The sequence below is a fragment of the Sedimenticola selenatireducens genome, from assembly GCF_007625115.1.
Taxonomy (GTDB): Bacteria; Pseudomonadota; Gammaproteobacteria; order Chromatiales; family Chromatiaceae; genus Sedimenticola; species Sedimenticola selenatireducens_A.
The window spans coordinates 1-57671 of record NZ_VMNH01000030.1 but is presented as its reverse complement, the minus strand read 5'-3'; the positions used below and the strand labels follow the sequence as shown (position 1 = coordinate 57671).

Below are 57671 nucleotides of genomic sequence, written 5' to 3'. Positions count from 1 at the left end.
TCAGAGCAAAGTCTAGAAACATAGAACTTACATTAATACAATCCTCTATCGTCATTTTATAAAACATAAGCGAAATTTGATTGTTCTGTGCACGGCTGGTTTTTGAAGTAGAACCTTTTATTTCTAGACAATCGTAATATGGTCGCCGACCAGCTGTAGAAATTCCATCTTCTACAATTTCGTACGATGAATTCAATTTTCCTCGAAGAGTCTTAAAGGCTTTAGTTTTACTTTTATCGTACTTATGCCCATATCCAGATAACAAAAAATCCATCTATCTCTCCTTAGTTATTTCACTCTAATTTAAAAAACTAATTTCACCATCACTACTTTTCCATTCAGTGATTAAAGGCCTACGCAGCAATCGGATCATTACCAATCTAGTTGCAAGACCCGAAACCCCAGAACCGAAATTGACGCTTATCCGGGAGGGAGTCTCGCCCGGCAGAATATACAGCATTATCAATCCGCTTCTGACCCCATTGCCTTTGTCGTCAGCTGAAGCGAGGTATTAGGGGCTCTCTATGGATGCGAACTTGGTATTGAGTTCAGCCAAGCATTCTATTAACTCGCGGTGAAGACAGTCAGCCGTTATATATTGTGCCTCCACCTTGAAATCACTAGCAGCACCATAGCGGAGCATGTGTTGCTTGTAATAGGAGTTGAGAATCTTCAACTCTTTCATCGCCTCCTTGGAGAACAAGGCCTCGGTAGAGCCCTCATTTATTTCGTTAATGAGCAACTCAAGATCGTGCCCATAGTCACCTTTCAGTTTTTGTTCGAACTTTTCATAGTTGCGTGAAAGAAGGAGTGCCTTGCCGATGCATTCAATACCTTGACACACAAGGTGCAGATAGACGAACTTGTGACCTTCGTAAGCCTTGACCAATCCACCGGCCATGACGAAGCTGCGGCCCTTTTCGAACATCGGAAAAGTGATGTGCATGGATGATCCCTCGTAAATACATAGGGTCAGACTTGATCGATCGCTTTAATCGCGTCTGCCCCACTTATTTTCAGTCTTTGGGGTTGAGTGACACCCATTATTGTTTGTTTTTAGAGATTCCCATAATAGAAAAGCCTTCTCTCTGAAAAGAACCGTTTTCTTGGAGTACTTTTATTGGGTGCACGTACCGCAATTCAAGGCGAGGACGATAGAAATTATTATATGCTTCCTCCCATTCCTTGCTTGATCCACCAACAACAGGACTAGCGCTAAAATTAGTTACTACTCTACTTCTTTCATAGCATTTTACGCGTAATTAAATCAATGACATACATACGCCCTAGGCGATTCTAGTTCTAAACGCAGCGTGACACAACCGAAATGAAACATTTTTGGACGAACATTATGTGTCTCCACCATCCCCATACAAATCCAAAGGTATTACAGCGGCTATCAGATCAAACTGGCCGCGCTGCAGATGAATGGCGAATCGTTCTCCTGGCGCCTAAAGAATCAGAGTAAAGAACCAGCCGTGCTCCAGCCCGGCTTACTCATCTAAAATCAACGGCCATATCGTCCAGACTTTCCTCATCCCTCCCGACAGTAAACACCACCTCCATGGTGGAAGCAGCGGGATCGACGCCATATCTAATATAGTGTGTCACTCGCTCAACATAACCATTCGAGAAGCCTTTCCAGGTGCTTCCAGTGTTGTACAGCGACAACGCGCCTTGCATCTGCGAATAGGGGGAGGGGAATACGTTACCCTGACCGTTGACCTGTGCCACTGCATCCAGGTATATCTGGCTTCCCAGCTGGATATTCCGACAAGGCTCAAAGGCCTCTGCAATGGAAGCACCCATCCGAGCCAAGTTGTCGCTATTCACCTGCATCAACCCCACATCGACGCTATAGCCCCGAGACACCAGGTCAACTGCCACCATGACCGCCTCGGTCAGACTCTTGGGCCGTACCCATCGAGGGGCAGCCTGTCCCCTCCGTGTATTAACGCCCAGAGCATAGGGCAAACGCCGGGATTCCACCTGGACAATGGCCTCGACTACTTCCGCCGGCGCACCTAAATTGCACTCTTCTATGAGGAGAGGTAAGTCCATTATCGATTCACCGCATAAATCAATGATTTATCAAAAAGCGAGGCCCAGGCCTTCAGCGCAGACACCTGTATCGCCGGGATATCGCCGCCCCTGGCCCACCAGTCATTACTCATACCGATCAGGACATCCGGATCGGTGGACATGGCCACCAGGGGAGGCCAGAACAGCAGCTGTTCATAACAGATCAAAAACGCCGACCGCCTACCATCAATCTCAACCGACTGCGGAGCAAACCAGGCGGGGAGGGCGCTCTGATCACTCCAGGGTCGCCACATCGACACCGGCACCGGCATCAGTTGCTGATACACCGGATCGCCACCGGCACTGGTCAATCGGACAGCGGCGTTTTTATAGCCCTTCTGCGTGGGCAGCTCAGCACCAAACAGGATGGTCTGACCGCGACCCTCGGCGCGTCGCGCCAATTCATCCCAAAGAAAAAGAGACGCGTCACTCCACTGACCGACGATGGTTTCAGGTAAGATCAGGACTCGCTCATTTCGGCGCATCAACTGATCAACAAGTGATTGTTGACGTTGTGCCGCCGTCAGTCCGGACGTCGATCCAGAGGCCATCAGGTAGGAAGTATTGACGGCCGCCCAGTGCGGAGGAGGGGCCTTCACACTTAGCGGTGTCACCATTGAGACCATAAACCAGAGGATGGCTAAGAGCGGGAAGCGAGAGGCTAGGCACACCGCCACAAACGTAGCACCCAGGCCAAACCACCCCCAGCCTGGCAGTAACACCCCGGCAGCGGTTAAGGGATTGGTCCAGCCCACTATGCCGATAGGTGGCACCGATACCAGCACCAAAATCACCGCAAAACGCCAGATCGCCGGATTACGCCGCCACAGCAAGGCGTAGGGCAAGGACAGCAGCAGCGAGGCCCCGATCAACAGCAGCCAACCATTTTGGGTGCCCTGCCCAAAAAACACTGCCGCGCCGGCGGGGATGTCTCGCGCCGCCACCAGGTAATAGGTCAGGGCGATCAACCAGGCGAGCAAACGGCTGTGCGCGATGCCCCAGAAGGACGGCAAAAAGAGCGCGGCACCCAACAAGATCACCTCGCCATGCCACGCCAGATAGGCGGTCAAGCCGGTGAGCGTTAGGAGCGTTCCCGCGTAGACGAGTCGGTGGGTTAACAGCTCTTGACGGCCAACTAAGGCGATTCCGTCCATAGGGGGGTTACCTCACTAATCAGATCCTTGATAGGAGTGGTGCCAAAATACCGTCCATCGAATGAGCGGGGGTGATAGTCGGAGAGCAAGAGAACATGGCCAACCGGGACGATGCCGCCCGTCTGTACCGGCATCGAACGTCCGGCGCTATCTTCGGTCAATGGCTGCGTATTGGGTACCAGCTGGCCGTTGACCTCGATACCTGCGTCAGTCACGGTCCAGCGATCCCCGGCCACCGCCCAAATGCGCTTTAACAGGGCCTCAACCCCGTCGCAGTCGAAACCCCAGGGTAGATACCCCCGCTCAATAAATTCACGGCGTACTGACTTGCCCGGCGCACAGGCCAACACATAGGGATGCTCGCCGGCATGGGTCGGGTCATAGTCGCCAGACTTCTGCCATAACCCGCGGGGGTAGCTTGCGGTGTGATTCAGATACAGTCCGCCGGCGCGGGCTATACCGATCACAGCCAGGACAGCCAGCAACGCCGCCAGCGCCTTAATCAATCGACGTTTAGCCATTAGCTTGGCTGAAAAAGCGCGTAGATCTGCGACTGTGCCCGATTCATGTCTGAATCGGTCGAACGCTTTTGCGGCTCCATGTAGAGACGATCAGATACGGCAGGCGCGGGAATCTTGGAGCGATCGGAGAGAACGGGATCAGCAAAGTACAGCGGCTGCTTGCCATAGATAGCGTTGAATCCGGACGGCATAATCAACATGTCGCCGGGTTCAACGATCTTGGTCCCATCGCTGTTCTTGATGGCCGCCGGCAAGCGCATGCACTCGTCAGCGGTGAGCAGGGGGCGCTCCACCTCTTGTATCGTTTCCGATACCCGGTTCAGCATCCCGCCAAAACGCGAGCCGGAGGTGGAGACCGCTTTTTTGATCACCGTGGTTTTACCCGTCATGCGTGACAGCAGTTCAGCGGTTTCGATTTTATTGGGCGCAAAGGCCACCCGGACCTGGCAAGCGGAAATGATCGACTCGTCCTTGGAATAACTCTTATGTAGCTGGGCAAGGTCTTGCAGAATCAGGTAGGCCTTGATGCCGTAGCCGGCCAAATAAGAGAGCGATTCCTCCATCACATCCAGTTTGCCAAGACTCGCAAACTCATCCAGCATGAGCAAAAGGCGGTGTTTGTAGTGCTGTTTGGTGCCGCCGTCTTCAAACTCCATCTTTTCGGTTAGCCGGCGGATGATCTGAGTCAGGATGATGCGGATCAAAGGCCTCAAGCGGTCTTTATCGGATGGCTTAACCACCAGGTAAAGTGACACCGGATCACTGTGATTCATCAGGTCCGAAATAGAGAAGTCGGACTCCGTTGTGTTCTGGGTAATCACCGGATCACGATAGAGCGTCAGAAAAGAGACCGTAGTCGAATGTACGGAAGAGCGCTCACGCTCTTCCCGATTTAGCATGTCCCGTGCGGACTGGGCAATGGTGGGATGTGTGCCGGTATGTAAGTGTCGGTAGTGCAACATTGCCTGCAGGGCGTCATCCATTGTCCGGGTGGGATCGGACAGGAACAGGGAGAGATCGGTAAGCGAAGCGGACCGACCATCATCCCGCGCCACGTAGAGACAGTGCAGGATGATCCCGACCAAAAAGGCGTGGCCGGTTTTCATCCAATGGTCATTGAGGCCTTTCCCCTCCGGATCCGCAATAATGGTTGCCAGATTCTGCGCGTCGCCCACCTCTTCGGGCTTTCCGATCCGGATCTCCTGCAGGGGGTTGAACCGGGCGCCCAAACCGGTTGAATCGCTCGGTTCAAACCGCAACACCTTGTTATGGGCATACTGCTGACGCCAGCCAGCCGTCAACGCCCACGCCTCGCCCTTCAGATCATACGCAACCAGAGAGTGGGGCCAGGAAAGAAGGGTAGGCGTTACCAGGCTCACACCCTTACCCGAACGGGTTGGGGCAAAGGCGGCGATATGCTCCGGACCATTGTGCCGGAGATAATGGAGCTGGCGCTTTTCCACCCAGCCGCCCACAAATACACCCTGGGCTGTTTCCCCTTTTTTGGGTAACAGGCCTGACTCCTGGATCTCTGCCTGGGTCGCCCACCGGGCTGTGCCATGCAGCGCCCGGTGGGGTTGGCCCTTGCGTCGAAGCATAAAGTAAACCAGTCCAAACAGGGAAAAGGCGATCACCCCGGCAGCGGCAACCAGCATCGTCGCCTTTTGATAGAGCTGGGGATCATTGTCAGACCAGGCGAGCGACCATTGAACGACTTTCCAGGGGCCGTACATGCCTCCGATCAGCGGTTCGCCTAGAGCGGGCGAATGGTTGTATTGCCAAGCCAGGTACTGAGTACCGGCCATGAGCGATATTAAGGTACAAACCACCAGTAAGGCTAAAACGCCTTTCAGGCCAATGCCGTGCTGTACCGGGCCGGTACCGGCGCCGATCTGTGCAGGTATAGGGGTGCTCATTATTCACGTCCTCTGTCTTTAATTTGGATGCAAGTTCCATCTGCTTCGACCACACTACCTACCCGGCACTGTTTGAGTTTAGAAGCCTGTTCCTGGTTGATGGGACGAACCAACATCGTCCCTTCCTTTTCTAACAGGGCGACCTTTGGCCCACCCTTTATCGTTCTCTGCCCGCGATACACCAGCGTCCCGGCATCGCTCTCTTGATAGCGCCGATGGTGCAACAGGTCGGCTACCTTATCGGTGGTTGCATTCCGCTGATCAACGTACTGTTGCACGGGGTCTTTGCGATAGGCGTAGCGTTGGTGGGCGCCCTTGACTTGCTCAAGCGCGGAGTCGGTAAAGGTGATATTCATGCCCAAGCGTCCGGCCACTTCTGCAGCCTGGCGCTGAAAGATCTCCGAACCGTTGATCTTCAAACGATTGCCAAACTGATTTTGCGCCATTCGCAAGGCAATCTGAATACTTCGCTCGTCGAAGGCCTCGCCCACACGGATACGCTTGCCTTCATCCGTGACCGCCTTGCCGTCCATATAATAGGTGACGTCCCCATTCCGATGCACCTGGTACTTCATTTGATAGAGCAGGGCGTCCGGTGCCGCCTCGGCAGTACCGGAGAGATACGACGCCTCCTTATGATCAGTGCGTTTCTTCGCCCGTCTCAGCGCATCGACGGCCACGGTGTTGCCGCTATTCGCCTCTCGCTGCAGAAACTGTATCCAGGTCTCTTTACGATGACCTTGCATCGCCGCCTGTCGGAGGCCGTTATAGTGACGTTTCAGCGCCTGCTGTGCCTGTACCCGCTCCATTCTCAACAGGGAATTAGCGGCCCGCTTTTTCCGTCCGCTGACATCCTTACGCGTAAAGATCACTTGGCGTCTGGCGCGAAACGTCGCGGTCAATTCCCGGTACGCCTTACTGGCCTCCGCCTTGATCGTCTGCAGCGCTTGCGTCTTTTCCGACAGTTGCCGCTCGCTGGTCGTCTTGTATTGGTTCCACAGCTCGGCACGGGCCTGGTCCTGGATGGTCTGGGGTGCGGGTTCATACTGCTGGGAGGGATCAGGAAGACTGGCACCGGCAGGTGTGTAATCGCCCAGCTGTCGCTCCAGCCCACCTTTTGAAAAGCGTCTCCCCAGCTGAGAGGCCTTAATCGAAAACTCTGCATTGCCTTGATCCCGTACCACGAAGCCGTTGCCACGCGGGGCAATCATCAGGCCGTACTCATTCAGCGTCTGGTGGACATCGAACCAAGTGGGGTCGGGCCGGTCCAGTAACGCGCTCAACCTCGCCTGTGGCTCTCCCTGTGCCCAGCGCTGAAACGATTCGATGCCCTGGTGCGCTTCCAGATCCTGGACCGGGGCCGTGAGGAGTTGGCCCTTCTCTTCGCCGGCATCGACCACCAGCCCATGCCGCGCCTCGAGTAGCCGACAGGCTTTTTGCAGTTCATGAAAATCATTGAACGGCGTAACCGTGCACAGGGTTTCGGGATGTACCTTGTTGATCGCGATGTGGATGTGCAGATGATCGGTGTTGTCATGCACGGCGGAGACACGTTGGTGATCGCCCAGTTTGATGGCTTCACACAACCGCTGCTCGATGTCGTCTAGGGCTTCCCGGCTGGGCCGCTCGCCCTCATGGAACGAGGCGATCAGGTGATAGGTCTTATCGACTTGTGAGCGCGTATTGAGGGCCTGAGTCGCCTCGATTTCCTTGATAACCAAATCCATGTCATCGCTTAAACAGTTGGTGGGTGTCGAATATAATAGCCTTTCTTCAGAGGAATGGGAATCTTGTATATAACGGACCAGTGCCGCAAAACTCGATTTGCCGTCCTTCCTGGACCGGGATCGTTTAGCGATCACAGCGACATGATCCTCGCTTTTAATGACTGCTGTGTCTGCTCGATCTCTTTGAGCAAGGCGCGGATGTCAGGCACCAGGTCTTTTTCTGCGCCTTTGCCCTGTAACCAATGTTTGAGCAAGCCACCGAGTCGCCCCTGATCGGCGTTTACTCTCACCAGTTCCAAGATGGCTTGCTGGTCCAAGGTGCTCTTGGGTTCGATGTCCATGAGGAGATCCCGCACCAGGGCGGCGGGGGAGGCATAGCTGAAAGCCTTTACCTTTTCCTCCGCGGCGGCCTTCTCTTCAGGGGTGCACCTGACCAGGATGTGGGCGGTTCGTTTGCGTGTTTCTGATCCCATCGATTTTGTCTATTCCATTCCTTTGGCGGTAGCCATCACCCCGCAGGGCAGGAGGCCTCGTTGAGCACGGCAGTGCGAATAAGGGGCGGGTTTGTATGCGGTCGCCTTCGGCGGCGGTATATCAAACACCTATCCTGCCCTACTTCTAATTCGCAGTATATTACTACCCTTGTGCAGTTTCTAGTCTGCTGTGGTAATTACAGGTAAATCGTGGGTGAAACCCCTGTGTTAACTTGTTACTACCTGTTTTATACCTATTTTAAATCTAGTAATGATTATGTATTTATCTATAATTACCCTGTCGTTTGGGAAGGTATGAATAGGGCACCTAAGGTGAAAAAGACGGATTTGCTTGAGGAGTTGCGCCGGACAAAGTCCAGCAATAAGTCGCTCATCATCAGTCGCTGGCCGGAAATAGCGGCCGCCTTGGAAGCGGGCTATACCAAAAAGGATGTTTACGAGTTGCTACAAAAACAGGGTTTGAATGTCACCTATACGCACTTCACCCGGTTCACGAAAAAGCTACAAAATAAGGGTAAGCAGGTTGAACCCGAACAGAGTCCCAAAGCTGGCCAGGTGGCCGCTATTTCCAAGCAGCGGGCCAAAAAACCAGAGCAAGACGGCCCGATCACCGTGGGCGCCGATCAGGGTGAAGGATTCAGTTACAGCCCCATTCCCAACGAAGAGGAGCTTTACGGGAAATAGCGAAACCGGGACCAGCCGGTCATGGAGGTGGCGACATTGGGCGTGAGCTCTCCAAGTTGACTATTCACCATCCGGTGGTAAAAATGATGGCGAATATTAGTTACATTCACTTCACCCATTTTACGTAGGAACACCTGGCGCGGAAAGTCGCCGGTTTTTATCGTCCCAAGGATCTGCTGGGCGATTTGGAAACAACCAAGGAGGGGAGCCGGCTTGCCGGCGGATGGATCTCATTACAAGGTGCAACCGCATGCGGTTGCTTATTCGGGTTCGCGCTTGGCGCGAATCCCCACAGGGAAGACAGAATATTCGGAGATTCATTATGTCTGATACCCATTTCACCATGCAGGGTAAAGGTGGCGTTGGCAAAACCTTTACCGCCTCGATCTTGGCGCAGTTTTTTGCCGCCGGCCTTCAAGAAGGCCAATCACTGAAGCTGATCGATACCGATCCGGTGAACGCCACTTTTTCTCAGTACAAGGCGTTTGAGGTGGTGCGACTTGAACTGCAAGAAGGCTCGAATTCCCAAATCACCACCCGAAAGTTCGATCAGCTCTTGGAAATGATGCTGACAGACGATCAATCCACTTTTGTGGTGGATAACGGGGCAGCCTCTTTTCTCCCGCTTTCTCACTACATGATCGAGAACAAGGCGATTGAAATGATGCTCGATGCAGGCCGCACGGTTTGGATTCATCCAGTCATTACCGGCGGCCTAGGGCAAGACGATACGCTATCGGGGCTAGATCATTTGGCTCGTCAGATGCCCGCAGCGGTCAAGATCGTGGTTTGGAAAAATCCCTATTTTGGCCGGATCGAAAAGGGCGGAAAACCCTTTGAAGAGATGCCGGTATACAAGAACCACGCAAAGCGGCTCCATGCGGTGATCAATATACCCGATCAATCCGCGGATACCTTTGGTGAAGATGTCAAAACCATGCTGCAGCAGAAGATGACGTTTGACCAGGCGATTGGCTCGGATGCCTTCGGCATCATGAGCCGCCAACGCCTGAAAATCACCAAGGAAAAGCTGTTCAGTAGCATTGCTCCTGTATTCGCATGAGTCTGGATAGAAACACGCTGATTACCGAGGTGGCCAAGCGATGGGGGATCATCCTAAAAGAGGATGATCCCATTATCGCGGTCATTGCCTTGAATGATTTAGTCCTGGAACAACACACCCTGCGACTGGAAGCCGCCTATAAGGCGTTGGAAAACCACCTGGAAAAAGTAAACAAAACCTACGTGGATCAGAGCCGGGTAATTGCCAAAACCGTGGTGGGGGACGCCCTGGTGCATGCCACCAGGGAGATCCGGAGAGAGGCGGACCAGGCCACTCAGGTGATAGGCCATGCCAACTCCCAGCAGATCGAGGGAATCAGTCTTGGGTTAAAGGAGCGTGAGGTCCTGAAACAGTCAGCAACAATCGCCTGGACAGTAGCCGGTATTTCAAGCTTGGGATTGGTCGGAGCACTGTTCTGGTTCACCTGACCACAAGAGCCCACAACCAGACCGCTGCGCGGTCTCCCTCGCTTTGCCTCCGTTGGCCCTTGTTGGGGCCACTCCGGCAGTCTCGGGCAGGGGTTGTGGACTTTGTGGACAGCTTCCGTGATAACCAGCACAATTTAGGCTGTATCGACATAAGGAAAGGAGAGCCTCTTGAAAGTATATCCTCCACTTTATCTGATGGGGAGAAAGATCAACTGTTGGCGATGTGACGCCAAGACATCGGTTGTGGGTATATTGGCTCCAGCCGTAGATTATCCGGAAGAATTCAAGGACCCAGAGTATCCTGACGACGAGGAAGAGCCGCTAATTTTCGTATCCATAGATCATATCCCCGCCACCATCTTATCCTTCATTCAGGCACTTGTTCCCGGATATAAATTACAAGACTCCCGCACTGCAGGACATGAATACTATGGTAATTCATGTAGGGCTTGTGGAGCTCTCATTGGCGATCACTACATCCATAGCGAACCTGGCGGGGCATTTTTTCCAACAAATGCTGAAGAAGCGCAACGGATCTATCTAACGGAGATACCCCTTTTGGAGGCAGATGAAATCAGTGCTGAGTTAAGTATCGGAAGGGGAGGTTTAATCCTGGATAATGCGCAACGTGTTGTACGTAAACTGGAATAGATCATGTTTATCTGACAATTGGTATTAGTGGCCGGAATTGGTTTAGTCTAATATTCTTCCTCAACACCTACCAGGCAGTCGTCATCATAGGCCAGAAGTGTGTAGCTGAAACCATCATTAAGGAGGATCGAGCTGCAATAAATTGTAGATAGACGTCCATATTTTGAAGAAGGGTTCACCCAGTCTATAGCGTCTACTTCGTCAAAATAAGTGGGGTAGTTTTCAGATCTCACATCGGTAAGGCTTGCTTGTTGTTCCCTTGTAAGTGGGCTTTGCTCTATAAAATAGGCAAAGTTATTCATAGGAACAAATCTTACAAAATGCCCGTTCTGATGAATGATGAGAGCCGAAGGTGATTTATTGGAATAGGCCATTTTTCTGTAGGTGGCTTCCAGAGATGCCTCACAAGCTCTGGAGACAATATCAATATTTGACCAATTGATATCTCCATCGGTCAGCTTAGAGGTTAATGGTTGAGGTATTAATAGTCCCGAGGCAAAACCGTTCGCTTCTTGTTCGATGGGGTCATTGAACTGATTCGATAGTTCTTTTGTCCCGCACTCGAAAGAAGACTTCACCATGGGCATGATGTGCATACATACGTGTCCGAGTTCGTGGGCAGCAGTAAAGTTTAGCCTGCCCGGATCGGGAATATTGGAATTGATGTAAACCAAAGCACCTTTGATGTTCCCTTCGGCGCGCCCGAGAATCTTATCGGAGTCGAAAGACTGAAGCTCCATGCTAAGCTTGAAATCATCGGAGTGAATAGACCGGGCGACATCAAACGGTCGTACTGGCAGCGTATCGTAACCGAGGTCCTCTAATAAACTTTCGGCTTCTGCGATTCCTTTCTGAATTTGTATCATTCCTTCGTCATTTTCCTTAGTCGTCCTGCCATACCGATAAGCATTTCCTGATCGTCTTCGCTCAACTCCTCAAGCATACCCCATTTCCGGTGGAAAGCCCTGGTTTCTTCGTCTTCCGGTGAGACAGTATCCACCCTTTCCCCTGTGATCTCATGCACGGAGACTTTCAGTGCTGACGCGATTTTTCTCAGGACAACAATGGTAGGTATCCGCTTTTCGCCTTGTTCAATTTTACTTAAGGCGGCACCAGTGATACCAGCTTCCTCAGCAAGCTTAGCCTGCGTCCAATTGACAGAAGACCTTAACCTCTTGATATTACTGCTAATAATTGCAGCCTGCTGTTCTTTATCACTCATTGCGTTAACTCCTGTTAATTTTTATTTTAACACCAGTTGACATCCATGCCTAGGTAGCCCTATCATATTAACTGTAGTTAATATTTATGTGTAACACGAGTTAAAGGAGACCGATATGGCAACAAATCCACCGAAAGGTGACGGGCATCGCAACGGAGCAGTGAAAGGCCGCTCCCAAACGAAAACCCTGTCAGGACACTACGTGAAACGCGACGCGGATACGGGGCGTTTCATGGATGTGAAGACTTCGTCCAAGACGCCGTTCAAAGGCGTTCGTAAAGAAAAGTGAGGGAATTGAAATGAGTAGTGAAAAATCAAAACGTCCCGAGTTATTCATCGACAATCAGCGCTTTGACTGGAACGAGGGGATCATCACCGGCGCAGAACTGAGAGAGTTGGGTTCATTACCGGACGATGTAGAAATCTTCTGGAAGGTTCCGGATCAACCTGACGTGCCGGTTGAAAATGACACGATCATCGACCTAACCGAGCATCCAGGTCCGGACCGTTTTTCAACCCAGTCCGTTGGCTCACAAGCTGGCGCATAAAGATATGCCTTTACTGCTGGACGAAGATTACAAGGAGTTAGAAGCGCAAGGCTTTTCGTACACCGAGGATGAAGCCCAGCGTTTTCTGGTACTGCTTAACTACAAGCTGCCGAAAGGCATTTACGATCACGAAGTGTGTGATGTACTGGTAGTCATTCCCAGTAATTACCCGCAAGCAGGTAATGACATGCTCTGGACAAATCCCCGGCTATCCCGCCTGGATGGAAAGCTGATCCCCGCCACCAACAATGTGGGTGGTGGGGACAACAGAATTTATCAGGGAAAGGAGTTTTGCCGCTGGTCTCGGCACTGGAATCAGGGTAAATCTGTCTGGAGACCTGGTACAGATGGTATTGAAACAATTTTGCGGAGAATTGACTGGGCATTCCGGAGGCCCGATGCACAATGAATGCAGCAAGATTGACGTTACTTGGTTCCCAGCATGATGAGCTTGTAAATTATCTGGAGGCACATCCGGAAGGAAACGAAAGAGCTGCCATAGTGTTGTTCCGCAGGCTTCATATCAGTGTGGATGGCTTGCCGGACTCGGACCGCTATATTGCCCAGGACGTGATACCTTTTGATGAAGCGTGGATCAATAGTAGCTCCCCTACTCATTTTGATTTCAAACTAGCTCCATTAAGAGAGATATTCCGGAGGTGTGAGGAAGAAAAGCTTGTTTTTGGCTTTATCCATAATCATCCCGAGGGGCCGGATGAGTTTTCAATCAAGGATGACGAAAACGAAATCACCCTGTTAAGAGCGATTAGCAACCGGAATGGAAAAGACATTACTTTCGTAGCAATGCTTTGGGCTAACAATGTATGGAAAGCCCGAGTCAGAGCAGCAGCTATGCCTGAGAATACCGTACCCGTCAGGCACACTCTTGTCACGACTGACCCGCTAAAAATCTATGGCTACAAGGAAAGCAGCGAAGACCACTCTGAAACCCACAAGCGGGGAGCCGCTGCATTCGGCCAGCCTTTTGTAGACATGCTGCAATCCTTGCGTGTCGGCGTGGTCGGCACAGGAGGAACAGGCAGCCCATTTGCCACGTTGGGAGCACGAGCAGGTATTAGCGAGCTGGTGCTGATAGATGACGATGATCTGGCATTGAGCAATCTCAACCGCGTGAGAGGTCTGAAAAGAGGCGATGTCGGCGATAAAAAAGCCCGCAAACTAAAAGATTTTATTGATGATATTGGTGTGTCAGTGAAGGTCGGAGTTTGCGAGTCAAAGATTGATTCGGACCCGAACGCGCTAGATGCCCTGGCCAGTTGTGATGTGGTCGTGGGCTGTACGGATGACTTTATTGGCAGGGACGTGATGAATATTGCCCTCTATGCCTATGCCCAGCTATATATCGACCTCGGTCTTGGCGGACGTGTTATGGATGACAAGACGGGTCAACCTGGACTTCGTTATCATTTTGGTCGGATCAGTACCATTCTGCCGGAAAGCGGGGAGTGTCTTTTTTGCCAGGGTGTGATTCATGAAAAGTGGATACAAACCCAACTTCTCAAACGTGAAAACCCCAACATAACCAAAGAAGAGCTAAAGGAAAGATATCTTGAAGATGGCGGCGAGGAAGCGCCCGGTGTAGGACCTTTTACCAGCGCCACAGCAGATTTTGCATTGGCAACGCTGTTTGATCTGATTAAACCGTATCGGCGTTATCCTCCTGTACTTCGAAAAGACATGATTCAAGTCGATTTTGTGAATATGGAATTTAGAAGCCGCCAGACCAAATCTGATAATGAATGCCCGTATTGTAGGCATCGCAAATTTTTATTAATGAAAGAGACTTACAGGCTGAAACGGCCTGTATTGGGAAAACGTGATGAATATGTTTAATAAAATAATTAGCTGGTTGAAGGGACTATTACGGTCAGCGGAAACCGAGTTCGCACCCAAGAGATCATTACCGCCCGTCCATTTTGCTCGCATAACTTCAGTGCAAAAACCGCCAAAGAATGAAGAAATCGAGGAAAGAACGCTTTACTACGTTGCCCCTTCCGGAAAGCCGAAGTGGAGCTTATTTCAGTGCCCGTGCGGATGTGGAAGCGTAGTCACCTTATCGCTACAGGCTGTTCATACCCCCCAGTGGAGACTGACAAAATCTGTTTCCGGACACCCGACACTGCACCCTTCTGTGTGGCGTGATAAAGGATGTTTAAGTCATTTCTGGGTAAAGGAAGGCCGTGTATTCTGGTGCCCGGATACCGGCACTCATCCGGATTTGAGGAGGTTTAACTAGTCAGGTCAACCTAGTTAAACTATGGCCTTGTGCACAAAGGTAAATTTATCAAATTAAATCCCGCCCCAGCCCCTTTGCTAGAATATTGGTGAACATCGGCTTTCTGCTGCGATATCTACCTAGGCTTGCTCACTTCAGCTTTGGGTCGATTTATGCCTATCGCTGGAAGAATCCAGTGGCAGCTTCATGTCGAAACCCTCCGAAGACACCTGCCATCCAGAAGCAGACGCTCCAACCAATACTTGGCTTGACCATAAAAATATTAAACCATCTCCTTTTCTTCGAGTCGCCATTACTTCGAATTGCTACTTGTCCAGCGATGCCCCAGCCAAACCCCAGGGCGATTCATGCAACCATCTCTCGACCTCGCTGGCGGGCATTGGACGACCCATATAGTAGCCCTGGCCTGCATCACAGCCGAGCGCCTTGAGCTGCGCCCACACGGCTTCGTCCTCCACGCCCTCTGCCACCACGGTGAGCGCCATATCGTGTGCCAGGGTGATGGTGGAGCGCACAATACTCGCCGAATCGGCGTCATCCAGCATGTCGGCGACAAACGACCTGTCTATTTTGATGGTAGCTACCGGTAGCTTCTTAAGATAACTCAGCGACGAGTAACCGGTACCGAAGTCGTCAATGTAGAGCGGCATACCAAGATCGCTTAAGCGTGACAGGATCTCCAGCGCACCCACAGGATCTGCCATGACCGCGCTTTCGGTGATCTCCAGTTCAAGCATCCCTTTCTCCATATTACAAGCCGCGCACATCTCCTGGATCTTATCCAGCAGGCGTGGATCCTGGAGGTTGATGGCGGAGAGATTGACCGCAATCGGTAGATGGATGCCAGCCTGCCGGAGCGTGGTTAACTGGCGTAGCGCGGATGCCAATACCCAGTCCGTGATAGCCCGGATCATGCCGGTACGCTCCGCCAGCGCAATGAACTCATCAGGAGGAATCATGCCATGGGTTGGGTGTGACCAACGCGCCAGGGCTTCGAAGCCATTGACGTGGCCGGACCGCATGGAGATCTTTGGCTGGTAATACAACTCCAGCGCATTATCTTGCAATGCCCGGTTCAGGTCGGAGGCCAGTGCCAGATGACGTTTCTTGTCAACATCCTGCTCGGGCGAGTAAAAGGCGTAACCGTTTCCGGACAGCTTGGCCAGCTGCATCGCCAAATTCGCGCGACGTATGATCTGTTCCCCGTCGGTTCCGTGCTCAGGAAACAGGACGATGCCTACATTCGCCCTGACAACCAGCGAGAAATCATTTACGCTGAAGGGTTGATTCAAAAGCGCCAGGATACGGAGTACTGTCTGCTCGGCGTGATCGGCATCCGATTCCGGTAACAGCAATGCAAATTCATCGCCGCGCATACGGGCAACGAATTCGCCCTTTTCCGTTTCTTGCGCTATACGTTGCGCCGACACCTGCATCACTTTATTGCCGGCCTCAAAACCCAGAGTATCATTGATGTCACGCAATCTCTCCAGATCAAACAACAACAGGGCGAGACTGTGATTCCGCGAGTGCACGCCAGTGATGGCGTCATCCAGATGCTCTTCTAAAGAAGCGTGATTGGGCAGGCCGGTCAATGCATCGAAGTACGCCATACGCTGGATCGTCGCCTGCGCCGCATCGTGCTTGATGCGGGTGCGCAGGGTGGCGATACCATAGGCCAGGTCTTCCGCCATTTCCGACAGGAGTTCGATCTCAGCGGCATCAAATGCGCCGTCGTCTTCCGCATAAATGGTAATAGCGCCCATCACTTCCTGATCCACCTGCAAGGGCAGCGACAAGGCCGACTCGATTCCCTGCTCACGGGCCGCCGTATGCCATGCCTGGTATCGTGGATCACTCTGGAGCCCATGCGCCACGCAGTGCCTGCCGGTTCGGATCGCTGTACCGGTGGGGCCATTGCCCTGTTCTGTTTCGTCCCAGGTGATGTGGAGTGTGTCGAGGAATGCCTTATCGGTACCGGCCTGCGCCACCGGCCGTACCGTCTTTTCCGCGTCATGTTCCGCGAAACCGACCCAGGCCATGCGATAGCCGCCGAGTTCCACCGCTACACTGCACATCTTTTGCAGTAAGGATGACTCATCAGCAGCCCTCACCAGCGTGCGGTTACCGGCGCTCAGAGTACGCAACGCAAGGTTGGTACGTTGCAGTTCCTTGTCATGAGTTTCGGCTTCATCTCGCTGCCGTTGCAGCGAAACGGCCATCTGATCAAAGGATTGTGCCAGTTGTCCGAACTCATCCTGCGTCCTCTGCAATGCGGTTCTGGCGCTGAGATCGCCATTGCCGAGGCGTTCGCTGGTACGTGCGAGAATCCTGAGCGGATGCAGGACAAAGGTGTTACTGCCCTTCCATGCCACGGTGGTCACCACCACCACAATCAGAAACAGCAAAAGCAAATCACGTTTAAAACGCGCGTCAAGATCAGCATAGGCGACGTCACGTGGAATACCGACACTGACATAGGCGCTGTCTGAACCCGCCTGGTGCAGGGGCGTGAAGGCATAAAGCCGGTGAATACCCTCCGGATCGATCGATTCATCGGTGCCTTCCATGCCGCGTTCGAGGATCATCCGGACGAACGGCGTATTCCGGATCGTCTTGCCGAACCATTTTTCCGGATCGGGCTGATGCGCCAGCACCGTACCATTTCCATCCAGAATGGTGATGGTCGTACCTTGCGGGAGCGGAATATCGGTCAACTTGCGACTCAACCAGGCAAGATCGAGCGCGGCGAAGACCACCCCATCGACACGGCCATGATCATCGCGTAGCGGGTAACCGAAATTGATAGCGCTCTTACCGGTGATACGTCCGACCTGGTAGCCACCGATGGCAAAGTCACCGGTCTCCATGGCGCGGCGAAAATAGTCCCGATCCTCGATTCGAACCGGTGTCGGCATGGGTAAACCGCTGCAACGCATCAGGCCATCACGGCCACTGACGCCGAAGTTGGCATAATAAGGATATTGCACGAGAAGGTTGGCAAATTCGCGGTTACAGACGGGCCCTGCATCCGGTACACGCACACTCGGCAACTGCGCCAAACCAGGCAATAACTGCCGCGCCCCAGCGATGAGCTCCCGTTGCTCCAGCAGAATCAGACGGGCCAGCCTCAGCGCGACGCTCTGCATATGCAGGGTCTCTTGCTTGCGCGCCTCGAGAGCGTTATGCAGCAACAGCCCAAAGACCGGCACGATGATCAGCATGAGCAGAAACAACAGTCGCACTCGAAGACTGGAAAGCAGGTTCTTTGGCATAAAAATACCTGATTATCCCTGAGGCTCAGCTATTATGCCGCTGGGCACAAATATCGTAAAATATCGCCAAAATTTCTATATTAAGCTCTATGTAGGTTCTATGTTTAGGGATAATTTTGGAGTAAGGCATCCCGCTCATAGAAGCAAATTCCTTAATATTCTTGAGTTTATCAGCCGTCAACCTTGTTGAACAGCCACAGCCACAAGACGAGCGTCCGCTTCATGCCCTGAGTCACTCTGTCAAGACATTTCTATCGGTTCTGGAGAGCAAAGGAGCTTCGATCCATGGCCGCTTTGGTCGCAACAGAAACATTAGAGTGGACCGCTAAGCGCATTTAACATAAAATAGATTATGCGCAATAAGTTATTGATAGTAAAGAAGTTTTAATAATTATACCCCATAGACTATTCTATGCCCAAGGCCTCAATAAATCCCGCATAGGCGGGATTTATTGAGCATGGGCGGCCCTATGACCATCTAATGAGAATTTCCCCGATCCCGCTCTTGTGCTAGGGGCCGCTCGACTTTCTCCGCATCACCTACCTCATTGACATGCACATAATCACCTACAGCGATCTGATCCAGTAGCTTTTCAACTTGGTCCGGTGACATTTGGTTAAGTGCGTGTGCAGATACGCTGTTCTCACTCAACTGCAAATAAAGATAGTTCTGATCAAGACGAACCACATCACCGACATAGTTGACTCCCTGATTAGCCTCCCAAACATCACTGTCCAGCTCTTTGCCAACGGCTTTAAAAAGATTATCTTTCAGCTGGTGACTGGCACTCCCGGTGGCCTGGTCGTGGCGTTCTTTGAACGCTTCGTGATCCATACTTACGACTCGCCACTCAGAGGGGGCTATGTCCGCCAACAGGTCATTGAACCGAATATCCATATCTGTCAAACGCTCTAAAGCTGCTTCAATCTGTGAGATATCCGCGCTCTCTAGCGCCTGCATTACCGTCGTGTCATCCGATGGATCGGTATACTCATATATTTCGGTTATTTTTTCCTCAAGGGATTCAATCTCTTTGTCACTGAATGTATTTGGTGCTAAACCCATTTCTCTATCTCCATGTTGTTTTGAATTTTCACGGTTCCATCCTGTCGGCAATGTTGATTCAACCTTAGCAAGTTCGTAGCGGGTGCCCCGCCCTACTCCAGTCTGTGTCACTGCCCCTTTTTCCAATAGATCATTCAAATCACGAAACGCGGTGCCTCTGCCACACTTCGTTATCGACATATATTTTTTGGTGGTCAATCCTCCCTCGAATCCTTTAGTCCCTTCCGCAAATATACGCCCAACCGCCTTTAACTGGCGCTCATTGAGCTGACTATGGAATTTGTCGTAGTACCTGGTTTTACCTACAATGAACTCGACTTCATTTTTGGTCAGCTCTTGTGCCCTACTGACGATACCCACAAAAAAATCCAGCCAGTCGTTGGCATCTAACCCCCCTTTTCCGGAAGCCTCTAAATGCTCATAGTACGCCCTACGCTCTTGCTCTATGGAGGTTGAAAGACTTGCCAATGCTGGGAAGCGCTCAGCCTGTGAGAGCGCATGATCGACAATGGCCCGCCCTACCCTGCCGTTGCCATCTTCGAACGGGTGTATGTGTTCAAAACGAGCGTGTGCGATACCAGCCCGGATAGGTCCGGGTATCTGCTCTACCCCATCTATGGGCGCCGTAGCGTTGTACCACTCGATGAATCTCGCCATTTCTGCGGGCACCTGACTGGAGGGCGGTGCCTCGTAATGCACCTGCTCATAACCAATCGCACCGGAGACTACCTGCATGGGTGATTCATGGCTTCGGTACGCACCACGCAAAGGTGAATGCAATATCCCCTCTTGAACCACCATACTTTGCCAGTTGCATAGCAACTCCTCGGTCAAGGGATCATTCCAATGCTTTCTAACATCGACCATCAGCGCGGCGACACCTGCCGCCTTGGGATCCCGCGACTGTGTGCCTTTAGGTGCAAATCCCAGATACGCCTTGATGGAGGATCGGACAGACTCTCTATCAAGCTCCTCGCCTTCAATTGAGCTTGTTTTGATAGCTTCAGATACCAACAGATCCACAATGGTCTCTGCCTGAGCTTCGCCGGATAAGGCTTCTACACTTCCAATCAGCCGATCTGCCTGGCGCTGAATTTCCTCCACACGAGATTGAAATCGCTCCTCATCAAAGCGAAAGTCAGGCCAATCTTTATGTTCCCATATCCAAGACATGGAGCGATTATATCAATTTATCGCTCCATATATAAGCTATTATTGGAGCGCAATAATACATGTTTCATCCCAGATAAAATGGCGCTATCGGTGTTATATTACCTACATTGAGGAATATTCATCCTATAACTCAGAGAACAAGGAGGTCCCATGCCATACGTCAAGCCACTGATAATTATAATATTAGTTGTTTTTTCGTCACTCGTACATGCCGACCGCATAGTACCAAGTGAGCGAGTGGAGTCGCGCCTAATTGTGCGAGACGCTCCCGGTGGTGACCGCATCAGCTCGTTGGAACCAGGTCAGTCTGCTGATTATATTGCCAGCGTACCGTATTGGTATGAGATACGGCTTCAAAGTGGAGCAACGGGGTTTGTCAGTAAGGCTTGGTCCCGTGTGGTTCCAGACCTAACCACCTCGGAAACGTTAAGGCTGGGGAGCTGGAATATTAAAAAGCTGGGCCATGGTAATCAGAAAAATTATCCCTTAGTCGCCGGAATTATTGAAGGCCATTTTGACATTCTTGCGGTTGTAGAGGTCATGCAAAAGCAAGGGGGACATCCTGGATACAACCAGTTACTCGTAACACTAGGATCTGGCTGGACAGGGATTGTCACTGATAAACCGCGGCCGGACACCAGCTCAGGGAGTGCAGAATACTACGCGATTCTCTACAGACCCTCGATCATCCAGCCCTGCCAAGGTTGGAGTGGTCTTCGGTATCACCAAGACAATTCCGGTGGTCCCAATGGTGTTGGAGAAGACAGATTTTCTCGCGAGCCCGCATATGGCTGCTTTAGGACCGTTGGAAGCACGGGAAGATTCGATTTCATGCTAGCGGCCTACCATGCTCGCTGGGCCGAAGGCGATATCGAAGATATCCAGATGGAGGTGAAACACCTCAATGAGGTATTTTCCGAAATGAGATCTGCCAATCCCACCGAGAAAGACCTACTGATAGCCGGCGACTTCAATCTAGTTCCGCTCGACTTAGATGACGCGATCAATATTGAAGTGCCCACCCTGGGTAGCGGCTCAACTCTAAATGGACAGGGCGAACGCACAGGGAACTTATACGACCACCTGGTGGTGTTCGACGCAGCCGAGACCAAGGAACTCATTGGTTCAGCAGAAGTGATAGATGTGCGAAACGTCGCCACTAATCCACGCAAATTCTTTCAAACAGTGAGCGACCATCTGCCCATCATGGCCAAATTTCGAGTAGGTACCGACGACGACTGATCAGAAACGACCCAAAATCCGGAGGCTAGGTTAATCTGGGGATGTGTCAATTACGATTGACAATCACTAGCGTATAATAAAGCCTATGTTAAATGACACAGGCTCTGGTAATTGCATCTAGTTTGATAGCAAGCAATCCGCCCTGTTCGACACTGCGAGGCCCATATCTGGATGTGTGGACGTTACGCAAATCATATCGAGGCCGTGCACGAGTGGCTGGAGATTCTAAAGGATTGGCCAGCCGGCATCGCGACCGGGTTCAATGTTGCACCGACGCAGATCATTCCGGCCGTTCAGGCACAGGGGACCTTTCCAATGCGCTGGGGCTTGGTGCCGACCTGGTCGAAAGAGGCCTCCCCCAAGTACGCCACCTTTAACGCCCGTTTGGAATCGGTGAGCGATAAACCGGCCTTTCGCAATGCCTGGCGCCATTCCCAGACTTGTCTCATTCCGGCGCGGGGTTATTACGAGTGGCGTACTGAGCAAGGGGTGAAGCAGCCTTACTTTATCCACGCGCCAGAAGATCCAGGATTGTTGGTATTTGCCGGCCTGTGGGAACTCCGCGAGGGGCAATACTCCTGCACCATTCTGACCCGGGAATCGGCCGGAGCGCTTTCACAGCTCCACAGCCGGATGCCGGTGATGCTTTCACCTGGGGATGCCCGGAGTTGGCTGACCGAGGGTACCGGTGGTGCCGAACGACTCGGCGAGTCAAGGGTGCATCTCGATGTGCAGTTTCACGCCGTGGATCGCACCGTGGGTAACCCGCGCAGTCAGGGTGAAGCCTTGATCCAGCCGATCCGATAGCGACTCAACGACGATCCAGCAACTGAATATTCTGCTCAATATTTGGATAAATTTTCTGCAGGACACTGATTATTCCGTCGGGGTTGATTCCCCTAATGAGACAGCTGTATTTGTAGCAACTGACCCAGAAATGCCACCTTTACAACTCCCGCTCTTTATACCCCTGGTAATACAGAAGTCATACTCAATCGTAACACCTCGAAAACCGATGGCTATTGGCCTATCGTAAACTCGCCGTAGCCCAACAGAGTGATCACTATAATTGAGTAGCGGATCCACACTAAAAGGGCAAGTCATATAGATTACTGGTACGACCACCTGTTGTTATGCGACCCAACGAAGACCAACGACCTCGTCGGTTCTACAGCGGTGATTGATGTACTAAACGCCGCTACCAATTACTACACTTTTTTGCACTACACATGATCGCCAACCGATCGTGGCAAAGTTTTTGGTAAGAATAAATAATGACTGATTGCCATGGATCGGAGCAGAGTGGTTGGTATCCCCTCTTACCAAAGCAAGAGATACGTCACGAGATACCCCTGTCCTCGTTTGCCTTTGTAGTGCTTCCGATTTTTGGAACAACGGCCAAGGATTTTTCGGCATAATTCCAGCACCAGTACTTCTTTTCAAGACTTGAGAGATAGGCCGATGTTATGGGCACAACGGTGTATGCCTTATGCCCACAATAGCTACAAATATCACTATGCGGCTTACGCATGATTTTACAGGCCTCACAGAGATATCCAGACGTGACATTTTGAGCATTTAATTTTTGCACTATATGAACCAATTCTGAAACTCGCTGCATTAATCGATCACGCCCAATGCTCACGTTTCCAGCTGCTAACGGCTGTTGATTTACTGATCGGACCTCTGATGAGGATTGTCGCAGCGTCCCTGAATTTAATCGGCGTGTTCGCTCATTCTCCTGCTTTGCAAACGCTTGCACTGCAGCCTCAAACTTCGCTTTGAATGACTCTGCCAGTGCTTCTTGGGTAGGATAGTAAGTCCAACGCTTGCCTTCCAGAGAGCTCAACAAAAGCGATTCCATAAGTAGGCGAAAGCCGGTCTTGTGATTATCAAATAGCAGTTCGATAGGACGCATTTCAATAACCACATGAGCTAATGCCTGCTCCTGATACACAAATGCCCCTGGAGTATCTATTCCGCCAAATACCAAGGTTACAGCTAAGGTGTATTCGCCGACATTTAGTAGTGCAACATCATATGCCAAGTTGCTAAGAAAGTATGGAAATATTATCGAATCGTATTTCAGTCGCTGTTCATCGACAAGAGTCGATGATTGGCGCAGACCATAGTGGGGTTCATCGAAGGTGAGGTCATAGCTCGGTAGACTGATTTCTCTCGACTCAGAGAGGATTCTTCGTGCCATCCAAAAGATGGATCGCTGAAAACTGGCTGGACAATAATGCTCATCATCCACGAGTCTAGGTTGATGTGAAAAGTGTTCTCGGTTGATCCCACCTTTTCTCGCCTGCATCGGTACATCACAAAATATGCACACACAACCACAGGCGTTTCCGCGCGGGACTTCGTCCACAGAGACTACCCGATTAGTCGCTACATGTTTGGCAAAAGGTATAAGTACATCCATTTCAGCATCACTTCTTATACATTTAAATGTTACCGGCCTAGGGTAATCCTCCAATATTTAGCTGACGCTAAAGGTTGAATACCTAAATTACAACACTAACTTCTGCTTTACTGCGCGGTGGGTCAGCACCAATGAGGACAGCCCTCCTGGTTGTACGATCATAGCCGGCTTGTAGCAAACTCCCCTACCCTTTTCAGGCGCCCTACCCCAACCGCGCAGCTTCAGCAGCGACATGGCCCGCTAGTGTAGCAACAAACGTCCTGAGGCCAGTCATAGAAGACAGCTCGGAGAACTTACCTGATTCTGCGGCACTCCGTTCCGCAGTAATGACAGCAGCTGTTGTGTAAAGCTGTTCCTGCACCAAACGCTGGCAAAGCAGGTCATACCGTTTGAGGTACGAGGCTCCCTTGAACTCTTCGAACACTGGAAAGTGTGGCGACGCATCACGCACCGGCTTACGAGAGCCTGGCGCATCCTCAACCATCATTAGCCACCCAACAAATGGACGTGGTTGTTTACCAAACGCCTCCTCTCGATAAGCAGTCCAGAGATCATGTGCCGTACCGATAGCCTCCTCTGTACGGTTATTGAAGTTGTTTCCGAAGGAAGGGCCAACTTGACTTTTCAGCTCAATCGCCGCAATCAGCTCTCCCTTGCTGATCACGAGAAGATCCCAGAGCTTTGTTGGTCGAAAATAACCCGGCAGCGTAAGCACCGCGCGCTTCTGGTGAACCTCAGCATCAGCTAACCCGTTTGCCTTGATAATATCGATAATCAAGGCTAAAAAACCGTCCATGTTCTTTCCAGAGGTGACCCCCGCTCGTTCACCTTGATCGGGCTTCCCTGACTCAACCTGTTTCAGCTTTGCCGCGTTTCTGTTACCCCAAAAAACTTTCACCGCCTCCCGGGCTTTTTTCTCGTAATTGACTAGATCAAGAGCCATTTATTCTCCATTGCCACCTAGGGCAGATCGTTCTTCTTGATTAAGGCCATAGAGCTTGAATGTGGCACAGTTGCAGGCCTGTATGTCACGCCTGACAGCGGCATCAATCAACTCTCGGCGTAGTTGCTCGGATACATCTGCCCACGGCGGAATGCGTATTCTGCGTAAATACTGCGCCTGGAATCGTAGAAAGCCTCCTCGCATTTTGGTGGAGTACGTCGCCACGAAAAGGCGAGTAACAGCGGATAGCAGCACCGCTTGTAAAGCCCGCAGCTCCCAGTCTTCAGACGTGACGAAATAAAGGTTGTGGTGCGGATACAACTCCCCACCCTCAAAAACGATGTGAGCTTCCCCTTTAATGTCAGGTATCAATAGCTTTGGTTTTAAGGCCAACGCCGGTGTGATGCGATCAATAGTTCGATACCAACGTGCTGGTGATTTCTTGGCACAGTGGCGGGTAGCGATAATATCTCGATGAGCTTCAAGGAAACGCTTAAGACGCGGATAATCCTTAAGATCAACGAGCCCGCCGGTTTCAGCAAATGGATTAATAACCCCTTGGCCACGCCACTCAACTTCCCCCGATAGGATGTCTTTCGTCATTACCAGCGGTAACTTACGGTCTGGCTCGACATCCAACGAATTATATTCGCCAATAAACACCCTGTCCGCACCAGTAGCAACGCCAATTCCCACTTTGCAGCCGACCTCTTCCAGGGAAGGAAAATATTGTTCTAAACGGCGGATAACAGCCATCTGGTCAGAAGATTCCAACAGCCAGGGCTCAGAACCTTTCATCACACTGGCTAATTCGCGTACGCCACTCTCCTCTTGCGGTAGCGTCGGAGCACGAAGCGAATCCGCGAGTGCAGTCAGTGTTGCCTGCTCAATATCAGGGCGGTGTGCAATACGGGTCGCACCTGGATCTTCACGACTGATAATCGTTATTGCAGGATATGACATCACATCCGATTGAAAAGCGGGGGTATCCACCATATCGACATACACTTTCAGGTGATACCGTTCTGCCACAAGGTTTCGAAGAGGTCCACCATATCGGTTCTTCATCCATCGGTCTGCGCAAATGAAACCCATATGTCCCCCATCAGACAAGACAGAAAGCGAACGCTCGATGAAGGGAATATAGATGTCTGCCCTGTCATACATCGTCTGGTACCGGTTGCGGTACTCAGCCAATAAGGGCCCTGGGATTAACTCTTGACGGACGTAGGGCGGATTACCCACTACAAAATCAAACTCCCCTTCAAGCGAAGCTAGCAGGAAGTCTCCCCTCGACAACCAGCGATTAGCGATAACAGTCGCCTTATTGGACGCTACCCCCTCACTCTTGAGGAGAGCTACAACATCGGCATGGGTGCTATGAAAGGTATCGTGGTGAAGCTCTACAGCCCTAATCGCATCACTCAGATCCTCTAAGGCATCCCCATTCGGTTTTGCAGCCCGCCAAGCTTTTAGCAACCGCATAATAATTGGAAGCAGGAAATCACCCGCGCCAAATGATGGCTCTAACAGCCGCAAATTATACAGAGGCTGACTCTCGGTATAACCTGCCAGATCCAGGATGAAATTCACAACCTCAAGGCGCGTAAAAATAGCTCCACGTGCTTCTAGCCCACCATTCGTAGCCAATGCCTCGGTCGCCGCCGTAATAGGGCAAGCAGGAGCTAAAATGGTCTTCTGGACAACGGTCGGCGTAAATGCCATCAATTAAACCTCAATAAATCATCGAAGATACGCTATGTTCACGCACTACCTCGGCAATGCTGCTCGACCAATATGGTCCGGCAACAAGTAACGACACCCAAAGTCGATAAGATACTACGCCTTTGACAAGGTAAGACTGTGCAGAGCACCTCGGTAACGCTGTTTCTGAATAGATATTTATCATCATATAATACAGAAAAAGCAGATCAATCAAATGTTTGATTATGTAATATAATCAATATGTTATGTAGATAATTCGCAGGTGCGAATTTCACATGTGCCCCCTACCCTCTTTTTGTCAGCTATTCCAACCTTTAACTAGCAGGTCAGATTGTACATTTGTGTAACAGAGAAACAACATCAAGCTTTTCACACTCAATAGCCTCAGTTGCGAAGCATCTGTGGAGCGCTTATAGAACACCTCGCCAATAGTTCAGTCTTGATCTATTGGCTCATCCCAACGACCCCACTCCCCTATGGTGCCCATCCCTAAATATTCTCTCTCACAGCGTCATTAATCAGACTTAACAACGCATCCAGGTTACCTTCAAACTTAGGATCTATCTTGATATGCAATCCACTCTTGCCCGATTTTGAAACAGAAAAGGCTTTCTGTTTATCCAGTGTGTAATCTTTACTAAAATTCACCCCCCCTCCCCTTTTCGGTTTTGCTGCCTCGAGTAGGGCTTTCAGGATCCCTGCCCCATCAAGCGACTGTCCCTTGATTGCTTTCGCCCGCTCTAGAACTTTTGGGCGCAGCTTTGAATCTTTCAACAGCGGCGTTAATTTACGCGCATGGGTGACCTTGATGTCAGTGATGTCCTTGTAACAATCGACCACCTCTTTTGGAAAAGCTGATAACGCGATGTACTCATTGAGCCACGCCTTCGAGGTCTTCATCGCTTCAGCCATCTCTTTCTGGGTCGAGTAAAGTTGCTTTAAAGCATTGGCATAGAACACGGCACGCTCATAATCAGATATGTCTTTTCGCTGCCTGTTCTCCGCATCAACCAGAACAAACGCCTGTTGATCCGTCAGACTCTGGACTTCAACCAGATAAGGGACACCCAAATAGGATGCGGTCCAGTGGCGCCGCGTCCCGACGATGATCTCGTAGTCATGGTCTGGATCGTCAGCGATCTCACGAACAATCGCCGGTATCTGCTGACCCTGCGCCTGGAAGCCTTCTATCAGATCCGAACAATTATCTTCATTGAGAAGATCGTAACGTCGGTCATGGTCGGCCCAAATCCGACAACGTTTGGGATCAATCTTGAGCTGAACCTTCAGTTCATTTTTTCGAGGCGTTGCGTGCGTTGGCAAGGTTTCCAACCGATGGCGAAACGCCCCAGGTGTTGTGCGTTGTTTTTCCTCATCAGCATCCTTTGAGTTGCTACTACTTTGCTCATGGACATTGTCCCGCAACGCATCCATGAGTCCCTTCATCTTAGATTTTGAGCCGGCCATATTCGTCTCCAATTTTGTCGAAAATACGCAATCAATAGAAATACGTTTTTCATATATACATCATATAGTTATGGTGATAATTCGCAGGTGCGAATTTCCACATATATCCTTACAAAAGTCCCTCTTCTCGCAACACCTCGGCATGGGAGGGCCAGGACTGGCGGATAAGCAGCAAAAGCTCCTCGTTCGCTTTATTGAAATGATTAACCGCCCGCTTCCATGTTTTCCGGGGAACACTATCAGGCAACACTTCATACAGACTACGACCATACATGCCGGCACGATCCAGTGCGGCAGTCTTCGTCACCGAATGGCGCATCAAGGTATTGCCCATCACTTCGGGAAGCAACTCCACCAATTGCTGCTGTGTTTCGGAATTCATATCCAGGCGCGTCACTAGCAAGCGCACAAACTTGTAGTCAACCTCACCAAAGTGACGCTGCAGCGTCTCTACTACCTCGACCAACATTGAGAAAAACGCACGAGTGGAGAAAATATCGTAGAGCGCCGGCGGAGTGGGGACCACCAACGCATTGGCTGCCTGCATCACACTCAATGAAATCATTCCCAGTGCCGGTGGAGGGTCAAGTAGGATCACATCATAGTTTTGCTCTATGGACTGCAGGCCAAGTAATAACCGGAGGAGGGCGGTTGGATTCTTGTTAGCCTCAACCGCCAGTCCATACTCGGCGTTGTAAAGCATTAGGTTGGACGGAATCAGATCCAGTGAATCCCAATAAGTCTCCCGAATCGCATAGGCAAGTGAAGATTGCTCACCATCGAGGAGCGGTAGAAGCGTATTTGAAACGTTGACATCATCATCAGGGACATAACCAAAAGCGGCGGTTGAACTGGCCTGCGGATCGCAGTCAACCAACAGTACCCTTAACCCATGCTCGGCCAGGTACTGAGCCGCATGGACGGTGGTTGTGGTTTTTGCAGACCCACCCTTAAAGTTGGAGACGGCAATCCGGATCGGATCATCACCAGCGCCGCGACGAAGGCGGGTTCCGAACACTTCCCGCGCACGGTTGATATCGGCCAGCGTATACCCTGTTCTCCGGCCATCCGCCAGCGTCTCCCGCGGCTGGAGCCGGCCTTCTTTCTCGGCCGCACGTATCGTATGATATTTCCGTCCGATGAGAGGTTCCGCTTCCTTCATGGTATAGATCTTTGGTGCCATCTTCCCAGGTTTGGCATTAATGTTACGATCATTAATGGCCCGGATTAGCCGATGCATCCGTTCGCTTAAATCCGACAACGTCGATAATGATGTCATGAAGTACTCCGTTAGGTGATGAGTTACGTAATTAACTAATATTGGCGAATATTCACACAATAACTAACGAAAAACAAAAAATAACGTAAATAGCATTATTGGGCATGAATTCTCAAGAATGGCGAAGCTCAATAAGAGGGGCATAGAGCCCCAAAAAAGAGGGGGGCTCTCGAGGCTGCAAACGAGTCAAGATTGTATAGATCGGCGGGTAGGAGAACGCACAAGGCATGAGAAGGCGTAAAAAGGAGAGTGCCCGCCGGCCCTTACTTGTAGACGCTTTTTGGTGAGCGATTAGCGAACCGGTTTTATTGGTTGTGTGAGCCAGAGGCGAACACTCATTAAAGTATTTATTTTGTGGTGGCTGTGAATTGGATAAGTGGTGGAAGGTACGGGTGAACGTAGTGAACCTATTTGGATTATTTCTGTGAGTCGGAGACGAACAGTCCTTAGAAGATGTTGGGAAAAGAATGGAGATTGGAATTTCGTATCTAAATTTATTTAGAGAACGGAAGCACACCATGGATGGTGTGCAAAGGCCGAAGGGGCGAAGCCATGGATGGCGAAGGGTAGGCGTTGTTATGTGAAAAGGGCGTCCTTCTTTTGAGTATGATTTGAGTTATCCACAGCCGCAGGACTCTTTCTTGTTTTTTAATGTTTTTATACTTGTTTTTAAGAGGTGTTTTTACTCAGTAAATACAACAGGTTAGGCTGGCCACGTGCTACAATTTTACGGTGGGATGCTACAAAAATACGGTTTAATACTACAGTTAAGCGGCTTGATGCTACAAATTTACGGCGTTATCCACAGGAGGAAAAAAGCCAGTAATGGCGCTGGTTTCAGGCTATTAAAGAACAATATTCACATATATCAGGAATTTAAAGGCGAATTATTTTAAATAATCTCTAATGCTACAAATTAGCGGCCAGTGATGGGGTTCCAAATGCTACATATTTACGGTGTTCGTTGAAGCAACCTATACAGATACCCATACCCCAAATAATTCAAATGCTACAGATTTGCGGTTAATGCGCTTGAACTGAAATGCTACAAATTGACGGCATCCCCTCAACCCCCTCTATATGAGGCCTGGAATTCACTTTGCTGCTACAGATATCCGGCTAATGCTACATGCGTTTACATTTGTAGCATATTGCCATAGACTAGCCCAAATTACATATCGCCTAGGAACAAACATGACTAATCACAAGGAGGTAGGAAAGGTTGCCAGATCTTCTATCTCGAGTCGTTTAGTTACGAAGGCGAACGCGCTGATCGAGGCATCATACAGCCTCACGCTCAATGAACAGCGAATTATCCTTGCCTGTGCCGCTCAATTGGATGGGCGAAAGCCATTACCCAAGGACAACCTATTCACGCTCTCGGTGGACGAATTTAGCGACCTGTTCAATACCGACATGAAGAGCGCCTATAGGGAAATGGAAGACGCCGTGAACAAGCTGTATGAACGGGATATCCGCAAGATCGAAGGCGAAGTAAAGAAAAGGATGCGCTGGGTCTACTCAGCGGAATATCGAAAAGGGGAGGGCAAGGTCAAGCTGGGATTTTCGCCAGAGATAGCACCCTATATCACAATGCTACACAAGCGTTTCACCAGCTACCGCCTGGCCGAGGTAGCGGAACTCTCCTCCACCTATTCGATCAGGCTTTATGAAATGCTGGCCCAGTTTACCGGGACCGGGCTTTTCATTATCACGGAGCAAGACCTGAGAAATCGCCTGCAGCTGCAGGGCAAATATGACCGTTTCACCAACCTGAAGGCACGGGTGATCCAGCCCGCGGTGAATGAGTTGAACCAGAAAACATCGCTGCATATTGAGTGGAAACCGATCAAGAAGGGTAGGGCGGTAGACCGCCTTGAGTTCAGATTTGAAGAGAAGGCTCAGATGGCGTTGTTGTAGTGAATAGAGTATAGACTCTCGAATTGGCATCCATCTTCAGGCTTTGTAATCAGCAGGTCGCGGGTTAGACTTCTTTCGTCAGCTAAATTTGTGGATGGCCCGTCCCACAGAGTGGGACTTCTATCCTTACCTGCCGGACCCACATACTGAGAAATTTGCCGATGTATACGAGGCATCAATCCGAACGAATGTGCAGTATTCACTGCCCGACGTACTAATGACTCTTAACGGAATGCAAGAGGCGCAAAGGTGACTCCAAACTCTCGATTTTCCGAATTCCTGGCCGACATAGAGCCCAGCCCAACCACAAAAAGTAACGCTTCGAGTGCACAAAACCGCTTACGTGAAATACTCCAGGCGGATGTCGACTTCGGTTCACGCCATCGCACCACCTTCTTGTCAGGCTCATATAAAAGGGAAACCGCCATTCGGCCACAAATTAAGGGCGGCAGAATTAAGCGTCCGGACGTCGATATTATCGTAGTTACCGACTATCGGTTCAATGATCACCCTGGTGATGTGGTCGACGCAATTCACAAGGCATTGACACGGCATTACACGCCGACCAACCGCCAGGCTCGCTCAGTTTCAGTATCTACCCAATTGGTAGATATGGATGTGGTACCACTAATTGACCCAACCGGGACAGGCGAGTATTACATCGCTGATCGGCAACAGCAGCAATGGCTCAGAACCAATCCGCCTGGACACACACATTGGACAAGTGACATAAACAATCGCTGCAGCATGCGCTTTAAACCCCTCGTCAAACTATTTAAGTGGTGGCGCCGAGAAAATGGGACAGTTGGCAAGAGGCCGAAAGGGTTTGTGCTTGAAGTGATTGCTGCGGAGTGCATAAACCCAGATGAAAAACATTATGGTGAGCTATTTGTTCAAATGCTGGAGAAAATTGTGGTGCGCTATGCCAACGACATTCGCTACTACTCAGTACCCTGGCTGGAAGATCCGAGTTTGCCGGGCAACAACGTCCTTGCAGGCGTAAGTTTCGATTCTTTCAACGGCTTCTATAACAAGGTGGTAGAACATGCCGCTATCGGACGCAAGGCGCTGTCACTGGTAGACCAGGAGCAAGCAACGGAAGGGTGGATGAAGCTCTTTGGTAAACGTTTTCCCAAGCCATCGGTCGGAAAGGAATCCGGACTTATGGAGTCGACCACTGTTGGAGCTGGCCTGACTTTCCCTGATCATCCCGTGCGTCCGCGAAACACACCGGAGGGGTTTGCGTAATTGTGTGGTTCTTAACCGATCTGGCTCGACTGGAAAGAGAGCGTGCGACGGTCGAGGAGCTAGCGACAGAAACCTCATGGCTTGACTCAGTTTACTGGCAGATCGATGGTGCAGACGTAACTCTCGATTGCTCTATATGCTTACACTCAGGGGAGCGATACGAGGTTAGAGTCCGGTTCCCCTCCCATTATCCCAGTGCACCCCCGTCAGTGCGACCTCGCCAGCCGGCTTGCTGGTCCAGTCATCAATATGGTGTGGGTGGTGACCTTTGCCTTGAGCTTGGACCAGACAATTGGCACCGCGATCAGAATACTGCTGCAGATATGCTTGTGAGTGCCCATCGACTTTTGGCTGATGAAGAGGCGCGTCGAACTGAAGGCGCGACTGTCATTCCATCTCGCCATTCCGTAACTCAAGGGCAAGAACAGCGCGGAAAGTACGTCAGGTTTATCATAACGCCCGCAGCATTGGCAGAGCTTGGTGGCGTCAAAGACGGCGATTGGGCGATTGCACACTTTAGACAGATATACCATAACGAAGCCTCCATCGTGTTTCTCTTCAAGCTTGAGATTCAGGGCAATGGTCCGTTAGTTTTTAGCGAAGTTCCTGAAGAACTCTCTCGTCACGGATTTAGCGTCATAGGACTAGTAAAGGGAGGCAATCAGGAGGCGGCGCTAACTGATGCTCTTTCGAATGCAGAGGCGCTAGCATCCTATCTTGATGGGGAGACATTACCGATTCTGGATGGCGAATCCGACCCACTGTGTGAAACCCGAGTTGATTTTGTGCTGATGCGCTCGGCAGATAGCTCATGGCAGCTCACAATGCGCTGGGGTAGTCGCCAGAAGCTTTGGTTGTGTTCAACGGTTATTGCTGAAACATCACCCGCCAGCGTGCGTTTAGGCCCAGACAGCGCTGAATTATCTGACACGACCGTTGCTATTGTTGGGCTTGGATCAGTAGGCAGTAAGATCGCAACGTCTTTGGCACGTTCAGGCGTGAATAGGTTTGTCTTGATCGATGACGATCTCCTGCAGCCAGATAATTTAGTCCGGAATGACAGTGACTGGCGCCATGTTGGCCAGCATAAAGTAGATGCTGTTGCGGATCGGTTAGCCTTAGTCAACTCCAAGATAGAAGTTTACCGTCACCGCGTGCGGTTGGCCGGGCAAGAATCAGCAACTACAGCCGCATCGGCAACAGCGGCCATGGGGAACGCCTCGGTGATTATTGATGCGACTGCAAACGCTGATGCGTTTAATCTGTGTGCACATATTGCAAGGCAATCGCGCCGCCCGCTGGTTTGGTTGGAGATTTACGCGGGTGGTATAGGTGGTCTAATTGCACGTGCGAGGCCCGATAGAGACCCCGAACCATTCACTCTTCGCCAAGCGATCAACGATGCGGCGGGGCGCATTGCTAAGGAGAAAAACGCCATATCTCCGGAAACGGGAGCCAATTATGCGATTGAGCGGAGCAATCAATCACCAATTATTGCCACGGATGCCGAAGTATCAACTATTGCACACCTGGCTTGCCAGCTCGTAGCCGATACTCTGCTCGAGCGGGAACCGAGCAGGTTTCCAAATCCGGCTTATCTTGTTGGCCTCCAAAGACAATGGATCTTTGACCAACCGTTGCAGGTGTTCCCCATCGATTCTCACGATATTGGGTCATGGACATCCGATTCCCCCATGGACAGCTCAACACACGCAGCCGGACTCGACTTTGTTAAGCAACTATTTGAAGACCTTGTGAGCCGTGGTAAAACTGACACTGCCAGCTGAATGGCGAGTGCGCCTAATTGACGAGCTTGAGAGAGCCGGTAGCCACGAGATTGGTGGAATCGTGATGGGGGAGCAATTGGCACCAGGTGAGTTCCGGATAGCTGAAATGACTTTTCAGCGACGAGGAGGTTTGGTGGCGAGTTTCGTACGAAATGCAAAGTGGGCACTATATTCTCTCTGCAATTTCTTTTCACGAACGGAGCACCGATATCAACAATTTAACTATCTTGGGGAATGGCACTCACACCCACTGTTTGCACCGGCCCCAAGCAAGCGAGACCATGCCACAATGATTGATCTCACTTGCCATGGGGAGACGGGCGCAAACTTCCTCATCTTAATGATCGCACGCTTAGATGCCTCTAGGTCCCTGGAGGGTAGCGTTACAGTGTATCTACCCAATGGTACCGTGGGAGCGGGCATTCTAAGAGACGACGAGAGCCTAGGTCGAAGAGGCCGGGCTATTGAATGAGGTAGACCTCTTTGGCAAACACGACGACGGCAATTCACAATGGCTTTAACTACCAAGCGCGTATTTTTTGGTTGCACGCGTTTAAACTTCTTAGGCCAGAAACCCATGTTCACGAGGTGATATTTGAATCTGCCAGCCCCAAAGGGTTTGATGATGTTGTCGTGCTATATGACACGCCAATTCCCCGTGGCGGGACGGAGCGTATTACCGAGGAATGCTATCAGATAAAGTGGCACGTCAGTGCTGGTGGTCGTTTTGGTTTCGAACACCTCACTGATCCTCAATTTATCTCTGCCAAAAGTGTGTCCTTGCTCCAAAGGCTGAGGGATGCCGTGACCAGAAAGCCAGATGGATCTGCATTCGTTTTTCTGACCACCGACCGGATCGCCGACTCCGATCCATTGTCAGGCCTGATCTCTAAGAATGATCATTCCATCCTGTTGGAGAAGTTATTTAGCACCAGGACGGACAATAGCTTAATGGGAAGTGTTCGCGCCTGCTGGCGCAAGCACCTGAAATTAGAGAGTGACCAGCAACTCAAACCGATCTTGTCCAAGCTGCGAATATTTGACGGTTACCGATCGCTCGAGGAGCTTCGGCAAGAAGTTAATACTAACGCGGTTGCTGTTGGCCTAAAGCCTGACAATGATGCAAGGTCAGATTTTCGTTACGACGATCTAGCTCAAAAACTAAATGGGCGCAAGATTGATACTTTTAATAGGGGGAATTTGGTAGAGGTGGCCAAGGAAGAAGGGCTATGGGTTGGGACACCAATTGAGCCGGTGGGATCGTTATTAATTGCGATTCACAGTTTTTTAGGGCTCGCAACTGATCTGGTTTCGGCGGAACCGGATAACACACTGCATCTCAATCACTTGTTTCGGCAACGCTACCTTGAAGAGGGTAGGGAATGGCAGGCCGACATCAAACCTCTTGTTGAATCTTTCCTTACAGATATGGCGCATCGATCATCTGACCTTCGTCTTGTGATGAACGCACACGCGTCGATCGCTTACCTAGCAGGCACGGTTTATCATGTGAAATCAGGCATTCATTTAGAGCTAATGCAAAAGGGCATAGTTGGCGGTCTCAGGGCCTGGTGCGCGGACGACAGGACCGCGGGAGATGCATTAAAGATTACGAACAATACCCTGGGCGGCTCACCTGATATTGCGGTCGGCATCAGCATTACTCAGTCTGTTGAAGCGCACATGCAGCGCTATATTGATGCATCTTTGCCTAGTGTGGGGCACATGGTAACAGCGATGCCGCATTCGGGCCCCGGGCAGCAATGTATTTCCGGAGGACAGCATTCTTCCAAGCTCGCGCAGCAGCTGGCTCAATTTATTCGTGAAGTAAAGATCGATAATTTCGGAGCAACTGTGCATGTATTCGCTGCATGCCCAAATAGTTTCCTTTTTTACCTTGGCCAACAGCACCAGGGGATAGGGCCTGTAATTGTTTATGAATTTGATTTTGATGGACAAGGAAACAAAGGCTATCAACCATCATTTTTGATTGAATAGGAGATTGCTGAAAATGCTATTCAACCCTTCTCCAAGCAGCAACCAAATAGCACCCAATATAAGACCGACCATGAATCCCACCAAGTAGGCCATGGCAACAATAATCGTAATGGTCAGCAGAATTCCCATCTCTATCTCCTTTTTCTGGCCGGGCCGAAGCCCGGCCGTTGTGCTGTTATTCCTCTTTAGGCGGCAGGAGAACGATTTCACCATTCACCGGAAGCGCAGCCAGTTTGATCTGATAGCCGCCCTTGCTGTTGGACCAGGCAGCACCGATCTTGTGGAAGAAGGTGTTTTCTCCCTCTCCGGTCACGGTGTAGGCGATCAGTGAGGGTCTTTTGGATTTGTTTGTGCTCATGGTGTAGCTCCTTTTGCAGTGTGAATGTGCAACCAGGTCAACCGGCAGGAAAGGCGAGGGGCCAGGGGTCAGGCCAGTGGATGGAGCGGCCCGCAGCGCAGCGAGGACACGGGAACGCAGACTGAACGAAGTGAACCCCTTGCGCGTCGTCGAGGCCGGTTAGGGTTTGCATACAATTCACACGGAAGGAGGCACTGAAGCACCATCATAAATATCAAGTACGCCAATGAGATACCGTGATATTTCGAAGAGAAAACAGTACTGGAAACCGGAGAGCGGTTTCATGGACAATAAGCGTATCAGATAATCATAAAAACGGGGCAAGAACCCGGCCGTGGGAGCATGACAATGTCCGAAACAAGAGACGTATTGGCACAAAACATCCGGCGACTCAGAAAAATAAAAGGGATGCAGGTGAACCAGCTGGCGGAGGCATCCGGACTCTCTCGATCTTTTGTCGGCATGGTGGAGCATTCCAAGGTGAATATCTCCATCGACAAAATAGAGGCTATCGCCAAAGTGTTGGGTGTTGAGGTTTATGTGTTATTCGTCACACAACAAAAATAATCGGGGATCCTGAATAGTAAAAATCCTAGTGACCTGTATAATCGCTTATTTCGTAAGTATAATAAATAATATTAAGTATTATATATTAGCCTTTTTATTATTATTAATTGCAGACTTTCTTGTTTAATTAATTGTAATAATTAATTATTTATAGGGAAAAAAAGGACTTTACAGTTTAATTTCTGTGTAATATATTTGCCCTGCAAGTTAAAGCAGGGATGACGATGGATCGTTTAAACCGCCTTCGGCGGAAGCTCAACACGGAACTAGGCATACTCATTGCCACCGCTTTGGAAGATCCCAAGGTCAGTGACATCTATCTCAATGATGATGGCAAGATCTGGATAAACCGGGCAGGGCAAGCCAAGGAATATGCCGGAGACATGGAGCCGGATCAGGCAATCAGCCTGATCCGCACAGTCGCGTCATTGGTTCACAGTACCATCACCGAAGACTCCCCGGTCGTTGAAGCCAAACTACCCGGCGGCGAGCGTTTCATCGGTGATATATCACCCATCAGTACCGCCCCAACGTTCTGCATTCGTAAACCCGCCCGTGTCGTCTTTAGCTTAGAAAGCTATGTCGATCAGAGCATCATGAATGAACGACAGTGTGCCGCGATTAGAAGCGCGGTACTCAGCCGCTATAACATCCTTGTGGTGGGAGGTACAGGTTCCGGTAAAACCACACTCACCAACGCCATCCTGAAAGAGATTGCCCGCGCCACACCAGAAGATCGCATATTGATCTTCGAAGACACCCCAGAGCTGCAATGCAGCTCCCCCGATCGGTCATTCAAACTCGCTACTGAAACCGTCAGTATGCGAGCGCTATTGCGCAACGGCATGCGGCAAATGCCGGACAGAATTATTGTCGGTGAAGTGCGAGGTGCCGAGGCATCCGTTGTGCTTCAGGCCTGGAATACCGGACATGAAGGCGGGGTACTCACCTTACACGCCAATTCGGCACGGGAGGGAGTGCATAAATTTCAAGAATACGTAGAGGAGGGACTACCCGGCACAGATAAAAGACAAGCTATCGCCAATGCTGTTGATCTAGTCATTTATATGCCCAAGCGCAAGGAGGGATCACCACCTCAAGTCAAAGAGGTGTGCTGGCTCCAGAAGCTGCGTGAGGGGGAATACCAATTTGAAACAGTCCAAGAGGTTTCTCATGTTCACGCGATATAAGGAAATATTCTGGGTCGGATTAATTTTCGCCCTCATGGTTACGGACGCTACCGCCGGCACCGCCACTGGCCTACCGTGGGAAAACCCACTCCAAACTATCACCAACTCAATCACCGGACCAGTGGCCCTGGCAATCTCACTCATCGCCATTGTCATTACCGGCGCAATGCTGATCTGGGGTGGTGAAGTGAATGACTTCGCCAGAAAGCTGATCATCATTGTGCTGGTCATTGCGCTGATTGTTGCAGCGACCAACGTATTGACCACGCTGTTCGGTGCTACTGGCGCGGTGATTTAGCTCATGAAACAAGAGCAGGATTTAATCACCGTACCAATCCGCCGCTCTTTGACGCGACCCCGGCTTATAGCCGGAGCCGAACGTGAACTGTTTCTGTTCCTGGGTTTGATCTGCGCCTGTTTCATTTTCATTTTTATGAACTGGCCCAGTGCTTTTATCGGGATCTTGTTTTGGATCGGCGGCATATACGCCTTGCGCGAAATGGCGAAGGCCGATCCGATGATGTCCAAAATATACATACGACACCGGCAATACCAGGCCTACTACCCGGCGAGATCCCCAAGGACGGTCAAAGAGTCACAGAAAAGGAAGACTAAACCATGCTGGCGTTAAAACAATTTCGTCAAACCCTGAAGGGGTTTCCGGATCTCCTGAACTATGCCGCGGAAATCGAGGACGGCATCATCCAGGGGAAGGATGGTAGCTTTACGGCAGGCTGGATCTATCGGGGCGACGATCTATCCAGTGCCTTGCCGTCACAACGTAACGCCCAAGCGGCCCAGGTCAATACCGCGCTGTCTATGCTGGGATCTGGGTGGATGACGCACCATGACTGCATACGTACTCCGGTAGCCGCCTATGCCAACCGGGAGGCATCCCACTTTCCCGATCCCATCAGTCGCCTGATTGATGAAGAGCGTCGCGCGCTGTTCGAGCAACATGGCAACTACTACGAATCGCTCCACGTGCTGTTTCTCACTTATCTACCGCCCACCAGCGGCAAGTCAAAACTCCGAAACTACGTTTACGAGGAGGACGGTAAGACCCAAACGCACAGCGCGACGGCGGAGCTGAGGCGGTTCACGGCGACGGTTGCGGAGCTGGAAGACAGGCTAGGGGCCTTCTTCCAGATGACCCGCCTAAAAGGCCACGCTTTTGTCAGTGAGCAAGGGGAAAACCAGATCAGGGATGAACTGCTCTCTTATCTGCACTGGATCAGTACCGGCATTCGTCAGCCGATCAACCTCCCCAGCGTGCCGATGTACCTGGATACCGTCATCGGTAGCCAGGATCTTCGGGGCGGTATCGCGCCAATTGTGGGAGAGAACCATATTCGGGTAGTCGCCCTCGATGGGTTCCCCCAGGACTCCTTCCCCGATGTGCTAAGCCACCTTGATCAAGTACCGATCTCCTATCGCTGGAATACCCGCTTCATCTACCTGGAGGCCTATGAGGCGGAACAAGAGTTAGAGCGATTTCGCAAGGTGTGGGAACAGAAAGAACGCACCATGCGCGATCAGATGTTCAACACTCAGAACGGCAAGATCGACCTGGACGCCAGGGACATGACCAATGATGTGGTCAACGCTAAGGCGGAAGCTGCAAGCGGTATCGTGCGTTATGGCTACTATACCTCGGTCATTATTCTGATGGATGAAGATGTGGCCACCGTCGAAGAGTCGGCCAAGCAGGTCATCACGTTGATCCGTAATCTGGGCTTTGGCGCACGGCTGGAGACGATCAACGCATTGGAGGCGTGGTTGGGTTCCATGCCATCGCATGGTGTGCAGAATATCCGCCGCCCTCCGATGCACACCCTTAACCTGGCGCACCTGTTACCACTGACCTCGGTCTGGGCGGGTAGAGATCACAACCCCTGTCCGTTTTATCCACCCAAAAGCCCGCCGTTGATTTACGGGGCTACGGATGGCTCGACTCCGTGGCGCTTTAACCTTCATGTGGGTGATATCGGTCATACCTTGATGCTTGGCCCAACCGGGTCGGGAAAATCGACCAAGCTGGCCTTCATCATGGCGCAGTTTTTACGCTACCCCAACGCCACAATGTTTGGATTTGATAAAGACTATTCCGCCTACGCTCTGACCAAGGGTCTCGGTGGTGATCACTATGATATAGGCGGCGACGGGGCTGAGATTGCTTTTGCACCACTCAAAGACCTGCAGACCGAAAGGGATCTCGCATGGGCCTCGCAGTGGATTGAAATGCTGGTTGAGTTGCAGGGTGTCCAGTTGACCCCTCAGCATCGCAAGGAGATCCATCGATCTCTACTGCTGCTGAAAGGCTCCCACCATCAAACCCTGACCGACTATCACGCCACTGTCCAATCGCCAGAAATCAAGGACGCGATTGAACCCTACACCACGGAGGGACCATTCGGGCAGATGTTCGACGCCGAAAGTGACTCGCTGAAAGCGGGACACTTTCAGATATTCGAAGTCGGTCACTTAATGGGGCTCGGTGAGCGGGCGGTACTCCCGGCGCTGGATTATCTGTTTTACCGGATTGAAAAGCGCCTCAAGGGTCAGCCGGCAATGATCGCGTTGGACGAGGCCTGGGTGATGCTCGGGCATCCTGCGTTTAGAGCCAAGATCCGCGAATGGCTCAAAGTGCTGCGTAAGGCCAATTGCGCGGTGGTCCTGGCGACCCAATCACTCACCGATGCCGCCCACAGCGGGATTCTCGATGTGATTAATGAGAGCTGCTTGACCAAGATATATCTGGCCAATCCGCAAGCTCTGGAAGAGGAGTCCGCCGCGCTCTATCAGCGGCTGGGCATCAACAGTACACAGCTTAAGATAATCAGTCAGTTGACACCAAAACGGGACTACTACTATAGCTCGCCCCTGGGTCAACGCCGATACCGGCTTGACCTGGGGCCGTTAGCGCTCTCATTTGTGGCGGTGTCGGGCAAAGAAGAGGTCGCCCAGGTCAAACGCTTTGAAGCGCAGTGTGGTGATGGATGGCAATTGGAATGGATGAAAGAGAGAGGGGTACAAACATGAAATCGCATCAATTAGCGAGCGTATTACTGATCGGTGCCTTGATCCAGCCGGCGGCCTATGCCGGTGGTGGTGGACTCTCTGGCGGGGCGTTGGAAATCACCCAGATCGCCAACAATGCCGAACTGGTGGGGATCTATGGCGAGGAGGTGACCCAAGTCGCCAAGATGGTCGATCAGATCAACAATCAGATTTCCATGATCGCCAACCAGCTGAGCATGTATCAAAACATGCTCGATAACACAGGCACCCTGACCAATCAGGTTTGGGGCAATGTGTTTCCGGAGCTGCAGCAACTCGCCGCCGTGGTTCAGCAGGGGCAAGCTATTGCATACAGCATGAGCAACCTCGACGCCCAATTCAGTAGCCGGTTCCAGGGTTACAACAATTATGTGGCCTCATCCTATGGTCCAAGCAGCTATCGCGCCGATTACAAGGTCTGGTACACCACCCAGCGCGACGGCATTCACGGTGCCCTGAAGTCCGCCAACCTTCAGGCCAGCCAATTCAGTTCTGAGGAGGCCACCTTGAACCAGCTGGAAAACATGTCGCAAACCGCCACAGGCAGGATGCGGGCCCTACAGGTTGGCAACCAGATATCCATGCAGCAAGTCCGGCAAAACCAGAAGCTACGCGAGCTGGTGATGTCGCAAATCCAGCTGCAGGGCAATTACCTGGCCGGCGAAGCCAGTAAGGATGCCGCCCGCCAAGCCCGAACCGAAAAATTTTACGGTGGGCCGACCGGCACTATCGTAGGTGACGGAGCACAGTTCGGTCCTAGTAGCTTTTAAAGGGGAGCAACCATGAAAAAATCCTACGGCTTACTGCTTCTCTCCTTATTGTTGACAGCCGGTTGCGATAGTAACCCCGAGGCATCGGTCCATGTGGACGGCAAGATCGATGTGACCGTCAGGGAGGAGAAGCAAGAACCACCGAAGATCCAAAAAGATACCGGCGGAACTATCGTGGGCGATGGAAAGAAGTTTGATTCAAAAGACTTTTAAAGTTCTACCCAGCCAAAATACTTCATGCGTGAATAAAAGGACTTTCAATGACACGGAACGTACACCATTTATACCGTTATTTCTTGCTGATAGGATTATTGCTCGCGGCGGTACTCCCCAACATTGCCTTGAGCCAGATCGCTGAAAACAATCTACTCGATACCGTCGCCCTACAATACAAAACCGCCGCCGCCAGTTGGAGCACTGTTATTAGCAATGCAGCCCTCTGGCTGTTCTTTGCCTTGGCCCTACTTGAGATAGTCTGGACCGGGATCACCCTGGCCCTACGTGACCCTGAACTGGGCGAAGTGCTGGCGGAGATCACCTATCGGGTGATCTTTATTGGATGGTTTTTGACCCTGCTGCAGTTCGGCGGACAGTGGGCAAAAGATATCGTGGCCTCACTGGGCCAGCTGGGCGGACAAGCCAGTATAGACGGTGGCGGTATGGGCACAGTCTCTCCCTCAGATGTGTTTGATTCGGGGGTTTCACTGGCAAAGAAAATGTGGTCCACAATCTCATTTTGGGACAACACCACCGATTCGTTAGGCTTGATCCTGGCAGGTGGTGTCGTCGCCATCGTTTTTGCACTGATCGCCGCCAAACTGCTCATGGTGCTGGTGGAGATCTGGATCACCCTGTATGCCGGCATGATCCTGCTCGGCTTCGGGGCCAGCCGCTTTACCTCGGAGCATGCACTGAAATATTTCATCTACGCCTTCAGCGTGGGCCTGAAATATTTCGTCATCATTTTGATTATCGGCATCGGTCAATCCTTCGTAAATGGCTGGGTGGCCAACTGGAGCAATACCGATAACCAGGTGTTGGTGGCCATCGGTGTTTCGGTGGTTCTGTTGGCTCTGGTGGCCGAGATCCCAACCATCTTCCAAAACCTGGTATCGGGACTGTCCTTCAGTACCGGCGATAGCCTAATGCGCTCCTCCGGGCAGGTAGCAAGAGGCGTTGCGGGAGCCGGTGCCGGCGCGGTAGCGGCGGGTATTGGCTTGGCTGGCGGTGCGGCGGCGGTCAAGAACGCTGTACAACTCGCCCAAACGCAAGGTGCCACAGGTATGAGCGGGGTAGGGCGGCAAGCCGTCTCCAACCTGGTCTCTTCCATGAAAGAGCAGGGAGGAGAATCGGTACGGCGTGGCTCCATGGCTGGGCCGAAAAGCGGCATGAGTCATCGTATGGCGGATGCCATGAAAGCCGCTGAGAAAGAGTTGAAGGCAGGCAATAGCAACAGCATCGAGAAAGGATAACGGAACATGTCCACCACAGAAATCAACAACCCATACCTGAACGCCAGACGTGAGTGGAATGAGCGTTACGGCAGCTACATATCACAAGCGGCTACCTGGCGCGTAATTGCGCTTTTCGCCATGCTGTTGGCGATTATCTCGGTGAGTGGGGCGCTCTACCTGGCACAACAATCCAAGTTCATTCCCTATATCGTCGAGGTGGATCAGCTGGGCCGTGCCCATGCGGTCGGACCAGCGACGGAGGGCAGCAAGATTGATCCCCGCGTCACCAAGGCACTGCTGGCCCGGTTTGTTGAGAATTGGCGCAATATTACCATGGATGTCATGGTTCAAAAGAACCGTGCATTCGATCTTTACGCGCATCTGTCCACGGCCTCTGCCGCCTACATGACGCTCAATGAGTATTACCAGAAGAGCGACCCGTTCAAGCGAGCACAATCGGAACTGGTGAATGTCGAGGTCACATCGCTGCTCAGAATCGGTGAGGACATTTGGCAAGCCGAATGGACCGAAACCACACGCTCGCGCAAAGGCAAGATACTGCGCATCCAATTCTATCAAAGCGCTATGAAACTTTCTTATACCCATCAAGCAGACAATGCGGATCAACTCAGCACCAACCCGGTCGGGTTGTTCGTTGATGAGCTGTCTTGGTCTGAAATATTGAACACTCAAGGAGATCACCAATGAAACGGACATTCGCACTGGCCGCGCTCATGGCCCTCGCCTGCACGGTATCCGGCACCAGCCTGGAACCCAAAGATAAGGAGGCGCTGAAACTGGCGGCGGCTTGGATGAAGCATCCAATCACGCCCAAAAAGGCGGATAACGGCACTGTCATATTTCCTTACGGTGAATCCCTGCCAACCATCGTCTGCGCCCCACTGAGGCTCTGCGATATCGCCCTGCAGCCGGGGGAAACGGTCAAGCATGTCCGTCTGGGCGATACAGTACGCTGGAAGATATCGCCGGCAAGTTCCGGGCCGGAGATCGCGCCCACCACCCACGCGATCGTTAAGCCGCTAGAAGCTAATCTTGAAACGACACTGCTCATCACCACGGACCGTCGGACGTATCACTTGCGCCTGGTGTCCGACAAAAAGAGCTGGATGCCACAGGTCGCCTTTGAGTATCCGGAGGATCAAGAGCGGGCCTGGGCGCAATATGCCGTCCAGCAAAAGGAGCTAGAACAAAAGGAAAAACTCGAAACCATGCCACAGATCGGTATGCACATTGAAGACCTCAATTTCAAATATACGATTGAAGGGGATAGCCACTGGCGACCGGTCCGCGTCTTCGATGACGGTACTCATACCTATATCGATCTCCCGAGGGAATCAAAATTCCGAGACGCACCGATCCTGTTGGTCAAGGACGGGAAACAGGATCGCCTGGTGAACTACCGCATGCATGGGGAACGCTTCGTCGTGGACAGTCTGTTTGATGAGGCGGTGCTGATTTCCGGTGTGGGGTCTGAACAGCAGAAAATCACGATCAAGAGGACAGAGGGATGAATAAAGTCGCCATGCTAGGGATTAGTCTGGTCGCGCTGTTTATGGTGGGCTGCCAATCCGTCGCCATCCGGGACGACCTGGCGAAGGTCGAAGCCGGCAATGCCTCAACCATAGCGAAAGACTGGTCGGCGCTGATCGCCACACAGTTTAACGTATCCACGGTGTTTGTTTTGAAAGGGCAGGGCGCAATTGGTCAAGCCCTCGCTGAGGCGTTACGGAAGAAAGGCTACGGGGTTTCATCATTCAGTGAAGCGGAGGAGCTTCGCGGGACAACTCTGGAAGTCCGGACTGATAATATCGGTAAGAAGGGCGTCTTGGTATCGCTGGTGGTCGATAAAAACATTATCAACCGCTCCTATCGGCTGACCACGGAGGGAATGACCCCCAATAGCCGGTTTACTCAACTAACCTCGAAAGGAGGTGAGTAATGAGTATGGCGGCAGAAGAGACGCCGGCAGGAATATCTCTCCGGCCTAAACCCACCGGGATTAGACGCCTCAATAAGCTCCCGCTCTATATCGCTATCGGTATCGGCTCCTTGATTGTGGTGATGCTGGCCTACTCCATGAATCAGCGAAGTAAGACGATGTCCCTGGAAGAAAAGAGTAGCGAGGTGAGGCGTACCGCCGACACCACGGCACCGGGTAAGATGACTGGTCCTTACACAGGAGCGGAGATACCCGGACCTAAGGAAGAAGGGCCATCCGCGCCAAAAACCGACGTGCCGGCCTCTGCACAGCAGGCAACACCACCCGCACCACCGCGGCATCATAATCCGAGCCTGTTAGAGCAAGAGCGTGAACGCCAGGCGCAAAAGCGCCTGCAGATGAAATATGGCGCGTTGGAAGCGCCGACAGAGGTTTCATTTACGCGAGAGTTGGATACCGCATCAAGCAGTAACAGCGTCCGGAATGTAGACCCTCGCCAAGCCGCCTATGAGGCGGCCCTGGCGCGAGCCGGCTTGGGGGCCACCGCCGCCGGCGGTGCCGGGCTTGATCCAGCGGACCCGAACAACCAAGAGGGCAAAAACGCCTTTCTGAATCGCCAGATTCCTAAAACCCAGCTGCTGAACGGCAGGGACAAGGCGCTGTCGCAGTTGCTGATTCGTAGCGGCACCGTGATACCCGCCTCGATGATATCCGGGCTTAACTCCGATCTGCCGGGTGAAATCATTGCCCAAGTATCTCAAAACGTTTATGACACGGCCACGGGCCGCTATTTGATAATCCCCCAGGGTACCCGGCTGGTCGGCACCTATGACAGCCATGTTTCCTATGGACAGGATCGTGCCTTGGTGGTCTGGAAACGCTTGGTGTTTCCCGATGCCTCGGCTCTGGAACTGGGCACCATGCCGGGTAATGACATGGCCGGCTATGCCGGGTTCAATGACCAAGTGGACCACCACTATTTTCGGATCTTTGGCTCCGCCTTGCTGATGTCTGTTATCGGTGCTGGGTACGCCATTGCCAGTGAAGACAGCAGCAAGAACCAAAACGAAGAAAACGCACAAACAGCCATTGCGCGGGAAATGTCACAAACTTCGGATCGGCTACTACGAAAGAACCTCAACCTGCAACCCACCATCAAGGTCAGACCGGGCTATCGATTTAACGTGTTTGTGAATAAGGACATTCAGTTTAGAGAGCCGTATTCAGGCTAAGGAAAGACAATGTTGATTTTAAATAGAACTCCAATGCCAGGCGAGCGGGAGATTCACATCGGCAACGATGTGATCGTGACCGTTCTGCAGGTGACCGGACAAACAGTGAAGATCGGTATCACGGCACCAAGAGAAACCCCAGTCGCACGTGAAGAATTGCTAAACCAAGCTCATTCAAAGAAAAGATCGGTGAACACGGAGTGTTGAAACACATGGATAAGAGCAATGACACACAGCAAGTGAAACACACCATCAATCAGTTGATAACTTGCGATATAGAACAAGGTATCGATGACGCCATCGAAACACTGCAAATGACCGCTGAAAGATTGGAGTCATTGGATGATCCAGGCATAAAAAACGCCCTCAGGGCTCTGGAACGTTGTGCATCGAGGCTTGAACAGCATTATGTGAAAAATGATATGGCCAAGGCGAGAACAGCTCTTTATCTGGCGGCGGAAAAAGGCCTTGGAGTACGAGTTAGGCGACTACGTGAAGGCGTTGGATTTACTCAATCAAACCTAGCCGCCATGGCGGGAACCAATCAGGCCGTCATCCAAAAGATTGAGAATGGACACAGCACAAGGCCCCGCGTTCTCAGCGCAATAGCTGTGGCTTTGAATGTCAATCCCGCCTGGCTGCAATTTGGAGATGGCTTTGCTAATAAAGAGCCACTAGATCATTAACGATGAGAGATAACCTAGCACGGGAGACAAGGATTTTGCAGCCTAATCGACTTATAGCACCCTTGATGATTGCATTCTTAATCGGTGGTTGTACGACCACCGATCCTTACACGCGGGAAACCAAAACCAGTAATACCGCAAAAGGGGCCGGGATCGGCGCTGTTGCTGGGGGCATTATTGGTGCCCTGGTTAATAAAAAAGATCGGGGCAAAGGGGCGCTTGTCGGGGCTGCCCTGGGTGGCGCCGCCGGCGGCGGTATTGGTTACTACATGGATCAGCAGGAAGCCGAATTAAGGCGAGCCCTAGAGGGAACCGGGGTCAGTGTAACCCGTCAGGGTGAACACATAACGCTCAATATGCCTGGCAACATCACCTTCGACACGAATAGAACTGAAGTAAAACAAGCATTTTACCCGGTTCTCGATTCAGTCGGCATCGTGTTAGAGAAGTTCAATCGCTCGAATATCGAGGTAGCGGGGCACACAGACAGTACTGGGAGTCGGGAATACAATCAGCAGCTGTCCGAAAAAAGGGCCTCCTCTGTAGCACGATATCTTGAGAGCCAGCGTGTAGACCCCCGCCGCATATTTACACAGGGCTATGGTGAGACAAGCCCCGTGGCTGATAACACTACAGTCAGCGGCAGGAGTATCAATCGTCGGGTAGAGATTCAGATCCTTGCACCCAGAGCCTAGGGCAGTGGAACCCTAAACCAACAATATCAAGAAGTACGTACCAACAAAAAGAAAAGGAACTATGGACAATAATATTGATGCGTACAGTACGCCCAGTATGCCATTAAGAAAGGCCTGGCTATTCTATGGACTGGCCTGGCTTGCCCTCACTGGCTTGTGGCTGATAATGGGAGCCATAGAGTTCATAGCCGGAACGAACCTTCCGGGGCTGTTTATCCTGCTGCTAATTGGATACCTGGCCATCGGCGTTACACTGAACATCAAAGTACTTCGGCAACTGGTAGTCTGGCACCCGATGTACAACACCATTGATAATACCGCGAACGCAAAAACCCATATGTTCGTCCTATGGCCATTTACCTACCCGTATCTCTTCATCCAGATGGCCGTCAGCACCCACCTGTGGGCCCAGCAAATACCTGTCCCCTGCATAGGCCATCAGGACATGCAAAAAGCAGCGATGAACAATCAGGCGCTGAGATTATGGAATCTAAATCGGTTGATATTGTTACCTTACGAATGGAGCAAGTGATGGAAAACGATACGGGGGATTCTCTTATCATGGTTACCTGGACTGGTATGGATCATGTTCAGTATGAGGACGAATGTACTTCGCTGGAGAATGCGCGATCTCGTGCTGTTACGGTATCGGAACATGGCGGTCACTCGATCTCAATTACAGATGAAGACGGTGTCGAATATCCTTTGTAATCCGCAATATCAAGGAGGGGAGAAACTTGGTAATCAGAGACTTAGCCGCGCTTCTGGGAAAAAAAATTACTTTACTATTGCGCAATAGTAAAGGCTTTGCTATCTTTACTATGCCAATTATGTAAAGAGGTTAATTATATGCCACGGGTCAGCTCTAAACGGCAAATTACACTGCCCATAAATCAGTGCGAGGCGCTGGGAATAGAACCAGGTGACGAAGTAGAGAGCTTTGTGGCCGATGGTCAGCTCACCATTATCAAGAAGGTCCGAGGTGCAGCCAAGGGACTTTTGCGTGAAGTCCAGGCTAATCCAGCCATGACCGATCAAGAATCACTGGAAAGCGCGCTGAAGTGATCGCCATAGATACCAACGTACTGTTGCGGTATCTGCTAGAGGATGATGCCGCCCAGTCAGAGAAAGCCGGGAAATTGCTTTTAGGAAAACACCTGGTTTTAATTACCGATGTCGTGTTAGTAGAGACAATTTGGACGCTACGCGGGAAAAAATACCAACTCAGTAAGACTGAGCTGATCACGGTGATTAAGGCTTTATTCCAGGAGCCGAACATTCGTTTTGAAGACGGTCAGGCTGTATGGATGGCGTTAAATGATTATCGGAAAGCAAGGCCGGTAAAAGGCAAAGAGGCGGATTTCGCCGATGCCCTGATTATCCATAAGGCTAGGCTGGTAGCAAAACAACAGAATCAGCAGTTCGATGGATCATATACCTTTGATCTTGCTGCGCAGTCATTACCAGGAGCCAAGGCTCCAAGATGAAACAGAAAAGAGGGACTTGATCGATGTCTAACGCAGATTCTGACTTGTGCAATAAATCCGTCCAGGAAGTCATTGATTTATTAATGGAGATCGAAGATAAGTCCCTACCATTTGAGATAGTGGTCTGGGATCTGAATGGGTTTAATTTGGACTATTCAGAAGCGCGACTGGTGGAATTGTTTAACACAGATGGCTCACCGTCCCGCCTAGAGATAAGTATAAGTCTGACCGAAGAGCATGAGCCTCACGAGGAGCAGCCCGAGCCGCGGGTCATTGATTACTGTGGGCAACAGATGGAGATAGCCCCCTACGAGGCTAATCACCGCCCTGAGGCGCAAGCTTGCATAATCGGTGGGGTGCCGATCAATCCTACTCTAAGGCCCGGATTCGATTCAACGCCTAATGAGGAGCGCGATCCGCTGGAAACGAGCGATTGGTGGGATCGTCCATTTATTCAAGCCGTGTCGTGGGCAGACATGGCAAGTTCATATTCCGCCTATCTTGAGCGCACGAAAAATATTCCAGATTACGCACCGACTCCCCAGGTTGTGTTTGAGGCGGAGCAAGAAGAAAGGCGGGAGAATTGGCATGAGCATTGGCCCTCTGGCATCCGTTATGATGTCCGTTGCCTAGATGGTGGAGCATGGGATCGTTCTACGAACTGGGGATCATATGCTACTTTAGATGAAGCTCTTGCTGTTGCAAGGAGTGGGTCTGATCTGCAAAGAAGCACCCATGCCGAATGAATCAGATTAGCGGATTACGCCTAGCGCTTCTAGAAGCTCTACGGTCGCTGTGCAGGTTATTGATTTATAGATAGCAAAGCCCGCAGAATATGGGATAGATTCTCCTGGAAAAGGGCGCAAAAGAGGAAAAATGCGAATAGCATCCCCAGTCATCGGCTGGGGATTTTTTTATCGCTTAATGCGAATAATCTTGGTCCTGACAGCGGCGGTCGGGAAAACGTCTCGACCTAAATACTCCATCACTTCTGCCTCTTCATGCTCATAGGTCGAAGGTACCAGGGCCACCAGAGTGGCCATATCATGGCCTCCACGTCCCAGCAGCCGAAGCGCCGCCGCCATATGCTTTTTCACGTGCCGAAAAGGGGGATTCATGATTATCCGGGGAAATTCTATTTTCCCGGCCAACTCGTCGGTGTAATCCAGAAAACAGCGGCTGATTGGGTCTATACATTGATCCCCCTTAAACCGCTGCCTGATCGCCTGGCAAAGCCCATAATGCCGCTCTATCGCCACGGTTTCCCGGGGTGAATGACCCGCGTCATACAGGGCTTGTATCAGGTTTCCGGTGCCGGCTTGCGGATCAACGGTCAAATAGTCACCCACTGGCCCCAGATACTCGACCATACGCGTCGCCACATCGAGCGGGGTCACATGGCATTCGGTACGACTATCCACCTCCACGACTTCAGGAACCCGCAGAGGGTCTAAACCCTCTGCAAAGCCCTGGCGCTTGGTGACAATCATATAAGATGGCTTATTAGGCCGCTTATAGACTGATCGTTTCACGCGACTACCTCCTCGTAACTAACCGCCTCGGATTCCGGCGCATCATGCACCTTTGAATCATTCAGGAAAACACTGACCAGGCCGCCACCATTTTTATGATCAAGACAGGTCTTAAATCGAAATTGACCACACCGGGATAACCTTACACCGCGATAATCGGCATGGATTTTAGAATACTCCGCTTTGGTCATTTCAACCTGGGGATAGGTATTCACCCGTCCGTACATTTCCGCCTCGATGGTGGCACATTTGAAATTCAGAATGGCCGGTGCTTTCGGCTTCGCGGCTGGCACCTCATAGCCGACCGACTCCATCAGGTCACGCCATCCATCAAGCGACAAATCAACCTCTGTTCCCTCGGCAATGTGCAGGGGCAGGGGAACAACAGAGGAAACAGAGAACCCCTGTTCACTTTTTTTAGCCTTCGGACAATCCGCGCCATGGGTCCGGCAAAACGTTTGCAGTACCGCGGGGGTGATAGTACCGGTGAAGCGCACTACTGGCCCCAACTCGGAGCGCTCAAAGTCCAAACGATTCAGGATGTGACTGATCCATCGGAACGTATAGGGATTATTGGCCTGATATTCGTGAAACTTGAGGCAAATATCCACCACATCATCTGGGTTGATCTTTTCATCACGCAACTGTGACCACAAAGAACCCTCGTCACGGGTATGGGGCGCAGCGCTACCGCTTTTTAACTGCGCACCCGCATAATGCAGCACCAGGTCGGTATACTTCTCTGACCCTTTCTTTCGTTCGATCATATGCCATAACTCGGTGCATAGGTTTGCATGGTTAAGCCGCCGTTGCCGGTCGCGCAGCTCCGTCAACAAGGTATTAATCCGCCTTGCCCTTACCCCTGGATCAGCCTTCCTGTTGGCGTGTCGCTCAACCCCGGTTGCCCGGTAGTTCCAATAGCTAACTGCCTCCTGTGCCCGGATCGCTCGATCCATCGCGTTGTGCATCTTCTCCTGATCCTTACGCGCTTTCCGCTCTGAATGATGGCCTACCAAGATAGGCTGACCGTAGGCAAATCGCTCGGAGATCCGGTTAGCCGCGGCATGGAAACCACTCGACTCTGCAGCCCGTTTAATGGCCAGATGGTCCAAGCGTTCCGCCTTGGCCTCTGCCCGTTCTACCAGCGTGGTCTGTTCTGCGGTGATCTCTCCCGCCAGCTCGATACAAAAATCCTCTCTATCCGGTGTCCACATCGGGGCGACAAACAGCTCTTGCTTGGGTGCCCACTTAAAACCCATGTCCTTTACTCGGTGGTACAACTCTTCATCCAGACGCTCGCTTGCATAAAGGCGTAGCTTGTTATCTTCGGCGCTGTAGGTGGCATCTATTGAAATCATGGTTTTGATCCTCGCTATTGATGTTGTTCCAAACACCCCATCCCTCTGGGGTTGAGAAACCCCAAAAACCGAGCGAAGCGAGGTAGAGCAGTGGGCTTTACCGTGTCAAGGCAGGGGGGACCACCCACCCATAGCAAAGCGGAGGGCAAGCGATAGCGCCGTGTTGCAGCGAAGCATGAGCGAAACATGGGGGATGCCTGGACTAAGGTCAAACCGCTGCTAATCTATTTTCTACCCAGAGGGATAATCCAGAAAAAAGCCAGGCGCAGCCCACCGACCCCAAAGGAGGACAGTTGCAGCGCATCTGTTCGACGAATCAATAAAAAGCAAAGCGGCAGTCTCGAATGAGTCTGCTGCCTCCATATCAACAAGCGGAGCGCGTAGGCATTAGGGATTGAAGTGGAAACCGTGTTGCAACGGTAAACCCGGCCCGGCGGGAATGCTAGGCATCAAACATTACGATACGCCATAACGCAAAAAACCCGGCAATGAGGAGCCGGGCAAAAGGCAGATCCAGGAATTTTATTACTCTTTTTCTGCGAAGAAAGGATGAATCCGGTGGCCAAAAAAGATAATCACTCCAAAGAGGGGTCGTCTCAGAAAACGGAAAATAAAGCACGCTAAGCCGGTTGCAGCGGCCGTAGCGGCCTGAACTTGCCCGCGCCGATCTTGGCGCTGCTGCGCCAGAGGTAATCGCCGGTCAGGTTGATGTGCTCCCAGCCGAGCGGCGACAGGTACTGCAACAGGCCGTCATCGACGGCTTGACCGTGGCCACGCAAGGCGTTCGCGGCCCGCTCCAGATAGACCGTGTTCCATAGCACGATGGCCGCCGTCACCAGGTTGAGGCCGCTGGCCCGGTAGCGCTGCTGCTCGAAGCTGCGGTCGCGGATTTCCCCCAGGCGGTTGAAGAACACGGCGCGGGCCAGCGCGTTGCGCGCCTCGCCTTTGTTCAGCCCGGCATGCACGCGGCGGCGCAGCTCGACGCTTTGCAGCCAGTCCAGGATGAACAGTGTGCGCTCGATGCGTCCCAGCTCACGCAGGGCGACGGCCAGGCCGTTCTGGCGCGGGTAGCTGCCAAGCTTCCTGAGCATCAGCGAGGCCGTCGCCGTGCCCTGCTTGATCGAGGTGGCCATCCGCAGGATTTCATCCCAATGGGCGCGGACGTGCTTGATGTTGAGCGTGCCGCCGATCATCGGTTTCAACGCCTCGTAGGTGGCATCGCCCTTCGGGATGTAGAGCTTGGTGTCGCCCAGGTCACGAATGCGCGGGGCGAAGCGGAAGCCCAGCAGGTGCATCAACGCGAAGACGTGGTCCGTGAACCCTGCCGTGTCGGTGTAGTGCTCCTCGATCCGCAGGTCGGATTCGTGATACAGCAGGCCGTCGAGCACGTAGGTCGAGTCGCGCACGCCGACGTTCACGACCTTGGTGTGGAACGGCGCGTACTGGTCGGAGATATGGGTGTAGAACGTCCGCCCTGGGCTGCTGCCGTATTTCGGATTGATGTGGCCGGTGCTCTCGGCCTTGCTGCCGGTGCGGAAGTTCTGGCCGTCCGACGATGACGTGGTGCCGTCGCCCCAATGCTCGGCGAAGGGATGTCGGAACTGCGCGTTGACCAGCTCGGCCAGTGCCGCCCCGTAGGTTTCGTCGCGGATGTGCCAGGCTTGCAGCCAGGCCAGCTTGGCGTAGGTCGTGCCGGGGCACGATTCCGCCATCTTGGTCAGGCCCAGGTTGATCGCGTCGGCGAGGATCGTGGTCAGCAACAGGTTTTTGTCCTTGGCCAGGTCGCCTGACTTCAGGTGGGCGAAGTGCCGGGTGAAGCCCGTCCATTCGTCTACCTCCAGCAGCAATTCGGTGATCTTGACGTGCGGTAGGATCATCGCCGTCTGGTCGATCAGGGCCTGTGCGGTATCGGGCACCGCCGCATCGAGCGGCGTGATCTTCAGGCCCGACTCCGTGATGATGGCGTCCGGCAGCTCGTTGGCCAGCGCCATGCGGTTGACGGTGGCGAGCTGCGTTTCCAGCAGCGTCAGCCGGTCATGCAGGTACTGGTCGCAATCGGTGGCCACGGCCAGCGGCAATTCGCTGGCCTGCTTGAGGCTGGCGAATTTCGCGGGCGGCACCAGGTAGTCCTCGAAGTCCTTGAACTGGCGCGAGCCTTGCACCCAGATGTCGCCGGAGCGCAGCGCGTTCTTCAGCTCCGACAGCGCGCACAGTTCGTAGTAGCGCCGGTCGATGCCGGTGTCGGTCATCACCAGCTTCTGCCAGCGCGGCTTGATGAACTCGGTCGGCGCGTCGGTGGGCACCTTGCGGGCGTTGTCGCTGTTCATGCTGCGCAGCACCTCGATGGCGTCGAGTACGTCCTTGGCGGCGGGCGCGGCCCGCAACTTGAGCACGTCGAGAAATTCCGGCGCGTAGCGGCGCAGCGTGGCGTAGCTCTCGCCGATGCGGTGCAGGAAATCGAAGTCCTCGGGTTGCGCGAGCCGCTGCGCTTCGGTGACGCTCTCGGCGAAAGCATCCCAGGACATGACGGCCTCGATGGCGGCGAACGGATCGCGGCCCGCTTGCTTGGCCTCGATCAGCGCCTGGCCGATGCGCCCGAACAGCCGCACCTTGGCATTGATCGCCTTGCCGGATGCCTGGAACTGCTGCTGATGCTTGTTCTTGGCGGCATTGAACAGCTTGCCCAGGATGCGGTCATGCAGGTCGATGATTTCGTCGGTGACGGTGGCCATGCCCTCGATGGCGAGCGCCACCAGGGTCGCGTAACGCCGCTGCGGCTCGAACTTCGCCAGGTCGGCGGGCGTCATCTGGCCGCCCTCGCGGGCGATCTTGAGCAGCCGGTTCTGGTGAACCAGCCGCTCGATGCCGGAGGGCAGGTCGAGCGCCTGCCACGCCTTGAGGCGTTCGATGTGTTCCAGCATGTGCCGCGAGTTCGGTTTGACCGGGGATTGCCGCAGCCAGGCCAGCCACGTCGTCTTGCCGTTGTCGCGGCGCTTGAGCAGATCGTCGAGGCGACGGCGATGCACGTCCGTCAGCGGCTCAGCCAAGGCGTCGTAGAGACGCCGGTTGGCGCGGGTAATCGCTTCGGCGCTCGCCCGCTCGACGGCGTTGAGGGCGGGCACAATGACCGACTGCCGCCGCAGGTGCTCGATCAAGGCTCTGGCCAGCACGATGCCCTTGTCGGTTTGCATGGCCAGCTCGGTCAGCAACTGGACAGCCTGCCGGTAGTGGCCAATCGTGAACGGCTGGAAGCCGAACACCGTTTGCAGCTCGACCAGGTGCTCGCGTCGGGTCTGCTCACGCTGCCCGTACTCGTCCCAGCTTTCGATGCCGACCTTGAGCTGGTTGGCGACCAGTCTCAGCAATGGCGGGAACGGTGGCTCATCAGCGCCAAGGATGACGCCGGGAAAGCGCAGGTAGCAGAGCTGCACCGCGAAGCCCAGCCGATTGGCCGGGCCGCGCCGCTGCCGGATGATGGAGAGGTCGCTTTCGCTGAACGTGTAGTGACGGATCAACTCATCCTTGGTGTCCGGCAACGCCAGCAGGCTTTCGCGCTCGGCGGCGGAGAGGATCGAACGGCGGGGCATGCGGTTTCCTTCTTCTTGAAAACGTAGGTTTGTGACAAGCCCGCCAAGGCAACCGGCGCGGCACGGGAATCAAGGCATTGCGATTCTCGAAAATAGTTCTTGAAATTCTATTCTTGATTGCATATCATCTCAACGAGTTTCGATAAGAAAGGATGCCCATGCGACCGTCTGTTGTGCTTGACATGAAGCGAAGCGCAGTGCGTGAAGCGGTAGGCCGCTTTCGCGCCGCGAACCCGCGCGTCTTCGGCTCGGTGCTGCATGGCACCGACCGGGATGGCAGCGACCTCGACCTGTTGGTCGATGCGCTGCCCGGTGCCACGTTGTTGGACTTGGGCGATTTGGAAGAAGAACTGAAATCGCTGCTCGGCGTTGACGTCGATCTGCTGACTCCCGGCGACCTGCCGCCGAAGTTCCGGGCCAAGGTGCTCGCGGAGGCGCAACCGATATGAGCGAGAACCGCCTGCCCGATTACCTCGACCACATTCAGCAGGCCGCAACCGATGCGCGCAGCTTCGTGGAAGGGATGGCCAAGGACGACTTCTTGGCCGACAAGCGCACCCAGCAGGCCGTCATCATGAGCCTGATCGTCATCGGCGAGGCGGCCACAAAGGTGATGGATGGCTACGTCGAGTTCACCCAGGCGCATGCCGACGTGCAGCCTCCCGTTCAAATTCGAGTTAGAACTCATATCCAGCCTGTCTGGGGGCACTGTGAAAGAGGGATCTCCGATGACTGTTGAATCGAGAATATTTTCTGTAGCCGAGTATGTTCAGCCGTCCGAAGGCGAGCCTATTCGTTCCGTTGTGCTTGAAACCCGAGACTCAATTATCGTGGTTTGGCATGTCCATCCCGGGCAGGAAATTGCGGCTCACATTCATCCTCACGGCCAAGACACGTGGACTGTTTTGTCGGGAATGGCTGATTACTTTCAGGGCAATGGGATTGTTCGTGCCCTCAGGGAAGGTGAGATAGCCGTGGCAAGACCGGGCCAAGTGCACGGGGCGCGAAATACAGGTACCGAGCCATTTGTGTTCGTCTCGGTTGTGGCATCAGCCAATGCCGGTTTCGTATTGGCTGAGCGATAGAGCCCAATCTCTGGAGTTGGTCCAATGAGCGGTCGGGGAGATAGGTAACAGACATGCAGCGGACACGGCTGCTAAACCAGGTCGCAAACCTCCTTGCGTCGCAGCGTGCCGCAAGCGACGCGATCAATCGAATGGGGTCGGCATGAGACTGAACACCATCCAGTTCCCGACCGCGTAGCCGCCTGTCCTGCCGATCAGGTCTTGACCATCGACGCCTGGGATCAGTCCTGAATGTTCTTGGAGACCACTACGTTATGAGCCGCAGCCGCCGCAAAACACCCATCGTCGGGCACACGACCTGCGGCAGCGAGCGCGAGGACAAGAAGCTCTGGCATCAGCGCTGGCGCACCCG

At 52.2% G+C, this 57671-nt stretch carries 60 protein-coding genes and 1 pseudogene (1 of these 61 running past the window's edge); 39 read left to right on the top strand and 22 right to left on the bottom strand.

Translation table 11 applies throughout. The features are described from left to right. From FHP88_RS17855 to FHP88_RS17820, 8 genes are all read right to left on the bottom strand, one after another. On the bottom strand, nt 1-274 hold the beginning of the coding sequence (locus FHP88_RS17855) for a hypothetical protein (protein WP_144360460.1). The gene continues 368 nt to the left of window position 1, outside the view; only the first 274 of its 642 coding nucleotides appear in the window; it begins with the start codon at nt 272-274; its stop codon lies off the left edge, out of view. Between the two features lie 237 nt (nt 275-511). Continuing rightward, entirely contained in the window at nt 512-946 is a 435-nt protein-coding gene (locus tag FHP88_RS17850; protein WP_144360459.1) for a hypothetical protein, read from the bottom strand. 551 nt (nt 947-1497) lie between these two features. Then, nucleotides 1498-2061: a lytic transglycosylase domain-containing protein gene (locus FHP88_RS17845; protein WP_144360458.1), complete on the bottom strand. Its 564-nt coding sequence runs from the start codon at nt 2059-2061 to the stop codon at nt 1498-1500. Then, entirely contained in the window at nt 2061-3122 is a 1062-nt protein-coding gene (locus FHP88_RS17840) for a nitrilase-related carbon-nitrogen hydrolase (RefSeq protein ID WP_186297788.1), read from the bottom strand. The genes FHP88_RS17845 and FHP88_RS17840 overlap by 1 nt, the downstream gene beginning before the upstream one ends. A 95-nt stretch (nt 3123-3217) precedes the next feature. Further along, nucleotides 3218-3757, bottom strand: coding sequence for a conjugative transfer signal peptidase TraF (gene traF, locus FHP88_RS17835; RefSeq protein ID WP_144360456.1), 540 nt, complete (start codon nt 3755-3757; stop codon nt 3218-3220). Then, nucleotides 3757-5673: a type IV secretory system conjugative DNA transfer family protein gene (locus FHP88_RS17830; RefSeq protein ID WP_144360455.1), complete on the bottom strand. Its 1917-nt coding sequence runs from the start codon at nt 5671-5673 to the stop codon at nt 3757-3759. Before FHP88_RS17830 ends, traF begins: the two co-directional genes overlap by 1 nt. Next, nucleotides 5673-7535: a TraI/MobA(P) family conjugative relaxase gene (gene traI / locus FHP88_RS17825; protein WP_186297787.1), complete on the bottom strand. Its 1863-nt coding sequence runs from the start codon at nt 7533-7535 to the stop codon at nt 5673-5675. The genes FHP88_RS17830 and traI overlap by 1 nt, the downstream gene beginning before the upstream one ends. Next, entirely contained in the window at nt 7532-7873 is a 342-nt protein-coding gene (locus tag FHP88_RS17820) for a plasmid mobilization protein (protein WP_144360453.1), read from the bottom strand. Before FHP88_RS17820 ends, traI begins: the two co-directional genes overlap by 4 nt. A 333-nt stretch (nt 7874-8206) precedes the next feature. Here FHP88_RS17820 and FHP88_RS17815 point away from each other — a divergent pair, with 333 nt between their 5' ends. The 4 genes from FHP88_RS17815 (at nt 8207) to FHP88_RS17800 (ending at nt 10720) form a co-directional block, all read left to right on the top strand. After that, nucleotides 8207-8578 (top strand): TraK family protein, encoded by a 372-nt coding sequence (locus FHP88_RS17815; RefSeq protein ID WP_186297786.1) that lies wholly within the window; start codon nt 8207-8209, stop codon nt 8576-8578. Between the two features lie 322 nt (nt 8579-8900). Then, entirely contained in the window at nt 8901-9641 is a 741-nt protein-coding gene (locus FHP88_RS17810; RefSeq protein ID WP_144360451.1) for a conjugal transfer protein TraL, read from the top strand. Continuing rightward, a complete protein-coding gene (locus FHP88_RS17805; protein ID WP_144360450.1) occupies nt 9638-10069 on the top strand; it encodes a hypothetical protein in 432 nt (143 codons plus the stop codon). The genes FHP88_RS17810 and FHP88_RS17805 overlap by 4 nt, the downstream gene beginning before the upstream one ends. A 168-nt stretch (nt 10070-10237) precedes the next feature. Further along, nucleotides 10238-10720 carry a hypothetical protein gene (locus tag FHP88_RS17800; protein WP_144360449.1) on the top strand — a complete coding sequence of 161 codons (483 nt, stop codon included), beginning with the start codon at nt 10238-10240 and terminating at the stop codon, nt 10718-10720. A 47-nt stretch (nt 10721-10767) separates the two neighbouring features. On the opposite strand, the gene FHP88_RS17795 is transcribed toward FHP88_RS17800, so the two are convergent. Next, complete coding sequence (locus tag FHP88_RS17795) at nt 10768-11586, bottom strand: ImmA/IrrE family metallo-endopeptidase (RefSeq protein WP_260843358.1); 819 nt, start codon at nt 11584-11586, stop codon at nt 10768-10770. Then, entirely contained in the window at nt 11583-11942 is a 360-nt protein-coding gene (locus tag FHP88_RS17790) for a helix-turn-helix domain-containing protein (RefSeq protein WP_144360448.1), read from the bottom strand. The genes FHP88_RS17795 and FHP88_RS17790 overlap by 4 nt, the downstream gene beginning before the upstream one ends. 115 nt (nt 11943-12057) lie before the next feature. Here FHP88_RS17790 and FHP88_RS19260 point away from each other — a divergent pair, with 115 nt between their 5' ends. Genes FHP88_RS19260 through FHP88_RS19580 form a run of 5 tightly spaced genes read left to right on the top strand, consistent with a single transcriptional unit; the run spans nt 12058 to nt 14747 of the window. Next, a complete protein-coding gene (locus tag FHP88_RS19260; protein ID WP_186297785.1) occupies nt 12058-12231 on the top strand; it encodes a hypothetical protein in 174 nt (57 codons plus the stop codon). A 10-nt stretch (nt 12232-12241) separates the two neighbouring features. After that, complete coding sequence (locus FHP88_RS17785; RefSeq protein ID WP_144360447.1) at nt 12242-12490, top strand: multiubiquitin domain-containing protein; 249 nt, start codon at nt 12242-12244, stop codon at nt 12488-12490. A gap of 4 nt (nt 12491-12494) precedes the next feature. Continuing rightward, nucleotides 12495-12899: an E2/UBC family protein gene (locus FHP88_RS17780; RefSeq protein ID WP_144360446.1), complete on the top strand. Its 405-nt coding sequence runs from the start codon at nt 12495-12497 to the stop codon at nt 12897-12899. Continuing rightward, entirely contained in the window at nt 12896-14344 is a 1449-nt protein-coding gene (locus tag FHP88_RS17775; RefSeq protein WP_144360445.1) for a HesA/MoeB/ThiF family protein, read from the top strand. Before FHP88_RS17780 ends, FHP88_RS17775 begins: the two co-directional genes overlap by 4 nt. Beyond that, nucleotides 14331-14747, top strand: coding sequence for a DUF6527 family protein (locus tag FHP88_RS19580; protein ID WP_222106677.1), 417 nt, complete (start codon nt 14331-14333; stop codon nt 14745-14747). Before FHP88_RS17775 ends, FHP88_RS19580 begins: the two co-directional genes overlap by 14 nt. Before the next feature lie 305 nt (nt 14748-15052). Here the strand turns inward: FHP88_RS19580 and FHP88_RS17770 are convergent, their stop codons facing one another. Together FHP88_RS17770 and FHP88_RS17765 are read right to left on the bottom strand one after the other, a co-directional pair. After that, a complete protein-coding gene (locus FHP88_RS17770) occupies nt 15053-18022 on the bottom strand; it encodes an EAL domain-containing protein (protein WP_144360444.1) in 2970 nt (989 codons plus the stop codon). A 478-nt stretch (nt 18023-18500) separates the two neighbouring features. Beyond that, entirely contained in the window at nt 18501-20261 is a 1761-nt protein-coding gene (locus FHP88_RS17765; RefSeq protein WP_144360443.1) for a Fic family protein, read from the bottom strand. Between the two features lie 150 nt (nt 20262-20411). On the opposite strand from FHP88_RS17765, the gene FHP88_RS17760 reads away from it, so the two are divergent. Continuing rightward, nucleotides 20412-21503, top strand: a complete 1092-nt coding sequence (locus FHP88_RS17760; protein ID WP_186297784.1) for a hypothetical protein — start codon at nt 20412-20414, stop codon at nt 21501-21503. Nucleotides 21504-21674: 171 nt separating this feature from the next. Further along, on the top strand, nt 21675-22310 hold the full coding sequence (locus FHP88_RS17755) for an SOS response-associated peptidase (protein ID WP_144360441.1): 636 nt from the start codon (nt 21675-21677) through the stop codon (nt 22308-22310). 532 nt (nt 22311-22842) lie between these two features. Here the strand turns inward: FHP88_RS17755 and FHP88_RS17750 are convergent. The 5 genes from FHP88_RS17750 to FHP88_RS17730 all read right to left on the bottom strand — a co-directional run bounded on the left by FHP88_RS17750 (nt 22843) and on the right by FHP88_RS17730 (nt 29345). Beyond that, nucleotides 22843-23931 carry a hypothetical protein gene (locus FHP88_RS17750; protein ID WP_144360440.1) on the bottom strand — a complete coding sequence of 363 codons (1089 nt, stop codon included), beginning with the start codon at nt 23929-23931 and terminating at the stop codon, nt 22843-22845. Between the two features lie 202 nt (nt 23932-24133). Next, a complete protein-coding gene (locus FHP88_RS17745; RefSeq protein ID WP_144360439.1) occupies nt 24134-24874 on the bottom strand; it encodes a PaeR7I family type II restriction endonuclease in 741 nt (246 codons plus the stop codon). Beyond that, nucleotides 24875-26599 carry an Eco57I restriction-modification methylase domain-containing protein gene (locus FHP88_RS17740; RefSeq protein ID WP_144360438.1) on the bottom strand — a complete coding sequence of 575 codons (1725 nt, stop codon included), beginning with the start codon at nt 26597-26599 and terminating at the stop codon, nt 24875-24877. 489 nt (nt 26600-27088) lie between these two features. Beyond that, a complete protein-coding gene (locus FHP88_RS17735) occupies nt 27089-28066 on the bottom strand; it encodes a ParB/RepB/Spo0J family partition protein (protein WP_144360437.1) in 978 nt (325 codons plus the stop codon). Nucleotides 28067-28175: 109 nt separating this feature from the next. Next, nucleotides 28176-29345, bottom strand: coding sequence for an AAA family ATPase (locus FHP88_RS17730; protein ID WP_144360436.1), 1170 nt, complete (start codon nt 29343-29345; stop codon nt 28176-28178). A gap of 1194 nt (nt 29346-30539) precedes the next feature. On the opposite strand from FHP88_RS17730, the gene FHP88_RS17725 reads away from it, so the two are divergent. The 5 genes from FHP88_RS17725 to FHP88_RS17705 all read left to right on the top strand — a co-directional run bounded on the left by FHP88_RS17725 (nt 30540) and on the right by FHP88_RS17705 (nt 36298). Continuing rightward, on the top strand, nt 30540-31265 hold the full coding sequence (locus FHP88_RS17725; RefSeq protein ID WP_144360435.1) for a replication initiation protein: 726 nt from the start codon (nt 30540-30542) through the stop codon (nt 31263-31265). 249 nt (nt 31266-31514) lie between these two features. Beyond that, nucleotides 31515-32513, top strand: coding sequence for an SMODS domain-containing nucleotidyltransferase (locus FHP88_RS17720; RefSeq protein WP_144360434.1), 999 nt, complete (start codon nt 31515-31517; stop codon nt 32511-32513). Between the two features lie 209 nt (nt 32514-32722). Then, on the top strand, nt 32723-34300 hold the full coding sequence (locus FHP88_RS17715; RefSeq protein WP_144360433.1) for a ThiF family adenylyltransferase: 1578 nt from the start codon (nt 32723-32725) through the stop codon (nt 34298-34300). Then, nucleotides 34275-34772: a Mov34/MPN/PAD-1 family protein gene (locus FHP88_RS19575; RefSeq protein WP_144360432.1), complete on the top strand. Its 498-nt coding sequence runs from the start codon at nt 34275-34277 to the stop codon at nt 34770-34772. Before FHP88_RS17715 ends, FHP88_RS19575 begins: the two co-directional genes overlap by 26 nt. Before the next feature lie 11 nt (nt 34773-34783). Continuing rightward, on the top strand, nt 34784-36298 hold the full coding sequence (locus FHP88_RS17705; RefSeq protein WP_144360431.1) for an SAVED domain-containing protein: 1515 nt from the start codon (nt 34784-34786) through the stop codon (nt 36296-36298). Here the strand turns inward: FHP88_RS17705 and FHP88_RS19255 are convergent. Both FHP88_RS19255 and FHP88_RS17700 read right to left on the bottom strand, forming a co-directional pair. Then, the gene (locus tag FHP88_RS19255) at nt 36281-36427 is read right to left on the bottom strand and encodes a hypothetical protein (RefSeq protein ID WP_186297782.1); all 147 of its coding nucleotides are present in this window, start codon (nt 36425-36427) and stop codon (nt 36281-36283) included. The genes FHP88_RS17705 and FHP88_RS19255 overlap by 18 nt on opposite strands. 46 nt (nt 36428-36473) lie before the next feature. Continuing rightward, entirely contained in the window at nt 36474-36656 is a 183-nt protein-coding gene (locus tag FHP88_RS17700) for a hypothetical protein (RefSeq protein ID WP_144360430.1), read from the bottom strand. A gap of 348 nt (nt 36657-37004) precedes the next feature. On the opposite strand from FHP88_RS17700, the gene FHP88_RS17695 reads away from it, so the two are divergent. The 20 genes from FHP88_RS17695 (at nt 37005) to FHP88_RS17605 (ending at nt 50503) form a co-directional block, all read left to right on the top strand. Then, nucleotides 37005-37223, top strand: coding sequence for a helix-turn-helix domain-containing protein (locus FHP88_RS17695; RefSeq protein ID WP_260843357.1), 219 nt, complete (start codon nt 37005-37007; stop codon nt 37221-37223). A gap of 224 nt (nt 37224-37447) precedes the next feature. Beyond that, nucleotides 37448-38413: a P-type conjugative transfer ATPase TrbB gene (gene trbB / locus FHP88_RS17690; protein ID WP_186297781.1), complete on the top strand. Its 966-nt coding sequence runs from the start codon at nt 37448-37450 to the stop codon at nt 38411-38413. Further along, a complete protein-coding gene (locus FHP88_RS17685) occupies nt 38397-38711 on the top strand; it encodes a TrbC/VirB2 family protein (RefSeq protein WP_144360427.1) in 315 nt (104 codons plus the stop codon). The genes trbB and FHP88_RS17685 overlap by 17 nt, the downstream gene beginning before the upstream one ends. 3 nt (nt 38712-38714) lie before the next feature. After that, on the top strand, nt 38715-39044 hold the full coding sequence (locus FHP88_RS17680; protein ID WP_144360426.1) for a conjugal transfer protein TrbD: 330 nt from the start codon (nt 38715-38717) through the stop codon (nt 39042-39044). Continuing rightward, entirely contained in the window at nt 39032-41455 is a 2424-nt protein-coding gene (locus FHP88_RS17675) for a conjugal transfer protein TrbE (protein ID WP_144360425.1), read from the top strand. The genes FHP88_RS17680 and FHP88_RS17675 overlap by 13 nt, the downstream gene beginning before the upstream one ends. After that, nucleotides 41413-42243, top strand: a complete 831-nt coding sequence (trbJ, locus tag FHP88_RS17670; protein WP_144360424.1) for a P-type conjugative transfer protein TrbJ — start codon at nt 41413-41415, stop codon at nt 42241-42243. Before FHP88_RS17675 ends, trbJ begins: the two co-directional genes overlap by 43 nt. Nucleotides 42244-42255: 12 nt before the next feature. Then, nucleotides 42256-42456: a hypothetical protein gene (locus tag FHP88_RS17665; RefSeq protein ID WP_144360423.1), complete on the top strand. Its 201-nt coding sequence runs from the start codon at nt 42256-42258 to the stop codon at nt 42454-42456. 47 nt (nt 42457-42503) lie between these two features. After that, a complete protein-coding gene (gene trbL / locus FHP88_RS17660; protein ID WP_144360422.1) occupies nt 42504-43715 on the top strand; it encodes a P-type conjugative transfer protein TrbL in 1212 nt (403 codons plus the stop codon). Nucleotides 43716-43721: 6 nt separating this feature from the next. Further along, nucleotides 43722-44405, top strand: coding sequence for a VirB8/TrbF family protein (locus tag FHP88_RS17655; protein WP_144360421.1), 684 nt, complete (start codon nt 43722-43724; stop codon nt 44403-44405). Beyond that, nucleotides 44402-45229, top strand: a complete 828-nt coding sequence (trbG, locus tag FHP88_RS17650; RefSeq protein ID WP_144360420.1) for a P-type conjugative transfer protein TrbG — start codon at nt 44402-44404, stop codon at nt 45227-45229. Before FHP88_RS17655 ends, trbG begins: the two co-directional genes overlap by 4 nt. Then, complete coding sequence (locus tag FHP88_RS17645) at nt 45226-45657, top strand: hypothetical protein (protein WP_144360419.1); 432 nt, start codon at nt 45226-45228, stop codon at nt 45655-45657. Before trbG ends, FHP88_RS17645 begins: the two co-directional genes overlap by 4 nt. Then, complete coding sequence (locus tag FHP88_RS17640) at nt 45657-46889, top strand: TrbI/VirB10 family protein (RefSeq protein ID WP_144360418.1); 1233 nt, start codon at nt 45657-45659, stop codon at nt 46887-46889. The genes FHP88_RS17645 and FHP88_RS17640 overlap by 1 nt, the downstream gene beginning before the upstream one ends. Nucleotides 46890-46898: 9 nt before the next feature. Continuing rightward, nucleotides 46899-47096, top strand: coding sequence for a carbon storage regulator (locus FHP88_RS17635; protein ID WP_144360417.1), 198 nt, complete (start codon nt 46899-46901; stop codon nt 47094-47096). A gap of 5 nt (nt 47097-47101) precedes the next feature. Continuing rightward, nucleotides 47102-47575 (top strand): helix-turn-helix domain-containing protein, encoded by a 474-nt coding sequence (locus FHP88_RS17630; RefSeq protein WP_144360416.1) that lies wholly within the window; start codon nt 47102-47104, stop codon nt 47573-47575. Nucleotides 47576-47577: 2 nt separating this feature from the next. Next, nucleotides 47578-48270 carry an OmpA family protein gene (locus FHP88_RS17625; protein WP_144360415.1) on the top strand — a complete coding sequence of 231 codons (693 nt, stop codon included), beginning with the start codon at nt 47578-47580 and terminating at the stop codon, nt 48268-48270. A 61-nt stretch (nt 48271-48331) separates the two neighbouring features. Next, complete coding sequence (locus FHP88_RS17620; RefSeq protein ID WP_144360414.1) at nt 48332-48802, top strand: hypothetical protein; 471 nt, start codon at nt 48332-48334, stop codon at nt 48800-48802. A 29-nt stretch (nt 48803-48831) separates the two neighbouring features. Beyond that, complete coding sequence (locus FHP88_RS19250; RefSeq protein ID WP_186297780.1) at nt 48832-48981, top strand: hypothetical protein; 150 nt, start codon at nt 48832-48834, stop codon at nt 48979-48981. Nucleotides 48982-49119: 138 nt separating this feature from the next. Next, nucleotides 49120-49335: an AbrB/MazE/SpoVT family DNA-binding domain-containing protein gene (locus tag FHP88_RS17615; protein WP_144360413.1), complete on the top strand. Its 216-nt coding sequence runs from the start codon at nt 49120-49122 to the stop codon at nt 49333-49335. Continuing rightward, a complete protein-coding gene (locus FHP88_RS17610) occupies nt 49332-49757 on the top strand; it encodes a PIN domain-containing protein (protein WP_144360412.1) in 426 nt (141 codons plus the stop codon). Before FHP88_RS17615 ends, FHP88_RS17610 begins: the two co-directional genes overlap by 4 nt. Before the next feature lie 23 nt (nt 49758-49780). Then, nucleotides 49781-50503, top strand: coding sequence for a hypothetical protein (locus FHP88_RS17605; protein WP_144360411.1), 723 nt, complete (start codon nt 49781-49783; stop codon nt 50501-50503). A 168-nt stretch (nt 50504-50671) separates the two neighbouring features. On the opposite strand, the gene FHP88_RS17600 is transcribed toward FHP88_RS17605, so the two are convergent. From FHP88_RS17600 to FHP88_RS17590, 3 genes are all read right to left on the bottom strand, one after another. Beyond that, entirely contained in the window at nt 50672-51289 is a 618-nt protein-coding gene (locus FHP88_RS17600; protein WP_186297779.1) for a methyltransferase type 11, read from the bottom strand. Next, nucleotides 51286-52647 carry a DUF3560 domain-containing protein gene (locus tag FHP88_RS17595; RefSeq protein ID WP_260843356.1) on the bottom strand — a complete coding sequence of 454 codons (1362 nt, stop codon included), beginning with the start codon at nt 52645-52647 and terminating at the stop codon, nt 51286-51288. The genes FHP88_RS17600 and FHP88_RS17595 overlap by 4 nt, the downstream gene beginning before the upstream one ends. Nucleotides 52648-53267: 620 nt before the next feature. Continuing rightward, nucleotides 53268-56234, bottom strand: coding sequence for a Tn3-like element ISPa38 family transposase (locus tag FHP88_RS17590; protein ID WP_003100881.1), 2967 nt, complete (start codon nt 56232-56234; stop codon nt 53268-53270). 158 nt (nt 56235-56392) lie between these two features. Here FHP88_RS17590 and FHP88_RS17585 point away from each other — a divergent pair, with 158 nt between their 5' ends. From FHP88_RS17585 to FHP88_RS17575, 3 genes and pseudogenes are all read left to right on the top strand, one after another. Continuing rightward, nucleotides 56393-56683, top strand: a complete 291-nt coding sequence (locus FHP88_RS17585; RefSeq protein WP_001247892.1) for a nucleotidyltransferase family protein — start codon at nt 56393-56395, stop codon at nt 56681-56683. Beyond that, nucleotides 56680-56889, top strand: a pseudogene (locus FHP88_RS17580) (DUF86 domain-containing protein); the annotation flags it as partial. The gene FHP88_RS17585 and the pseudogene FHP88_RS17580, both read left to right, overlap by 4 nt. 73 nt (nt 56890-56962) lie before the next feature. Beyond that, nucleotides 56963-57319 carry a cupin domain-containing protein gene (locus FHP88_RS17575; protein WP_003465043.1) on the top strand — a complete coding sequence of 119 codons (357 nt, stop codon included), beginning with the start codon at nt 56963-56965 and terminating at the stop codon, nt 57317-57319. Nucleotides 57320-57671 lie beyond the last annotated feature (352 nt).

Bases quoted from the DNA above. Each gene is read 5' to 3' on its own strand.
- FHP88_RS19250 (WP_186297780.1), top strand. From the start codon at position 48,832: ATGGTTACCTGGACTGGTATGGATCATGTTCAGTATGAGGACGAATGT.
- FHP88_RS17700 (WP_144360430.1), bottom strand. From the start codon at position 36,656: ATGAGCACAAACAAATCCAAAAGACCCTCACTGATCGCCTACACCGTG.
- FHP88_RS17830 (WP_144360455.1), bottom strand. From the start codon at position 5,673: ATGAGCACCCCTATACCTGCACAGATCGGCGCCGGTACCGGCCCGGTA.
- FHP88_RS17810 (WP_144360451.1), top strand. From the start codon at position 8,901: ATGTCTGATACCCATTTCACCATGCAGGGTAAAGGTGGCGTTGGCAAA.
- trbJ (WP_144360424.1), top strand. From the start codon at position 41,413: ATGGCAATTGGAATGGATGAAAGAGAGAGGGGTACAAACATGAAATCG.
- FHP88_RS17735 (WP_144360437.1), bottom strand. From the start codon at position 28,066: ATGGCCGGCTCAAAATCTAAGATGAAGGGACTCATGGATGCGTTGCGG.
- FHP88_RS17785 (WP_144360447.1), top strand. From the start codon at position 12,242: ATGAGTAGTGAAAAATCAAAACGTCCCGAGTTATTCATCGACAATCAG.
- FHP88_RS17725 (WP_144360435.1), top strand. From the start codon at position 30,540: ATGACTAATCACAAGGAGGTAGGAAAGGTTGCCAGATCTTCTATCTCG.
- traF (WP_144360456.1), bottom strand. From the start codon at position 3,757: ATGGCTAAACGTCGATTGATTAAGGCGCTGGCGGCGTTGCTGGCTGTC.
- FHP88_RS17760 (WP_186297784.1), top strand. From the start codon at position 20,412: ATGCCATACGTCAAGCCACTGATAATTATAATATTAGTTGTTTTTTCG.
- FHP88_RS17635 (WP_144360417.1), top strand. From the start codon at position 46,899: ATGTTGATTTTAAATAGAACTCCAATGCCAGGCGAGCGGGAGATTCAC.
- FHP88_RS17620 (WP_144360414.1), top strand. From the start codon at position 48,332: ATGGACAATAATATTGATGCGTACAGTACGCCCAGTATGCCATTAAGA.
- FHP88_RS17820 (WP_144360453.1), bottom strand. From the start codon at position 7,873: ATGGGATCAGAAACACGCAAACGAACCGCCCACATCCTGGTCAGGTGC.
- FHP88_RS19580 (WP_222106677.1), top strand. From the start codon at position 14,331: ATGAATATGTTTAATAAAATAATTAGCTGGTTGAAGGGACTATTACGG.
- FHP88_RS17595 (WP_260843356.1), bottom strand. From the start codon at position 52,647: ATGATTTCAATAGATGCCACCTACAGCGCCGAAGATAACAAGCTACGC.
- FHP88_RS17625 (WP_144360415.1), top strand. From the start codon at position 47,578: ATGAGAGATAACCTAGCACGGGAGACAAGGATTTTGCAGCCTAATCGA.
- FHP88_RS17780 (WP_144360446.1), top strand. From the start codon at position 12,495: ATGCCTTTACTGCTGGACGAAGATTACAAGGAGTTAGAAGCGCAAGGC.
- FHP88_RS19260 (WP_186297785.1), top strand. From the start codon at position 12,058: ATGGCAACAAATCCACCGAAAGGTGACGGGCATCGCAACGGAGCAGTG.
- FHP88_RS17775 (WP_144360445.1), top strand. From the start codon at position 12,896: ATGAATGCAGCAAGATTGACGTTACTTGGTTCCCAGCATGATGAGCTT.
- FHP88_RS17850 (WP_144360459.1), bottom strand. From the start codon at position 946: ATGCACATCACTTTTCCGATGTTCGAAAAGGGCCGCAGCTTCGTCATG.
- FHP88_RS17755 (WP_144360441.1), top strand. From the start codon at position 21,675: ATGTGTGGACGTTACGCAAATCATATCGAGGCCGTGCACGAGTGGCTG.
- FHP88_RS17680 (WP_144360426.1), top strand. From the start codon at position 38,715: ATGAAACAAGAGCAGGATTTAATCACCGTACCAATCCGCCGCTCTTTG.
- FHP88_RS17630 (WP_144360416.1), top strand. From the start codon at position 47,102: ATGGATAAGAGCAATGACACACAGCAAGTGAAACACACCATCAATCAG.
- FHP88_RS17730 (WP_144360436.1), bottom strand. From the start codon at position 29,345: ATGACATCATTATCGACGTTGTCGGATTTAAGCGAACGGATGCATCGG.
- FHP88_RS17790 (WP_144360448.1), bottom strand. From the start codon at position 11,942: ATGAGTGATAAAGAACAGCAGGCTGCAATTATTAGCAGTAATATCAAG.
- FHP88_RS17750 (WP_144360440.1), bottom strand. From the start codon at position 23,931: ATGGATGTACTTATACCTTTTGCCAAACATGTAGCGACTAATCGGGTA.
- FHP88_RS17655 (WP_144360421.1), top strand. From the start codon at position 43,722: ATGTCCACCACAGAAATCAACAACCCATACCTGAACGCCAGACGTGAG.
- FHP88_RS17845 (WP_144360458.1), bottom strand. From the start codon at position 2,061: ATGGACTTACCTCTCCTCATAGAAGAGTGCAATTTAGGTGCGCCGGCG.
- FHP88_RS17590 (WP_003100881.1), bottom strand. From the start codon at position 56,234: ATGCCCCGCCGTTCGATCCTCTCCGCCGCCGAGCGCGAAAGCCTGCTG.
- trbB (WP_186297781.1), top strand. From the start codon at position 37,448: ATGGATCGTTTAAACCGCCTTCGGCGGAAGCTCAACACGGAACTAGGC.
- FHP88_RS17695 (WP_260843357.1), top strand. From the start codon at position 37,005: ATGTCCGAAACAAGAGACGTATTGGCACAAAACATCCGGCGACTCAGA.
- FHP88_RS17665 (WP_144360423.1), top strand. From the start codon at position 42,256: ATGAAAAAATCCTACGGCTTACTGCTTCTCTCCTTATTGTTGACAGCC.
- FHP88_RS17745 (WP_144360439.1), bottom strand. From the start codon at position 24,874: ATGGCTCTTGATCTAGTCAATTACGAGAAAAAAGCCCGGGAGGCGGTG.
- trbL (WP_144360422.1), top strand. From the start codon at position 42,504: ATGACACGGAACGTACACCATTTATACCGTTATTTCTTGCTGATAGGA.
- FHP88_RS19255 (WP_186297782.1), bottom strand. From the start codon at position 36,427: ATGGGAATTCTGCTGACCATTACGATTATTGTTGCCATGGCCTACTTG.
- FHP88_RS17770 (WP_144360444.1), bottom strand. From the start codon at position 18,022: ATGCCAAAGAACCTGCTTTCCAGTCTTCGAGTGCGACTGTTGTTTCTG.
- FHP88_RS17675 (WP_144360425.1), top strand. From the start codon at position 39,032: ATGCTGGCGTTAAAACAATTTCGTCAAACCCTGAAGGGGTTTCCGGAT.
- FHP88_RS17740 (WP_144360438.1), bottom strand. From the start codon at position 26,599: ATGGCATTTACGCCGACCGTTGTCCAGAAGACCATTTTAGCTCCTGCT.
- FHP88_RS17765 (WP_144360443.1), bottom strand. From the start codon at position 20,261: ATGTCTTGGATATGGGAACATAAAGATTGGCCTGACTTTCGCTTTGAT.
- trbG (WP_144360420.1), top strand. From the start codon at position 44,402: ATGAAACGGACATTCGCACTGGCCGCGCTCATGGCCCTCGCCTGCACG.
- FHP88_RS17640 (WP_144360418.1), top strand. From the start codon at position 45,657: ATGAGTATGGCGGCAGAAGAGACGCCGGCAGGAATATCTCTCCGGCCT.
- FHP88_RS17615 (WP_144360413.1), top strand. From the start codon at position 49,120: ATGCCACGGGTCAGCTCTAAACGGCAAATTACACTGCCCATAAATCAG.
- FHP88_RS17805 (WP_144360450.1), top strand. From the start codon at position 9,638: ATGAGTCTGGATAGAAACACGCTGATTACCGAGGTGGCCAAGCGATGG.
- FHP88_RS17645 (WP_144360419.1), top strand. From the start codon at position 45,226: ATGAATAAAGTCGCCATGCTAGGGATTAGTCTGGTCGCGCTGTTTATG.
- FHP88_RS17575 (WP_003465043.1), top strand. From the start codon at position 56,963: ATGACTGTTGAATCGAGAATATTTTCTGTAGCCGAGTATGTTCAGCCG.
- FHP88_RS17795 (WP_260843358.1), bottom strand. From the start codon at position 11,586: ATGATACAAATTCAGAAAGGAATCGCAGAAGCCGAAAGTTTATTAGAG.
- FHP88_RS17585 (WP_001247892.1), top strand. From the start codon at position 56,393: ATGCGACCGTCTGTTGTGCTTGACATGAAGCGAAGCGCAGTGCGTGAA.
- FHP88_RS17605 (WP_144360411.1), top strand. From the start codon at position 49,781: ATGTCTAACGCAGATTCTGACTTGTGCAATAAATCCGTCCAGGAAGTC.
- FHP88_RS17685 (WP_144360427.1), top strand. From the start codon at position 38,397: ATGTTCACGCGATATAAGGAAATATTCTGGGTCGGATTAATTTTCGCC.